This window comes from Bradyrhizobium sp. USDA 223, from assembly GCF_044909005.1.
In the GTDB taxonomy this organism is placed as follows: domain Bacteria; phylum Pseudomonadota; class Alphaproteobacteria; order Rhizobiales; family Xanthobacteraceae; genus Bradyrhizobium; species Bradyrhizobium yuanmingense.
The window spans coordinates 575,587-633,257 of sequence record NZ_JBIYDR010000001.1; the positions used below are offsets into that span (position 1 = coordinate 575,587).

The following is a 57,671-nucleotide window of genomic DNA, read 5'->3' on the forward strand; positions in this document are numbered from 1 at the left end:
GTCTCGCGCGCGGATCATGATTACATTCACGAGATGGTGAGCGGTCCAAGTACTCGTCGGAAACTCTCAACATCTACGGCTGAGAAGTATCTTCAGATGCTTTAAAGGGGCGGATTTCCTCGGTGAGGGCAGCCAGTCGCTCCAGGCCAGTGATGACAGTACACTAAACCAGCTCGTCAACACGGTGTTCAAGGAGAACAAGCACGCAGGTGTGGCTTCCCAAACGCTTCAAGAACAGCGCGGAGCTTCAGCAGCAGCAGTCGAGGTCAGGCGCGGGTGAGTGCCGCGGCTTCGGCGGGTACTGGGCGTACACCAATTGCTCCCAGTGAGGCTGATGCGCCGCTTATCGAAATCGTTATCAAGAGCAAGCACTGGGCGCCGACGACTTTCTAGATGCAAAAAAGCCGAATCCGGCGACCCGCTTGATTGGCGCGAGAAGGCCGACCATTGACGAAGCTGTCGGATTTTGAACCATCGCATGACGCTTCGTGTTTTTTGCGCATCTGCAGAGTGCTGCTGCGCAGGTACACGGTCCGGGCCTCTGCTGCGTCTCATAAATATCATCTTGCGCGCGCCAGCGACGCGCGCGGCGGCAAGATGTAGCCCGCGGCTCCATACCGATGGAGCGTGGATGCCTGACAAAGCACGAGGAAGTCGATGAAAAAGCGTTTTCGCAACTTAGCCCTATTGTTCATACTCACCTCCATCGTTGTCTTCCCCGCCGCGAAAGCGCAAGACCGCCGGACTATCACCGAGCCTGTTGCACCTCATACGGTGTGCGAACGCCTCGTGCCGTCTGGCAAGCAAGATACGACCACGTTGCAAAATGCCATCGACCAATGTCCTTCCGGGGCCGCCGTGTATTTAGGGCGTGGCGAGTTCCGGTCGGGCCCACTCGAGATGAAATCGGGTGTGACGTTATGGGTCGGACGCGGGGCGACGCTGATCGCCATCCCCGAACCTGCTGCTTACGACAAGGGCCTCGGACAATGTGGTCGTATTGCGGAAAAGGGCGGCGGATGCCGGCCATTCATCAGCTTTTCCAAAACGAGCGGCGGTGGCATCTACGGAGAAGGCATCATCGATGGTCAGGGGGGCGCAATAATTGGCGGCGGCGCGGAAACCTGGTGGCAGCTAGCGCGCCGCGCTCAAGCCCAGGGCGGCAACCAGAACGCCCCGCGCTTGATCCAGATCGATCATGCGCAGGACATCACTTTCTCTGGTGTCACCTTGCGCAACGCTCCCAACTTTCATGTCGCGATGAACCGGGTCCAAGGTGCCACGTTTTGGGGCCTCATAATCGATTCACCGGCGGATGCGCGCAACACCGATGGCATCGATCTTGGCGCGAGTCAGGATGTGACCATTACCCGCAGCTTGATCCGTACGGGTGACGACAACGTCGCGATCAAGGCTGGCGACAATGGCTCAAGCAGCCATATCTCGATCACTGATAATTATTTCGGCTGGGGGCACGGCATGTCGATCGGCAGTGAGGTGAATTCCGGGGCCAGAGACATATTGGTGCATAATCTGACGCTGGATGGTACGACGTCCGGCCTGCGCATCAAGAGCGATGTTAGCCGAGGCGGTCTGGTCGAGAGCGTGACTTATGAGTACGTGTGCCTGAGGGGCAACCGGTGGCCGCTAGCTTTCGATGCAAAATATGATCCGCGCGCACAAGGCACGAGAATTCCGGTCTATCGGCGAATCGTTCTCCGTCATGTGCATGGCGACACCGGTGTGTTGCTGATCCGCGGCGTGGACGAGGAGCATGCACTTGACGTGACACTCGAAGATGTCCGATTTGCCGACTCCGCCACTTGGCAAGTTGAACATGCGAACGTCACCGCAAAACACTCTGACGTATCACCGCCGCTGCCCGGACAAGCTGCAAAACCGCTGCTGCGCGGCTCGGAGGTATGTTCCAGGGCGTTCCGCAACAGCAATCGGTAAGCACTACATCCGGCGCCGAACTCGGGTGGTGAGTTCAGCATCTGGGCCAAGATTACTGGTGTTGACGAAGGTCGGCCTCATGTCCGGACTTGTTTGCAATTGTCTGACGGTTTGCAGGGCCGGGAATGCGAAGGTGACGTGGAGGTTCTGATTTGGCGCGAAAAATGTGTTGCCCATGCGCTGCGGCTATCCCGCAGAGATAGGCTCTATCGACTGCGTCGAGGTGCCGCTGACTCAACGAAGTGTAGGATCATGCGTATTTTCGTTCACTCTGCTGCACTTCTGACGGGATGTTTCTGCATCTCGTCAGCATACGCTCAGCCACTGTTGGTGTCGCATGCCGTAAATGCCGACTATCACTCGGTGCAGCAAGCCATCGACGCATTGCCGGCGGAAGGCGGAGATGTTCGGATCGCGCCCGGTATCTATCGTGAGAAGGTCAAAATCTCCAAATCCGGTGTTCATCTCTCAGGCACTGGTAGCAAGCCGGAGAATACCGTCATTGTGTATGGCGATGGCGCGATCAATGTAGGAGGAACCGCCCGGTCGGCGACGCTGGATGCCAATGGCGATGACTTCCGGCTCGAGAATTTGACCATCCAGAACGACTACGCTCTCAACCCGGCCAATCCACCCTCCCAGGCGGTTGCACTATCCCTTACCGGAGACAGGGACGTCGTTACGCGCGTCCGCCTGCTCGGCGCCCAGGACACGCTGCTTGCCGGCAAAGGTCCAAACGGCAGAATGTCACGTCAATACTTCTCGAACTGCTACATCGAAGGGCATGTCGATTTCGTATTTGGCAACGCCAAGGCCTGGTTCCGGAAATGTGAGTTGCACGGCATCGCCAATCAAGCGGTCGTCTTTACCGCTCAGAGCAAGGCAGCACCGGACGAGGACAGCGGCTATGTTTTTGATCATTGCACTCTAAGCGCCGACCCTGCCGCGCGCGATATCGCGCTTGGCCGCCCCTGGCGGCCGTATGCCACAGTGGTCTTTCTGTCGACAAAGATAGATGCACAGGTCATTCCGGAGGGCTGGCGCGAATGGGATAGGGGCAAGACCAACAACTTGAGCACGAGCTATTATGCCGAATATAGATCCTTCGGGGTCGGGGCTAACCCCTTAGGCCGCGAATCTTACTCCCATCAACTGACAGATGGGGAAGCCGCGAAATGGTCGCTGACCGCGTTCTTCGCGGGTGCCACAGATTGGCTGCCTGCGGAACCATATCGATGGAAGACAAAACAACGCTGACGGTGAGGGAACAACGGCGATCCTCGGACGAATGATGGAGAGAGCGGACATGATGGAGAGTGGTGTCCAGCAACCAAACTGCCGGGGGCGTGAGAGGGGCAGCGCTTCGGCTGTCACTCCACGCTTAGAGGAGCTCGTTAAGACGCTCCATCGCTCGCGGCGGGGTGCGATCATCCGCTTATCCCACGCTTATTGGCAGCCTGTCCAACTACCCGTCGAAGATTGGCGAAATCGAATGCACAAGCGAGCGCAGAAGGTCATTCTTCAGGCTCAGATGCAGGCAAAGTCGGCTTAAATTTCCTGTCAGGCGCCGGCGGTCGGCATTCAAGATACCACCGTCAATGGACTCCTTATGTCAAGTGCCGCGCAACATTTCCAAGTGTGCCGATCAAGGAGAGCCCTGATGCAAGTGCATGCGTCAGGGTAGCAGACCTGCATGGCGCCGCCGGGGCGAGCCGCGGGTAACGGCTGCCGACAACAGGTACTCCATGGCGTCCAAAGCGCCACTTTGCGAGGAAAGACAGCACTTGGATCGGGATGATGGTCGTTTTTCATCGTTCCCGAAGTCAAAACTAAATGGGAGAATGCAAAAGTGCGCGACAGCTCCGAACATTGATCGACGACATGCGCTTCTATGCGTCTGGTCTCAGTAGAGAGCTAGCAGCCAGTCTACTCCAAGCATCGACCTGACCTACATCAAGCGGCAGCATGATAGACAGCAGCAACGCCGGTTTCTCGATCGGCACTCCGCTGCACTCGCTGTGCATTACGCGCCTCTGGGCCACCAACCGGCGCACCAGAGGAACGGCAGCAAAATTAGCAGCATCCTACGGCAAACGCGGCTTCAGAGCGCGAGGCCGTGCTCATTGAGCACCTTATCTCTTAGAGCGCCCTTGATCTCACGGGCGATCTCTTTGCGAACTGCGGGACCCAACACTCGCTTGGCATCTTCGACGAGGCCAGCTTCAGCTCCGGTCAGCCCTTGATCGGCGAGCTGTTGCTCCATTCGGCTGTCGAACTCCTTTCCCATTGCACCAATGAGCTGGTCCTGCGTCTTGGCATGCTCTTCAGGTGCGATGCGGCGAATCACATCGTCCCACGGCTGCCAATCCATTGCCAAATAGTCGGAAAATTCGGCCGCCTCCCTCTCCCGAACGGATGTCTCTGCCCTGTCAACGTCAGAGTTGTTAACGCCGGCGACCTCAAAGAAGCGCATGTTCGGCGCGACGTGTTGTAGTTCCAGCCGCTCGCGCAGCTTGTTCTGGTAGGCAAGAAAGACTTCAACGGCGTCGATGTCTTCTACGTTGTCAATCGAGGCGAGCGAGTGAGCCTTGTCGCGCGCGATCGCCTCGAGTGCGTCCATGCGGAACATGACGCGCCCCAATTCGACGAGCTTGGCAAGCCGTTCCTTGTTGTCATAGAGGCCGTTCTCGACTTCCGCGATGAGGCGCGCGGTCTGCATGCCGTTCCAGGTTAATGTTCTGCGATCCTCGCAGCTCTGGTTGGCGTCCCATGCCAATTGAAAGTACTGGGCACGCAATTGGGGGTTTTTTGCCGCCTGACGCAGATCATTGGCTACCGATTGCCGAAACCCTTCATTGCCGGAGTTGACGGACTCGAACAGCTTGCCGAGGAAAAGTCCGTATTCCCGAGCGCCCGGCTCTTCTGCAAAGTTCTGCCAAGCGGCAAGCACCTCCCGATCGCCCTCCTGTGGATTGCCCTTCAGCCATTCTGCAACTGTTTCAGCGAGAGCGTCCGCCTGCTCATCGTCTGTCCCGGACGATTCACTTTCGTCGTCGTGCGAAAGGTGGACAGTCGGGCCGACATAACCCTCCGCGCCGAGGATTGTACTCAGGTTCGCCAGCACCTGCTCAGATAGTGGATTTTCAGTGAGAACTAGGGTGCCATCATCGCCCAAGGCCGTCAGCAGGTCCTCGGGCAGACTGGTCAAATGGTTTTGGCTTACGTCGAGAAACCGGAGCGAAGCTGGGAGAGCCGGCGGCAGATCCGTCAGTTGATTTTGGCTTACGTCGAGAAACTCGAGCATAGCAGGAAGCTCCACCGGTAGACTCGTCAGCTGATTGTGGCTGATGTGGAGAAATTGGAGCGAAGCAGGGAAGGCGCCGGGTAGGTTCAGCAGCCGATTGTAGTTGGCGGAAAGAAATTGGAGCCCGGCAGGTAGGACGGCAGGTAGGCTCTCCAGCCGGTTCGAGTTCACGTCGAGGCCTCTCAGCCCGGCTGGGAGCGGGGGCAGGCTGCTCAGCTGATTGCCACTAACATCAAGACGCTGGAGCGAAGCCGGAAGTTCGTCAGGCAGATTGGTAAGCCGGTTGAAGGGCACATCGAGCACGACGATTTCGCTTGGAAGTCTGGGCAGACTGGTAAGGGACAGCGACTGGAGATCCAGCATGGCGTCTTCACCGAGAGCATTGACCCGCCTTGCCGCTTCGTCCCGGTCCTCGAGGGGACCCACGTGCTGTTCAGAAGCCCAATTCTCAAGCGTCTCGTCTGCTTCGGTCGCCGCATGGGTTAAATGCCCGGAGTTTGCTGCGAAACCCGTCACGAATGCATCCCATTGTGCCGCCCCCCGCCCGTCTTCCGCCCCTTCTTGTTGGGAAGATGCAGAAGGAATGCCTCCGCCGGGCGGAATCTGTCCTGTCTCAAAAGGATCCATTTCAACTCCCTTACCAAACCGGGCCAACTCAGCCCGTGACGGCGCCATCTAGGACCTAGGACACTTCGCTTTCGGCAAGCTGACGATCTTATCGCAGTTACCGCAGCGATGGCATCGAAGCAGGCATAATTTCGGTGCAACGATTTGGAACTGTGAATCCCTGGCCGCCCGTTATCTCCGCCTACACGTTTCCGCACCGACGCGGCAGCGGCTTAAACGTCGAGCCCGGGGGGCGGCACGGTGCGTTACCTCAATGGCAGGCAGGGATTCCTTTTCGGCCGAGTCCGTGAAAAACGAAGAGCGGCAGGCGCTCGAACGCTCACCTCCGCGGCCGTCCTTTCACTTGCCAAGGCAACCGGTGCAACGCTGGTCTTTGCGAGTGATTGGGCGTTTTGCAGCGAGACTCGTCAGCTGATCGACAGGTGGCCGTGCTAGCGGCAGAACGCTTTCACGTTATCGTCCTCCGGGTCTGTCAACGGAATGGCAGCAAACGTTGCAGCAGCAGCGATCCATTCGCCGCCTCCAAATCGTGTGAAGCTGATCCGCCTTCGACCAGGGCGGGCCGCCGCGGGCGCCCGTGCGCCCGCTCGAACGATTATTGCGCCAGCGCGCAAACTCCTGCTCCGCGGCTTTGCGCAGCGGCACGCGGATTTCTTAGTTTATGCCGAGGGAGATAAGATAATGGACACAGGACAGGCACAGCGGAGCGCAGGTTCTGCCCCGGATACTTTTGAAGAAGGGGAGCGGGAAAGCTACCTCGGCAGCTTCAACCGTGCCTTGGCAAATTTGGTCGAGAGCTTGACAGGGTTTCGGACCCCCAGCTCCGCGCGCGCGCGGATCCTGGACGAGTGGGTTGGCGAAGAGGGGCAGGGCTCAGCGGAAAACCGCGGACAGGGGCGCTCGCGAATCAGGGCTGCGGACAACATGCGCTCGCACTTGGTCGATTTGTCATCCCTGTCCTTAACCTCTTTGCCCGACGCCCTGCCGCCGAGACTGCTGAACCTCCGTGCCATGCACAACGAGCTAGGCAGCCTGCCCGCTAGCCTCCCACCTGGTCTCCACGAACTTTTTATTAGCCACAACCGGCTAACCAGTTTGCCGCACGCTCTTCCGGCGAGCCTCTATCGCTTAGAGGTGAGCGATAACAGGTTGACGAGTCTCCCAGATAGCCTCCCGGCGGAGCTGGGGATCCTGAACGCAAACAACAATCGACTGAGTAGGTTGCCCGACGCTCTCCCGAGCAGCCTCACCTCGCTCGCGGTCAGTGGCAATCAGCTGACCGAACTCCCCGAGTCCCTCCCATGGGGGCTCGTTGAACTCGATGTCAGCAGCAATCAATTGGCCAATCTCCCCGAAACCCTTCCGAGCTGGCTTGAATCGATCGATGTCAGCGGTAACCGGCTGACCAGCCTGCCTGAGGATCTGCTACCGGGGAGTTTGGGCCGTCCGCTGCAGAACGTCGAGTTCGGTGATAACCCATTCCCGGACGAAGTCCGCGCTCACCTCGCGGCACCCCATCTTGAGCAGCTGCCTCTGGACGAGGCTGCCGCGCACTGGCTCGGGGACGATCCGACGGCGCTAGCCGAGTGGCAGCACTTTGCGGATGAGCCTGGCGCCCAAGACTACGCCCGGTTCCTAGAAAGGCTACGTGGGACCGTCAATTATGGCAATCACGAGTTTCGGCAGGCCGTGGCGGATGATCTGCGGCAGGCGGCGACCAATCCGAGATTGCGCGAACAGTTTTTCACACAGGCTTCTGAAGCCAACGCGAGTTGCGAGGATCGTGTCACTCTGCACTGGAACGGTATGCGGACCGCGCGCCTTAATTCTGACGTCGAGGAGGGGGTGTATGATAATAGGCTCGGCCAACTGATCCAGCGCGGCCGCGTTGCGTTCCGCCTGGACGCGCTGGAAGGGATCGCGCGCGACAGGGTCAACTCGCTCCTCACTCTCCACCCGAACTCAGACGATGTCGAAGTCTACTTGGCCTATCAAAATCTTCTTCGCGAGCCGCTGGAGCTGATTCACGTCGCCCCTGACATGCGCTTTCTGACGGTTTCTCACGTGACATCCGATGATGCGGCGCGCGCGCTGCAGTCGGTTCGCGAGCAAGAAGCGAACCAGTTTACTGACTACATGGCAACCCGCTGGCAACCGTGGGAGACGGTGCTGAGGCGAATCGCTCCTGATGAATATGAAGCGATGCAAGACCGGCTCGTCGAAGCCATGGGCGAGGAGTTTCAAACCCGCTTGGATCAGCGACTGGCCGAGCACGGTCTTCTAGGCGATCCGGATGCCGAGCGGGTGCTCGGAGCCCAAGTCCGAAACGAGCTCGCCGGTGAGATCAAACGCGAAGTCATGCACCGTGTGCTGGCCGAGCGTGGCGGCCTCGAACTCTGAGGTTTCATCACGCCGGAGATATATCTATCAATGCTCTATAGCGGGGCCAAAAATCGATCGTCAAAGCCTCGCCAATTGCCGCGAAGGTGCTTTTGCACTTCGGGAAAATGGGGGCCTTTCGGTCTTCCGATCGATGAAGGCGCGCAAGGCGAGGCATATCTTCGTCAGCTCAACAGCTCCTCGGGATCAGAGCTCCACTGGTCGAAAGTTGTTGAGCAGACCAGACAGGGCGCTGCCGCGGCTAACCAGCTGGTTTGACTTTGAGTTAACTGTTCGTCAGATCTAGTTGAGTTCGAGTCCTTCCAGCGAGATCATCTCGGCAAGCAAGTGTTGGAGTACCGTAGCGATGGCCAATCCGGCATGCGGGAGTCGTGCACGCACTTGATCGAGGCGTTCGAGGCTGCACGACAAGCCTTGCGGTTCCGCAGTCAAGGGCTGAGGCAGACTGAAGCGAACGAATGAAGTCTGCCGGATCTTTATTTGCCGAGCTCGCTTGCCAAGCTCATCCTCGAACTGCGCGCTGCCTGTCCGATCCCGAGCGCCGAGAGGCGCTCGGGATGACTACCGAGAACTCAGGACAACCTGCACATCTTTTTGAAAAAGCTGTCTGGGCGATTTCATGTCTGAACGCGCTGTTCCTCTCGTCTAGGCGACTACGCTCCCTCATGGGCAGCCCTATGTGATCCACGTTTTCCCGGAAACGGCGGATGCGCGGTAAGCCCCCAAAAGGGACGTTCTGCATCCGAGCGAATGCGCCGGACCTGGTAAACCGCAGTAGGCCAATTCGGTCCTTCATAAGCGTAGTCGAAACCAACAAATGGAAGCCCAGGTCACCAGAACGCCTCCCGGTCTGCGTCAAGGAGAGGTCGCTGTCCGTCATTGAAGCAGGATAAGCTGAGCGCCAAAGTTGCGGAGAAGATGCTCGTCACGCATGACCTTAGACATTGTTAGCGGCCGAGGAATTCCGGCCTGATGCTTGAATTCCTCGCACGATCGTCAGGACCATCCATTGGTATCATCGGTTTACGAATTCCTCGACTGGAACAGGCTAGGCGAAGAGGTGCGAAAAATTGGAGCGCCTGTCGCCAGCCGATGCGAGGCCGTCAATCGCGCAGCAATGTCCTAATCTCGTCAGCTTTTCGAAAGGTTGCGGCTACAACAATCCACAATCTGTTTCTTGCTAGACGTACCGATTGCTGTCGGGCCTATACAAACATGAGGAGAGCAGGGTGGATCCGGTTGACCCATTCTTCGATTCAGGAGCCTGGATGCGGGAGTACGCTGCCCTGCAAGAGCGGGCCGCGCAGCGAGGAGACAACCAAAGGGAGCACGGCGGTTTCGAACGGCAGCTGGAGGATTTGAGTCTCGATCCGTCAGATGAAAGCAACTCAAATTCGTCCAATCCGGCTCCCGCAGGACGTCGAGCAGTCCGGCGGGAGGATTTCGGCGGTTCGATGCGGGTGCCGCCGGACTCCACTTTTAGGGAGAGTGCGCTGGGCGGCACGCGGCGGAGCGTAGACATTCCCAGCTTCCAGCTTCCCGCTTTGGCGCAAGTGCCGCAGTCCAGCTTGCGAGATGATCTGTTCAGCAGCGCGCGCTACAGCTTTCCGCAGGCAGAGTCTGCCGCGTCGGCCAAGAGCGGAAAAAGCGGCGGATTATGGTCACGCTTCAAGTCGGGAATCGGCAAGGCTTTTGGCGGGAGCAGCAGCGAAAAGTACTCGCGCAACGGGGGGCAGGGGGATGCCTTTTCCACGAATCTTCGCATTGACTATGCTCGGCAGCCGGGCCGGACGCGCGCTGTCCCAGAGGAGGACGAGGCGCTAATAAGAGATTTCAGAAACAAGGCGGCGGGTAACCTCACCGACGGCACGATCAAGAATGCCGCAGCCGATTTGCGCCATTTGAGCGCGCGCCTGAGCACCGCTGGCAGGCCCTCAATTGCCGATCGAATTCAACGGGAATCAGAAAACGCGCAGCAGGACAACCCGGAGGTGGAAAACCATCAGCTGGAAGCTGAGCTGGATGAGGATGTCGATACCTACGCAAAGGACAGAAGCAGACGCATCAAAGCGGCCTTGAAGAAGCTCCGTGAGGTCGGTGCCGGAAACGCGCTGGCGCCTGATCTCCGCCGACTGGCCCCTCACCGCGCGGACGCAATCCTCATCGACATGTGGTCGGCGGCGGAAAAGGCGGCGCACAGGATCGAGCCGGAGACGATCGACAGGCAAGCTCGCCGCATGTATAGGCTAAGTGAGTGGCTGCAGATGCATGATCGGCCGGCAATGGCTGGCAGACTTTCCACCCCAGCCCTTGACCGGGATGTCGAGGAATACAGGCGCGAAACCAAGGACGGCAAGATCAAGCCTGATCTAGTCAAGCTTGGCCAATACGAGCAAATCCTGGAGGCGAACAGGGCGCTTGGATTGCCGCCTCCTGAGGATCCGGGCCAGCCTTCTTGGGAAGCTGCTCGACAGCCGCACTCACTGCAGGAGCCTCCTGCAACGCCAGCCACCCCGAGCGCGGGAGCCTGGGATTGGCTTGGCGAGCAGATCCATGGGCCCACCACATCGATGCGAGCGCCCAGCGATTGGCAGGCCGGTTCGTCGCAAGAGCTTCCCGCAGCCCCGGCAACGCCGAGCGCGGCAGCCCGGGATTGGATTGGCGAGCAAATCCACGAACCCGCCTCACCAGTGCCAGCGCCGCACTGGGCCGCGCAAGCTCATCCGCCGCTCGAGCTTCCTGCTACTCCGGCCACCCCGAGCCAGGGAGCCTGGGCCTGGCTTGGGCAACAGATGCAAGAACCCGCATCGCCGTCATCGGTAAGGCCCCGATCCTCAAACATCTACGGCGGTCTCGACTCCTTCGTTGATCTGGATCCACCCACACCGCACGATTTGCGTGACGATGCGCGCTCTGCGCCAGCACCTGAATTTGCAGCCACCTCGTGGTTCGCAGGACCGCCGGGGCCGGCTGCGGAGCTGCGGGATATCGGAGCGATCGTTGGCGCCGACTGGCGCCACGGCTCCAGGGCGGCTTCAGACGTGTTGATCGACGTATTGAGCAATATCAATCTGCTGCCAAACCAGTTCGGGCCAAGTCAGTTTGCGATCAATGGGGAGCGCTATTCCGCGACTGTCGGGCCGGAAGGCCCCATGGATGTTCGCCTGATCCATCACCCGCGCGCTGGCGGAATAAACGAAGCTGGCCCATCGCAGCCCCTCTATCGTCCCCCGCAGATCGTCAGGGCCGCGCGACCCGACGAAGGTACAGTCGATCTTGGCTATTTGATTCGGGGCGGATGGGAGCACCGGGAGCGATTCCTGCCCGATTACCTTGTCCGCGTCCTTGAAGGCCAGCGCATCATGCCGGAAGTTGGGCGCCCGACCTATTTCGCTATCCGTGGAGTGCCTTATAGGGGCGAGTTGGTGGAAAGCGCGGGACGTCGGCGCGTTCGCGCCTATCCCGAACGTGGCTGAAGAATCAAACTTGGCTGCATTTCCAAATGCTCGGCGGGCAGTTCGCGCGCGGCCTTCGCTCACGTCGCGCTTGATGGGCCATGCATCCAGTCGATGTAGATTGCAGAGCTGAGGCGGGACGTTGGCGATGGTGCTGGCGGTCGGTTTATCGTGCTACAACTCCAATGCTCGTACTCAGACACGAGGTTGGTCTCGAAGACGACTGTCTCTCGCCAACGCCGTGTGCACCCCGATCGATAGGGCCCTCCTGCGACGCTTACCCGAGGGTTCCTCCCGAGAGCTCTGCTCTGCGTCGAGCTCCCCTCGAGAACTGCTCCTCGTCAACAGTAAACCCTTCAGGATCAACGAAAAACGAGAGGCCCAGGGGATCCTCCCATTGCCGCTGAACCTCGTCACGTAAGTCCTTTCGAGCTGCTGAAGCTCCTTTGAAGGAACGGAACATGGCAATGCTATGGATTGGTCGCCCAGATGATCCAGTAGGCAGCGAAGCTGCTCTTAAGAAGCTGCTCTGGACCGACAAGGACCTGTCCTTCGTGGAGAGCCGACGGTACGGGCGTATTATCCTGCCCACCCTGATGCTCCTCTTGCCGGTTAGCCTCGTGCGGCACGCGGTTCTGCACAGGGGCGCCATCGATGCGTGTCCGTGGGTATGGGGTCTTGGAGAATTGATGAGAGTCCGGTTCTGTGGGGGAAGAATTGAGATTAGCGCGAGTGCGCCTTGGACGCACGATGGGCACGACGCCCCCCGTCGAGCGAAAGGTCCGTAGATACTTTAATGCTTCAACGAGTCTGTTGCTATTCGCGTCCCCGCTGAACTGGCGCACGTCACCGCCGGGTCAGCGACTTTCCGTCAAGCCGAGCAACAATGCTTGGCTAGCGCAGATGCGGCGGATCCTTTCAAAGAGATCGCCAAGCTCAAGTCCCTCGGGTCACGAGGAGTTGGTAGCAGAATGGCGGTTGCGATGATCAGAAGAATACCAACGTAGATAGCAACAGATTGAGCGCGTCTTTAGTCTGGGGAGTGTGCGTGATGCTTGTCGGGTTATGAATGTATGACAGCCCCACCCCTGCATATATTCCCGGAGCGAGATGGGCGGTATATGTTGCGGTGATTGCTGTTGTTTCGCGATGCGCAAGCTGCCCTTTGGCGAGGGCAGCATCCACCGCAAAGTTGCTCCAGCTCGTGTTGCTAGCAACGAGTGCAATCAGATCACTGGGCCGACTGTCAAATGCTCCCCTCGCGTAAAGACGAAGCTCGCAATACCGGCTGATCCTGTTCAGGTCCGGCGGAGCTTCCATAATGGAGAAGCCGCCATAGATGCCGCGAGATGGGATCCCATCGGGGTCGTTCTGCCAGAACTGCCTGTCCGCAGCGATGTAGTGAAAGTTATTCCCGCTTTCCCTCCCTCGCTTGGGATCCGTCAAACTCGTGTACCGGCTGCTGTTGAAACCAACGCCCGCCCGCAGCCAGGTATCGGGTACGCCGGGAGCTGCCTTGCTCTTGTAGCCGGCTTCATCAATGAGAAGAATGCCTGCGTGGGGCGTGCTCCAGTTCAAACCCGTGGGATTCTCCGTTATCTGGACATAGGGACCATCTGGACTAATTGAGCGCTGGACCGAGGCCTTGTTGTACAAGGCACGGGCAAAATTGTACTTCAGGTTGACCGCAGGCGTCGGTGCGGCATTGGTGCTCATGCCCCCCTGGAACAAGGCAGACATGTTCGATCCTGTAATCCCTCCGAACAATGTGCCGGTGAATTCATTTTGGTTTCTGAGATAGCCAAGTTTGAGTTCTAGCGTCCTGTCGAAGAAAGTCTGGTAGTAGGCGAGCGTATTGAGCCCCACTCGATCTGGTCCCGCGCGATCCCACGTCCAGTGTTGCTGCTCGGCCCCTAGTACAATTTGTCCGTCGGAAATGCCAAACCGGCTGAGATCGTAGGTGACGATCATGAAGTTTGCCGACGCGAATGTCGGATTCTGGCCCATATAGAGCTGGTTTTCGATCGTGCTTCTGGCGGCATTCGGCAGCAGGTTGTTTGCAAAGCTGTTGTGTGTCCAGCCGATGTAGCCGATGCCGACATCTGCAAGCGCCGATCTAACGCCGCCCTTGTCCTGATCGATCGTGTCCGCAGCGCCAGGTATGTTGAACCACACCCCTTTTTCACGCAGATTATCGTACCGTGCGAAGGGATCGACCGTCTTTTGCGTTCTTGTCTGAGCAGCTCTGTCCGCACCAGCGTGCTTTTCGAAAGGCGCACCGGGACTTGGCGCTGGCGCCGGGGCAGGAGGGCTGATTGCCGGGTCCATCCGGAGCTTTTCGGCCGGATCAGAAGCCTTTCGTCTTTTGCTGGCCTGATCCACAGGGTGGCTACTAGGATCAAACCCGCTGGCGGTTTGTGCCAGTACGGAATTGTCGACCAGATAAGCTGCGAGCGAAACTGCGATGACAAGCCAACGTTGCTTTCCCCTCGGCTTTAAATGGATGGAAAGTGCTCTGGCCGCCGGGTATCCCCACGGCAAACTCGTCTCAAGAAAGTAATCACGCACGGCGCACCTTGCTTCCATCTCTGCCGGCCATGAACAGATTGCGCAGCGGCCTGATTGGCCAAGAGCTCAGCGTTTTCGCGTTCGAGAGCGAGGGAGGCGAGCTGGATCTCGATCGTTCCGACAAGAACCATCCACGCTTTGTAAAGCTGTTAGATCGCGACACGATGATCTGCTTCGCAACCATGCCTATGAACGAGGCCGGTGCGCCGAGGGCCAGCCCCGCGCGTTGGTTCATCGAGGTGCTAAGGAAGAGCGCGCAGCGACTCGCTGTCATGGATGCAAAAGCGTTGCGAATGTCCCGCTTGCTCACCGTGAGTCAGCCGATTTGGCGCTGAGGCCAGGCTTCACGAAGCGCTTCATTGGTATCGTTGTCACGGAAACACGAGACAGTCGCCAAGCTCGCCGAGGCGCCTTTGAATTTGCGCGTCCGGCAATCACACCACAAGGTCTAACCTGATGGCCCAGGAGGCCGGAGGAATCAGCGATCGAGCAACTTTGCCGCCTACCCGCGAGCAGGTTGCTGGCTCTGTTACCGCGGCTCTCACGGCAAAATCTGTGTTGCATCCGAGCCCCTTGACGTGCGCGGCGTTCGTTGATCACGCTTGCCATGTATCCGTCATCTCAAACAACCCGCCGGAATTGGGAGTTGAACAGTTTGCAATGATAGCTGGTCCAATCGGCCATTCCGGCTCGGCCGCTCAGCCGTTGTGCCTATGTGGCGTGTGCCGGATGAAGTTTGTGATGTCGCAAGACGGAGTCTCGCAATTTTGGTGACGCCGCTTGTCCTCGTCGTTTCAGCGCGCAACTTGATCGATCTGTTCGGCAATCGCGTGTACTCAAGCCCTGCGAGGACTCGACGATCGAACTCGACGGCTACGGATATCGCTGGTTTCGAGTCGACGAATGAGCGCACTCCGACGGATATACGCGACCTTCGCCGGGCCCTTGACTGAATCTCGTCGGTCTGCCGCGGGCAGCAAGCGCCATGGGGGAGTTACTGATGAAGATAGCTCAGATTGCTTCGCTCGCCGAAAGCGTCCCACCAAAGCTCTATGGTGGAACGGAAAGAGTGGTCGCCTGGCTCGTCGATGCACTCGTCGAACTCGGGCAGGGTGTCACCCTCTTTGCGAGCGGCGATTCCGGGACCCCCGCCACACTTTCTCCGGTCTGGCCAAAAGCACTTCGCCTTGGGCGACCACGCTCAGACCCGAACGCGGCTTTGGCTGCCCAACTGGAAGCAGTTTAGGATTGCGCAGACCAGTTCGACGTGATTCACGCTCACATCGACTGGCTACATCTGCCCATCCCCTATCGCGCAGGAGTGCCATTTATCACGACGATGCACGGCCAGCTGGATCTGCCGGGATTGCCGGCCGTGACCAGCAAGTTTCCAGAAGCTTGCTTCGCATCCATCTCGGATAATCAGCGCATTGCGCTCGCCAGCGCAAACTGGTGCGGAACGGTGTATCACGGTCTGCCCATGCACCAGTTCGGCGCCTCATTTGCTGCCGGATCGTACCTGGCGTTTCTCGGGCGCTTGACCGCCGAAAAAGGCCCCGAAGATGCGATCCGCATCGCGCTCGCCGCCAGGATGCCGCTTCGGATTGCCGCCAAGGTCCGTCGCGCCGAAAGTGGGTATTTCAGAGAGAAGATAGAGCCTCAGATTGACGGCAAACAGATCCAGCTCGTCGGCGAGGTAGATGACGATTCGAAACAGCCGTTCCTTGCAGGAGCCGCTGCTTTGCTCTTCCCAATCAGGTGACCCGAGCCGTTTGGATTGGTGATGATTGAGGCGATGGCCTGCGGAACGCCAGTCATTGCTTACCGGTCCGGTTCGGTGCCCGAGATTATCGAGGAAGAGGTGACAGGCTTCATCGTCAAAACGAGGACGAAGCAATTGAGGCTGTGTCGCGGCTTGGGCAAATCGATCGAGGGCGCGTCCGCGCGCGCTTCGAAGAGCGCTTCACGGCAGAGCGAATGGCACGGGATTACTTGCGCCACTATCGCGCCCTCTTGGTCCGGTAAAGCTGGACATCCTATGTATCGCTTTGGGTCAACGGCTCTGTGATCTACACCAAAATCGGTCGGGTCGGCGCTCCTGAACACTGCATCACAAAGTGGTTAGATGAAGCAGGGATCTTTCTTCGTTGGTAGGATACCTTGACCATATACTCATCGGCCACCGAATTTAGCGGCGACGCTCGGCCATGCCGGGTTGGGACGTGGATTGCGGTATCTCCGTGCTCAAGGGTGCGACCTCCAGGCGTGTTGATGGAAGCCGGCACCTTTGGCTATCCGCGCTGGGTCAACCTTGCTGATGTCAGGAGGCAGCCGTGACCGATCGGACCATGACGGATCGAGCCCGGCGTATCGCCTTGCTTGGTGCTCCCATCGACATGGGGGCTTCGCAGCGCGGCACCTTGATGGGGCCTGCGGCGCTGCGCACTGCCGGCCTTGCGACATTGCTGGAAAGCCTTGATTTCGAGGTCGTCGATTATGGCGATCTGTCCGTCGCCGACGTCCGGGATCTCACCGACAGGCCGCCCGAACAAGCCAATCATTACCGCGAAATCCAGCGCTGGACCCGCGTTCTGAGCCGCAGAGGCTATGAGATCGCGACAACCGGTGCGCTGCCGATCTTTCTCGGCGGCGATCACACGCTGTCGATGGGGTCGGTCAATGCCATGGCGCGGCATTGGCAGGAGCGCGGCCGCGAACTGTTCGTGCTCTGGCTCGACGCCCATGCCGACTACAACACGCCGGAGACGACGATCACCGCGAACATGCACGGCATGTCAGCCGCGTTCCTGTGCGGCGAGCCCGGGCTTGACGGCCTGCTCGGCGACGATCCGCGCGCTTCGATTCTCCCGGACAAACTCGATCTGTTCGGCGCGCGTTCGATCGACAAGCTCGAAAAGGAGCTGATGCGCTCGCGCCGGATCAGGATCGTCGACATGCGCCAGATCGACGAGTTCGGCGTCGCCGTCCTGATCCGCCGCGTCATCGAACGCGTCAAGACGAGCGATAGCGTGCTGCATGTCAGCTTCGATGTCGATTTCCTCGATCCTTCCGTGGCGCCGGGCGTCGGCACCACCGCGCCGGGTGGTGCCACCTATCGCGAGGCGCACCTGATCATGGAGCTGCTGCACGATTCCGGCGTCGTCGGATCGGTCGACATCGTTGAGCTCAATCCTTTTCTGGACGAACGCGGTCGGACCGCGCGCACGGCAGTCGAGCTGATCGGCAGCCTGTTCGGTCAGCAGATCACCGACCGGCCGACGCCGAGCAACGCCATCGCGCCGGGCGAATGATGGCCGCCATGCCTGCAGCACTTCCTGCCAAGACCAAGCAAGAGCCGCCCGCCCGTCCATCCTTGCAGAGCCGTCCGCAGGCCAAGCGTTCGGCAAGGCTATTGAGACGAGCGCCCGGACTTGCCACTCCGGCGCGGCTAAAGGCCGGGCCCTCCCGCGCAACCGATCGAGGGGGCCGGAGCGGCGGAATCCGCTGCGCTTCTCTCCAATCAGCTCTCTTCTGATCAGCGCTCGCCGATTTGAGGCTGTATCGAACACCGCCGCTCCATCCTCGAAATCTGGCCTGTCTGTCGGAGGCGCCTCTTGGGATCATTCCCTCGCGAAGAGCTTAGATGTTTGGAGTCTGCTCACATGCGTGGCTTAGCTAATAGGCGTACGGTCGAGATAAGTGTCGAATGCGGCAGCGACTGCACGAACGACAAACCGATGCTCCTGCTTGACCCGAATTAAACCCCCTTCAATGTCCACTATCCCGTCTTCGGCAAGCATTCCCAGCCGGCCTGCGGAATTGAGAAGAGGAATCGGATCAAATCCGTGAGCAGCACAGATCGCTGGTATGTCGGCCTGCAAATCGCACATTAGACGCTCGATGATTGCGGCGCGGAGGCGATCTTCGGCCGACAGCCAATAGCCTTTTGAGATTGCCAAGCGGCCGGCCCGAACGTGTTCGGAATAGGAAGTGGTCGCGATCTCGTTCTGGACGTAACCCTCACGCAAACGGCCGATGGCGGACGGACCTAGGCCGATTACGGTTTTGCAGGTATCAGCCGAATAACCGAGGGAGTTGCGGCGCAGTCGACCAGCTTTCTGCGCCAGGGCGAGCTCGTCGTTGGGCAGGGCGAAATGGTCGAGCCCGATCTGGTGGTAGCCGGCCGAGACCAGGGTATCTGCAATGGCCGCGGCTTGCTCAGCGCGGGCAATATTGTCCGGCAGCGCCGTCTCATCGAGATGGCGCTGACGTTTCATATAGGAGGGGACGTGAGCATAGCCGAAAACCGCAAGCCGGTCTGGCCGCATGGCCAGAGCTGTCCGCGCTGAGTCCACGCAGGACCGCACCGTTTGATGCGGTAGTCCGAAGAGAAGGTCGAAATTGATGCGGCTTATCCCATGCTGGCGTAGACTTTCGACGACAGAAGCCGTTAGCACCTCGCTCTGCAGGCGGTTGACCGACCTTTGAACTATAGGATCGAAGCTTTGCACGCCGATGCTTGCGCGGTTGATCCCGGCCGATTGTAACGTTTCGACCATCTCGGGCGTGACCCCACGCGGATCGATTTCTATGGCGATGGTAGGTGATCTTCTGAACGCAAAGCAGTGGCGCAGGAGTTCCATCAAGGCGAGAAAGTCGCTCGGTGCAATGGTGGTCGGCGTCCCGCCGCCGAAATGCACGTCGCTCACCGGCAGAGCGCGCGGCACTTGCTCCGCGACCAAGCCTATTTCCTCTCGCAATGCTGCCAAGTAATTGCGGACCGGTCGCTCGCTGCGAGTAAGGCTTGTAGGGAAGCCGCAATACCAACAGATAGAGCGACAGAACGGAACGTGGATGTAGAGCGATACGGGCTCGTCGGGCGGCAGTCGCCTCAGCCATGTCTCACAAGTCTCGACACCGACCATCGCGGAGAAATCCCGTACGGTTGGATAGATGGTGTACCAAGGCAGGCGAGCATCGCAATACTTGTTTAGAAGGGAGGTCTGCAAGTCCTAACTTTCCAGTGCTCAGGCCAGCATAAAGCTGACGAATACCCTCTCTAATGTCTTTGCGATATGTCAAACCCGCCTAGTGGTTTCTGAGATCTGGTCCCGTTTTCGACGCGACTGCAAACGCGGCTTAGGGGCAGGGTGAGGGAGTGAGACTCGCTCGTTGGCGGCTATCTGAACGTTTAGGATATGAATTTCTCGTGCGAGCACGCTCGAAGCGGCTAGTCGTGCCGACGAGCCTGCGCGGCGTTCAATCGCTCATACAAGGGCACGTCGTTTCCGCATTCGCTGAGGGCTAGTTATTTTTGCGACGAAAACAGGGACTGCAGCTCTCACCAGAAGCAGCTGAGCTTGCCGCAGATTTTCAAACCGGTTTTTCCAAGCAAAGGCCGATTTGATTGCTCACAGGGTTCAACGGATGCCTCCCGTCAAAGGCCGGCGTGCCACGGAGACAAGTTGCTTGATGGATGACAGCGAGAGGAGCGCAATAGTACAACGTGACGCGACGTGCGATTCGAGTCCGTCGGCGCTGCCGACGAAAACTCGCTTTGATCTCTAGTATCGAACGCATAAGCCTCAATTCCGCCACGCTGCTTGTCTCATTGCCACAAGCATCATCACGGATGTACTGATGATGTTGGGGCGAACCCGGCGCACTTTCAGCCCCCCGGCCGAGTGCGTCGGGGCGCCTTGGTTTGGCGGCGTCTCGTTGCTGTCTAATGCAGCTCACCAACTCACAACGACTGTGGACGTTCTGCTGATGGCAAAGCGAATTCTGGCCAGATGCATCAGACGTAACACTATCTGCAATGGTCTATTCTGCGTGACCAGCTAGGTTGTTTTCTTTTCGAACATAGCCTTTGCAGCTATCGATCGGCGCCAGATCGCGCATATCTACTCCGTTAGCCTTCATTCGCGTCGATGTGATGCACCTGCAGCTCTCAGTGTCACATAGGCCGCCTGGTCAGGCGTCGACCATCCAGTCACTATGTTCTCGATGCTGCGAGCTCGAGCCGTCTATGCAGGACCGGGGAGGGGAGATCTTGCGCCTTTTCATTGCATGAATGCGTTCGCATCCTGGTATTCCAGTCCATTCACAATGGATCGAGGAAGTTTGTGGTTCGGTAGACCAATCGAGCCTGCAGATGCTCTTGCGCGAATGCGAGCTGAGCCTACCCAGGTGTCGAGGAGATTGCCGCAACCGCTTGATCAGCCGAAAGTGGGTGCCCCACCCGACCTCTGTTGTACAATGCGGTGGCATACCAATGAAAATTATTAGTGCAGTACCACGCGCCTCGCCAACGCTCGTACAGAGCAGCGAGATGATCGCGAAGAGCAGAGAAATCATGCCTCAACGATCTTGGCGAAGATCTTCGCCGTTTCCACCGAGCCTTTCATAAGTTGTGCATCAGGTGCGGCCTTGTTGTGTTTCCGCAAGGGGGCTTAAGTGGGGATGGCGCGGCCGGAGCTGCAGTCAGGTCAAGGTCCTTAATGAGTGTCGTGTGTAGACCGTCCCATCAACTGCCGAACTTTGTACTTGACTGGGCTGGAATAGGGCTGCGCTTTTGGCCCTGAGAGGGCCGGACTCGAGGGGCCGCCGAGGTAAGCTGCATTTCTTGCTGTAAGTCACCTCGTGTCCCGGCTTCGCAAATGGTGCTGTCGCCTTCCCTACCAATGTCATGATTGCCGTTTTTGTGGGATCAACTCGCGAAAGAACCCCGACCGCGGGCCAGGGTTCCGATTCACGCAACCGCGTAGAGGTCTCTATCTAGCAAAGGGCGAGCCAAACTTGTAATTGAGCCGTGCCGTGATGAGATCGACATCCTGGTGGACGCGATCCGTACCAAGAGCCGCTGGGAAGCTGATGTTGCTGCGCTGCATGAAGAAGTGGTTATACTCGACGCCAGCTGACCAGTTCGGCGTGAGGCTGACTTCGGCACCGGCGCCCAGCACGCCACCCCAACGCACATCGCTGCTTTTGCCAATCTCGGTGCCAGTAGCCACTGAGTTGATCTGATAGGTGTTGCTGGTCACCGCAGCACCACCCTTGCCGTACAGGAGCACGGCATTGAACGCGTAGCCGATATGGCCCGTGAGTAGACCGAATGCATCTGTTGTGGTGCCAACGGTGTTTGCCGGAAAGGCGGTGCTGATATTGGAGCCGTTGAAGTCGGCCCAGTTGCCCTGACCTTCGATGCCGTAGACCATGTTGAAGATGTGCCAACGATAGCCAATCTGGCCACCAATGGTCCCGCCAGTCGAATTATGGCAGCCCTCGGGAGTGGCGCCATTGAAATCCCAGCAATTGTGGCTCGTTCCCCAGCCGCCATTTGCACCGATATAGTAGCCGGACCAATCGGTAATCGGGGCCGCGGCAGGCAGCGGTGCCGCTTTGACCTTGACAGGCTGCCCGGCCAGATCCGTGCCGAAGGAGGGAGCGGCGGCAACGAGTGCGCCGATGGTTGCAGTCAGAATCAGAATGTTTTTCATTCGAGTGTCGTTTCCTTTCGGTGCCCCCCGGCGCCGTGCGTTTAACAATATGAACGCGAATTGCTGTAACTGCCGCACAACATGTCTTGGAAAGAAATGTGTCCAATCGTACGCGGCGTTAGATTGCGGAGCGCGCAAAATGCCGCTGCTCCACATCCATCGAGACGCTGCGGCCCGGCAGTGGTGCCTCGCGGGGCCCTTCTTTGGACACGAGCCGTTCATGATGACGTCGATGCGACTGCAAAGTTGGGAGGTGCTTGGCTCCTTCTGTTGCAAACCGGCAAACCGAGGCCGCGCTTACACACTTCGTGCATGCTGACGGCTCAGACAGATCGGTAATGAAGGCCTTGATTACGGGCGCGCCGGGCAGAGCCTCAGTAGATGGAAAGTCTGCTCGACCACGCTCTGACCCGATTTGTCTATCGCATAGACCCGTTAGATGCGTTTACCAAGCCAGACGCTCCCAGCGGTACGGCTGCAAGCGCTCATTGCTCCGTCGACGGCGCGAGTTCAGCACGCAAGTTGCGTATCGCCTCGTTTGCCAGATTCAGAGTATTCCGTTCGCCTTTTCTTATCGAACACTCAAGGTAAGTGCGCAATTGTCTATGAAGGACGGCCTTCAGATTATGTGCCAGCAAGGGATCCTTCTCGACGAAGCCCCAAGCCTTGTCAAATGCGACGCTCACGACAGCATCTGGCACCTGCACTTGGTCGGAAGAAAACTGATCCATCTAAAACACTCCTCGACATCCTGACACAAGGGAGTAACCTCCCAAAAGCTAACCGAGATTTCGTGACGTGTAGCAAGCAAGACATCAGCGTGCAGACCCCCGATCGAGCTGCTCTCGGTGCTTCAGGGAAGTTTATAGATCGTTGTTGAAAGTCGGATGACCGAATGTCGTATTGCCAGGCGCAGTCGAATAATTCTGAAAGGAGTGAAACGAGCAGGGATTCTAGCGCGCTTCTTTACCGTAGTGCGCTGTTGATTGGTGTCGACAATAAATTGTGGATATTCTTCCTGCAAACGGAAGATCCGCGCTAGGCCAGTCACGACTAACCGGACGTGAGCGGCCCAACCGCAATATTGTGATCTCGGAAAGCTATGTGAGGTTCTCGGATACTGACAGGTCGTGCGCGCCGCGTCTCAGCGCCACCAGTGCGCGGCAGACAATCTCGGGGTGCCTCGCGGAAAGATTGCTAACGTGCGGAGTGGCTGATCGCCCTGTTCCGAGCATTAGCTTTGAAGGGTACCACACATCCAACATGTCGTAGCTACCTCATCTGGTAGACCTTGATCGGAAGAAGAAGCACCACATCCCCTAGGGCTGCTTGGGGAATCGTATCTGATACATGTAGCGAGTTCGAAGGTCGGCGCAGGGAGCGGTCGGAAGCGGCGATAGCCGTCCGGTGTCTCGAACGTATGTGTTGGGTTGCGCTTCCGCGCTATCAGCTCTTGGTGGCCACAGGCGTCGAGGAACAGCAAGGTCTTGCTAGATCGAACGTAACTGTGTCGTCCGCGGCGCGAGATAAAGCGAGCCTGCTCTCGAACGTCGTCGCGAGCAGTTGCGATATAGAAAGCCAGCGGAAGCGACCCGCTTATGGACGGGGAGCCCATAAGCCGCATACCCTCAATCTGGTGCGGACGACATTGGCACGATTGTCAGTCCAGCGATAAACGTTCGGTCAGCGCCGTCAACCCAGAAAAAGCCAAATGAAAGTTCAGTCCGCCGCCGCACGTGAAAAAATCAGCTTGGCGATCGTCATTCGATTGACGGAAGTTCGTAGCGCTGCCGGTAATGCCGCCACAGTCTGATCGAAGAGGCGTCCCAAAAAATGAAGGTCCTCGGGGTGGTAAACGCCACGGTCTCGCGACAGTCGCATTCGCCCGTCATCGGTGCTCGTATCACCACGCTGGCCGAGCTCCAGCTCCGCCGTAATCATTTGGCCTATGAGTGCATTGAGCAGTCGGATCGCTTCGAGCTCGTTGCCTTCTTCGCGCATGAGCGCGGCCACGATGTCGAGTTGCAGGTCGATGCGATCCTCGAGATCCTGTATGCGTGAATTGGAAGGGTCAAGTTTCACGGAATTTCTCCAAAATGGTGAAATGCAAGACAGGCGGAATAAGGGTATCTTTTCCCGTTCGCCAGATGCCGGATGCGTCGGCCGACGAATCGCTGCTGCACGGGAGGTGCGCACGGTCCCCAAACAGGGTGGCACACATCTCCCGCGACAGGATTGCAAAGGCGAAGTGAGCGAATATGGAAAAGCCGACAAGCGTTGTAAGTGGCCCGGACGTCTATTGGAGCGTGATCGAGCCGTCCAGCGCGTCGGATAGCTGCAGTGACTCCAGTCGGGGTCACACAGGTGATTGTACTGCCTTGCTTGGAGCCGCGGCGACACGGCTGGATTGTTGATGCTATCGGCCTGGTCAGAGCGAATAGTCCGGCCCGCACCGGTGCAAAGGACAGTTCACCTGCCCAAGTTCTATGCTGCGGACGCATTTACCTTCGCCGAACAGTGCGCGTGAAAGCTGTTTTCTTGGAGCCGCCGAGTATCATGGCAAAGGCGAGAGACAACAACGTGATAGATTGCGCGCCCGCCTGCGGTTGCTCATCGCACTGCATTGGTGCCCCGCGTGTTTCGCTGTCAAACATTGCGTGATGCAGCCACGACAGACGCGAATTGAGCTGCGACCAACCTGCAAAGAGCCATTGTCACGAGACATTCGTGGACTGTTCTTTCCGTAATCCGGCGTCGACTTATGCGGTGTTTGGGCTGAATGAGTAAAATCGAAAGTGTTGATGGGATGCATCCAGTTCGTTGATAGCGCCCGCGAGCAGCCTCACCGCCTTCATGGGAGCCGGTTAACTGGTTCTTCCCGCGGTCTGGGCTCAGAGCATTAGGGATGTCGGGCAGGGTTGCTGATCCGTTGATCACCGATCATGGTTGACAAAGAAGAAGTCGCAGGGCTGCACGTTTGCGAATAGCTTTGAAATGGAGCCGAAGAAGCTCTGCAGTAGTCCCGAGCCGAAGAGACAGACATGCAATCTCGGCGCCGACGATCCACCAGCTGTGGTTACCCGCAATACCCGGCTATAGCCAATGTAATGGGTCCTGATTGCTTCATGCCGTCCCGCTCTCTCTTCCCTGCGTGGATCCGAGCTTGCGCGATATGATCGGTCCAGGAGAATGTGTCAATGGCGATCCGGCTGGTCATGCCTTCAGACCCGCCAGAACTGTAGTCGACCGCCCAGCGGTCCTGTGCTGCCGGACGGATCAGGACAACGGGGCTGCTATTTGTCTATCATCGGACGTAGCACCTCCGTCAGCTCGACCCTAGCTAGTTCTGCGAGCGCCGCAGCGAACGCGAAAAACGCTCCGAAAGCAGCAAGTATAAAAGAGCTAGCGAGTATCGCTGCGATAACGTTCTGAGGGCGTCTCGTCATTCGTGATACTTTGCGTTTGGAGCCGGCGGTGCGTGCCAATCAGTACTGCTTGACACGTTCAACATGGCCGTCGCGCCAGCGGTAAACCAAAAATCCAGAAGCCGAGTTGTCTCCCTTTTTGTCGAACCGGACCGGGCCAATCACGGTGTCGACCGGCCATGAACGAAGTGCGCTGGCGACCCGCGTAGCATGGAAGGAGCCGCTCCGGTTCACCGCCTCTGCCCAGGCTTGCACAGCTGCATAGGCGTATAGCGTGTAGCCTTCACCGGACAGGCCGGAAGCTTTGAGTCCGGCGACAACGCCGGCCGCCTTGGCACTCCCGGCGGGATTGGGCATGAAGGTAAACAATGTGCCATTCCCAGCGCTGCCGGTAATCGCCCAGAATTCAGAGGTCATCAGCGGATCGTTTGCCATGACTATGAAGTCTGCTTTTGCATCTGATGCCTGGCGCACAAACAATCCGATTTCGGTATGATAGCCGCCGATATAGGCGACGCGCACTCGATCCTTTTTCATTCTTGAGACCAGCGCTCTGAAATCCCGTTCACCTGCAACATAGCTTTGCCGACTGACTTGTCGTCCGAGTCGATGAAGCTGAGCTTCAACCACGTCGGCAATGCCCTTTCCAGCAGTGCTCTTGTCGTCGATCACCGCGATGTTCTCGTTGGGATGGTTCACGTGAATGTACTCGGCGGCAACGGTCCCCTGTTGATCGTCGCGACCGCAGATCCGAAAGACAGTCTCAAGGCCGCGCTCTGTTAGCTGAGGAGTTGACGAGCCTGGTGACACCTGAACGATGCCTGCTTCAGCGTAGATGTCGGAGGCCGGGATCGACGAAGAGGAACAAAAATGGCCAACCACCAACAGGACGCGCTCTGTCGCGAGCTTATTCGCAACTGCGACAGCTTGCCTTGGGTCGCAGGCGTCGTCAGCGACCCTCAATATAACTTTGGCATTATCCGGAAGTAGGCCCGAAGCGTTCAAGTCCTCAACCGCCGCAGCTGCACCATCGCGCATTTGCGCGCCGAACGCGGCGCTGCTTCCAGTCATTGGGCCAGCCACGGCGATCTTTACTTCAGAACCGCGCGCAAGCGGGGCGGCGAGAGCGCAGAAGAGAATCGCCGCACTTGCAACAGAAGCGCGCTGCGTATTTGCAATTGTATAGCCTTCAATGCTCACTGAAGTGATCCCAAGTGGTTGTGATCAGACACCCATGCAGGTCAAGGCTGCTCCAAGCCAAACGTGCGTTGGCTCGACCAGCTTCCAATTTCCCTAGAGTCTACAATTTGACGTTACGTGCGGATCAAGCGGGTTTGAGGGGCATGGGTGCATCAGGAGCGCGCATCGGCGGGCTATGACGATCTGTCCGCTTAAGCCCATAAAGTTTTCAGCCCGCATCAGAGAGCGGCCAATCAACCTAGCGTTGTCAGGTTGCCGTCAACCGACGTGTGGAAACGGCCATGAACGGGTCAGTACGGCTGATCCTCCAACCCACCAAGGGCAAGATCGAGATATTGCATCAGGCAGGGATCCCAACCAGCCAGAGCGCGGGGGGCGCTCAGTCGTGCAAGTACCTTCAGGATCATCGAAACGCGTGAATCGGCACCGGCGATTTCGCTGATCAGCGAGCGTGCCGCAACCGCGACAGCCTTTGCGCGCTCACCGCAAGGGTGCTCGCTCCGATCCATGCAATCGCGAAGGTCGTCACGGATTCGCCGCCACCGGTCCTCGCGCTCTGACGCCAAATTGCAGATGCATGGGGACGTTTGACTACGCGTCTCGACTCGCGACATGGCATTCAGAGTGGCAGGCAGCTCATCCACACGTACTTGCGCCTCGCCGTCGATTGTCATGTTGCGCAAACGGTCGCGCAACAGAGTTGCTCGAGCGACTTGAAGTTCTATGCGCTCTAGATGTTTGCGCAGCAGGTCCGTGAGAGAGGTCGTGCCCTCCATGGCTTTACGGATCTCGACGAGTGAGAAGCCAAGCTCACGCAGCGCGCGAATCTGGTGAACCCGCTGCACGCTATCCCGGTCATACATCCGGTGGCCGCCGTCAGTACGCTCTGTGGCTGCTAGGAGTCCTGTGTGCTCATAATGGTGCAGCGTGCGTACCGTTACTCCGGTCGCCTCTGCAAGTTCGCCAATGCGCAATCGGCGCCTTCTTGGTGTAGGTCTGTTCATGTTGTTCAATTTTGAAGCCTACAACCTGACGTCACGTATGATTCAAGCGGCCTTCTAAGCTCCAGCTGAATCGTCTTCCATTCCAGCGCGAGAGTGGTGACTATCCTTAGAATGGCGGCGGATCAACCCTGGGGGGAAAGGGTGATCAACAACTTCGACAGGCATGCCAGTTGAGCCTCGCCAGCCGCTGTACGCTCCAGGATGAGCTTGGCGATTGCCGTACGATTTTCTTGACTCCGCATCGAAGGGGGTAGCGCGTCGACGGCGCTATCATAAAGTCGTCCGAGGGCAGAAAGCTCTTCTGGATCGAACACGCTGCTGCATAGCTTCAACCTTCAGCTCCTTGTTTGAATTGCGTCCAGGGCAGCGCACGTCGTCAAGACGTTTGGCTGCGGTAGGGCCAAAAGAAGTCATACCTGCGGCGCAGAGCGAGGGAGAAGCGGTGTACTGTAGAGTGATGCCATAGGGCCACACGCGTGCGCGATGCTTGCTTTGGCAGCGCGGCAGAGCCGCGCGATATGTATGCTCGACGCCCTCTATGCTCACGACGCATTTTGTTGCGACTCCAAATAGGCCGATCGCCTCCATCCATCGGGAGCAACTACTAACTCGGAGCGTTGACGACAGGAGCCCCGTGCCGGTCCTGCCTTCTCGAGAGACGCGCTTGGCGGTCGCGGTTGTAACTTTAACGCCTAGCCTAAGCGCGAACGTGCCGCTCCGTCCCCGTCTCTAAAGTCAGACCAACACTCTGCGGTTGGGACATCGCGCCTAACGCCAACGCGCGAAAGAAATCAAGAACGTCTCATGAACCGCGCGCCCGGAGGGTCTTTATCCGCGACAAGGAGAGCAAGCCAAGCAGGTGCAATTGTGGGTGTCGATACAAGTGTTGGAGTGTGAAGTTCGTAGACTTCACGAACATCCTTACGGCAACGGCGAGAAGGATTGTGCGAACTTCCCGGCACTGCCGGCTCCTTCCGGAGCGGCCTCCGGAGTGCTGGTCACGGGGTGCTCTTGTGCAGTTGCCATGCGCGTGGCCTCCTGGAACAATATTTCCCGTATCCACAGGCTTTCCGGGTCATTGTTGTGAATTGCGGGCCATTGGACCGCTTCAGTGAAGACGGGGAATGGATCCGGAAGCTCGACAATCTGAAGAGGCATGGTCTTTTGGAAATGCCTCACGAGCCCTAATGGCATCGTGCCTATGCGGTTCGTCCCAACAAGGAGGGGCGGGATCATGCTGAAGCTTTGCACGAGAATGTCGATGCGCCGAGTAGGGCTGAGATCGCTTAAAAATGATCGCTCAATTGGCGTGTGGGGCGCACCTCCGTGCTTAACTGCAACGTGACCCATCGACATATATCGATCGAATGTAAGCCCGCGTTGTAATTCCCTGTTCGTGCAGCAACCTACGCAGACGAGTCTCTCCTCGAATAGGGCCGCCCTGGGGTGCGCGCTGGACATGAGAGAATCTGGCAGGATAACAAAATCGACTTCGCCCCGGCGGAGGAGCTCCTCGTGCTCAACGGTCGGCGCTGCCAGTTCGAAGCTGACGGTGGGGGCTTCTCGCGTGACGCGCTCCACGACATTTCTTAAGAATACAACTGTCATGAAATCAGGAAGGGCGATCCTGAATCGCCGGCTCGATCGAGCTGGATTGAACACGTCTCGCGCCATAACTGAGAGTTCGATGTGCACCAGAGCCTGGCGTACAGGGGCTGCGAGCCCTTCCGCGCGCGAGGTCAAGACAAGTTCGCGCCCCCTCATCCCAAACAGTTCATCGCCAAAATATGAACGCAACCGGGCAACGGCTGCGCTCATGGCCGGCTGACTGAGATTGATCCTGCGTGCCGCTGAGGTGAGATTGCGCTCAGTTATCAGAGCATCCAGCGCGACGAGAAGATTTAGATCCAGGCCTTTGAAACGCATCTCTTCTTATCCGGCGCAAACGTCCTTGCTGCGAAAAAACGTGCGGTGGCGGCTCCACCTGGAGCAATCGTCCTGGCTCGCCCGAATGGACATCGGCTCAACCCTGCGATCACGATAAGGAAGTCGCGAAATGACCACAAGAATGGAGAGCAAGCGGTAAGCCGATCGGCCGCGGCGGGAAAGCTTCAGGACCCTCCAAGCTGATCCGTCTCGCCGGTTTCGGCCGACCACGTAGCTGGTCCGTTCAGCTCGCTGATGGCAGATCATCCCAGCGTCCGTGAGCGCCGTGAGCTCCCCAAAGCGCTCCGTCGACGGCTGCGTCGTGCAGCGCTAGTCGCGACCGTCAACCTACAACCTGACGCAATGTGCGATTCAAGCCATTTTATTGGCCAAGCTAAACATTTGTGATGGAGGCGTGTTCTATCCGCGATAGTGCCAGGGGTAGCCCTGAATGCAGCGCAAGACCATCAAACCACACCTGGGAAGTCACCTCGCTTACAACTGGAAAAGTCTTCGCAACGGATCGCTGCATTGTGAGGTCGTGGCAGTGTCTCCCCAGGAGACGACCAGGAGACGCGGAAGCGAGGAAGGGACCGAGCACGTCGAAGGGCCTATAGCGTGCTTAGGATATTCGGAGTCGCAGCTTGCGGTAAGCCTAACAGCGCCTGCGAGTTGGAGGCGTTTGCTCACCAGATGCCATGTTGGATGCCTCCTCCAGCAATATCCGCCGCATCCAGATGCTCGCGGGATCGGTATTGTGGAACGAGGGCCACTGCACGGCCTCTGTGAATATGGGTAGGGGCAGAGGCGGTTCGATGATGCGCAGTGGCATTCGTTTTTCGAAGTGTCTGGCCAGTCGTAAGGGCATCGTGCCGATACGGTTCGTGTCTAACAATATGGGCGGAATCAGGCTAAAGCCCTGCACGACGACCTCAATTCGTCTCCTCAGACCGTGCTCAAGCAAAAACCATTCTTCGAGGTTCGGTCTCAGTGCTCGTCCGAACTTGGCAGTAACGTGCCCCATCGAGATGTATTTCTCGAACGTAAGCTGTCGGGATAGCTGCTTGTTCGCGCGGCATCCCACGCACACAAGGGTCTCGTCGAATAGCGTCGCCTTAGGGTGCGCACTCGACATGAACAGTTCCGGCAGAATGAGAAAGTCGACTTCGCCCCGACGGAGCAGCTCATCGGGTTCATCGGAAAATGGCAGCAATTCGAACCGCACGGCGGGAGCTTCTTGTGCCATGCGGTCCACAATTCTGCGGAAGAAAACGATCGTCATGAAATCTGAAAGAATGACCCTGAAGCGTCGACTCGACTGAGTCGGGTCGAACGCGTCGCGTGATATGATTGAGAGTTGGATGTGCAGCAGGGCCTCGCGAACCGGACCTGCAAGCGCCTCCGCGCCAGGTGTCGGGACGAGCTCGCGACCTCTCATAGTAAATAGTTCATCGCGGAAATAGGTGCGCAGCCGTGCGATCGCAGCGCTCATAGCCGGCTGGCTCAGGTTAATTTTGCGAGCCGCCGCTGTGAGGTTGCGTTCCGTCATCACGGCGTCGAGCGCAACGAGAAGATTTAGATCGAGTCCTTTGAACCGCATGTTGTCAGTCTATCCATCGTGTGGATGTGTTCTATCGAAACAATCGATTTTACCAAATTGCGGGATGTTGGATAGCAAACTGAAGTTTGAAAAAGTAACCAGGCACACCACAACGGATTTTGGTCGTTCAGGTGAGCTCAGAGGAAAGCTCCTGGACGTGCGAGCGCGCCGCCGAGTCCGTTTCATGGCCGTCTACAGGCGCGGCATGCGAGCCGTGTTGCGCCTCCGTGCGAAGTGCGCTCGTTTGGTCGGCAAGCGGCGTCCGATAAACCTTGGTATGGGGATGCCATCCGTTTCCATATTCGAGGTTTACCCGCGTACACTTGAGAGCGCTTTCAGCATCATTCTAGTGTCAGGGAATAGCGGCAGGCGCAGATTGCGGATGCCAAGAAATCCAGGCGCCTTTCGAAATGGCTCGCCTGTCCAGTGCATTCGGGGCGTGTCGAAGATGTATGAAGGCCAGTTTGACTTGATGCCGATCCCAAGCGCCGTCGATGAGGGCCGCGCGTCGATGGTCTGCCCTCAGAGATCAAAGCGAGGGACATCGATGCGACAGGAGGCGCAAAAGCTCTTTGGTGCAGGCAGGTTCTGGCTAGTCGAATCGCATCGTGGGCATCTTCCGATATATGGCACGCAGGGCATTGGCCGGATGAGGAGCGCGAACCGAGCGCTGGCTGCCTCGCGAGCATGGGGCCAGCGGCGCTGTGCAGGCGAGCAGTGCCGAGGTCCGACACAGCAAGTCCGCGCATCTCGGTTTTGATTGGCCGTTCGGCGACTAACGAGTTCACCTGACCGTCTCGCTCTTAATTCCACTGGCGCAAGGAAGCTTGCCATGAACATTGCCGTGTCCCCGGCTGCGGAACGCTCTTCTGCGCGCGCTCAAGTGCAGTGGAGCCTTCGTTGGGAGAACGAGCTGCGGCTCGCCGATCATGCCGAGCTCGCGGAGTTCTTCCGCAAGAGTTATGGGCCGACGGGCGCGTTCAATGCGCAGCCCTTTGAGGGAAGCCGAAGTTGGGCCGGCGCAAGACCGGAGCTCCGTGCAATTGGTTACGACGCGCGCGGGGTAGCGGCCCATCTCGGGCTACTACGTCGCTTCATCAAAGTTAGTGAAGTCGATCTCCTCGTAGCAGAACTGGGGTTGTATGCGGTGCGTCCGGATCTCGAAGGGCTCGGAATAAGCCACGCAATGCGCGTGATGTATCCAGTGCTGCAGGAGCTTGGCGTTCCATTCGGCTTTGGCACGGTTCGGCCGGCGCTTGAGAGACATATGACGCGACTGGTCGAAAGGCAGGGGCTCGCCACCCTGATGCATGGCATTCGCGTCCGCTCCACGCAGCCGGATGTCTATCCCAATTTATCGCCGACCCGCCTCGAGGACGTGGTCGTCGTGGTGTTTCCGCTGGGACGCTCGATAAGCGAATGGCCGGCCGGGACTTTCATCGATCGGAACGGGCCTGAGTTGTGACAGAGCATTCCACCCCATCCACTGTCCGCTGCGACTACGCTGACGTGAGCGGAAGTCGAGCTGTCTATTTGACCTTTGATGACGGGCCGAACCCATTTTGTACGCCAGAGGTGCTCGATGTGCTGGCGCAATATCGGGTTCCGGCGACATTCTTCGTCATCGGCACGTACGCGATCGAGCATCCTGACCTCATCCGACGAGTGATTGCGGAAGGGCATGAGGTTGCGAACCATACGATGACCCATCCTGATCTATCCAGATGCGGACCTGCGGAGCTACAGGATGAAGTGCTGACCGCGAGCGAGGCGATCCGTCTGGCGTGCCCGAAGGCCTCGCCCAGGCATATGCGAGCGCCTTACGGCATATGGACGCAGCAGGTGCTCGCAATGACGGCGAGCGCTGGTCTCACGGCTCTGCACTGGTCGGTCGACCCGAGAGACTGGTCCCGCCCTGGTGTTGATACAATTGTGAATTCGGTGCTGGCGAACGTTCGCCCGGGTGCAATTGTGCTCCTGCACGACGGGTATCCTCCCGATGAGGAGAGACTGTGCACCGATACAACGCTGCGTGATCAGACCACGAAGGCGCTGGCATCTCTGATTCCGGCACTACAACGGCGCGGGTTTGTAATCCGTCCACTCCCTCAACTCCACTGAACAAGAACTGGCACCCCATGGACCTGCTCGCGACAACCAGTGCTGCCGCTGTTTCAAGTTATGCGCTACTCTCGACTGTCTATAAGAGCGTGCAAGCGCTTTATGCCCAGCCGACGATCAGCTCATCGCTACAGGACAGCCTCGGACAAGCCGAGGTGGTCCTTCCCTCTGTGGACGTCATCGTGCCGTGCTTCAATGAGAATCCAAACACGCTTGCTGAATGTCTGGAGTCGATTGCCAGTCAAAACTACGCCGGAAAGATGCGGGTCTATGTGGTCGATGACGGGTCTGCAAACCGGGACGTGGTCGCGCCTGTACACCAGATATATGCCATTGATCCGAGATTCAATATCATCTTGTTGGCCAACAACGTCGGAAAGCGCAAAGCGCAGATCGCTGCAATACGCAGCTCATCCGGGGATCTGGTTGTCAACGTCGATTCCGACACGGTTCTTGCTCCCGACGTCGTCACGAAGCTTGTATTGAAGATGCATGACCCGGAAATTGGTGCGGCGATGGGTCAACTCGTAGCAAGTAATCGCAACCAGACCTGGCTGACCAGGCTGATCGATATGGAATATTGGCTCGCGTGCAACGAAGAGCGCGCGGCACAGGCGCGCTTCGGTGCCGTCATGTGTTGCTGCGGCCCATGTGCAATGTATCGGCGTTCCGCACTCACCTTGCTTCTTGATCAGTACGAAGCGCAATTCTTTCGTGGGAAGCCGAGTGATTTCGGCGAGGACCGCCATCTAACGATACTCATGCTCAAGGCGGGGTTTCGAACCGAATACGTCCCAGACGCGATAGCAGCCACAGTCGTCCCGCACAGTCTTGGGCCATATCTGCGTCAGCAGCTCCGTTGGGCCCGCAGTACCTTTCGAGATACGTTTCTTGCATTGCGCCTGCTGCCAGAGCTCGATGGATATTTGACCCTAGATGTTATCGGGCAAAATCTCGGCCCACTTCTCCTCGCCATTTCAACACTTACTGCGCTTGCACAGCTCGTGATCGGTGGCTCTATACCCTGGTGGACGGGATTGACGATTGCTGCAATGACTATGGTCCGGTGCAGTGTGGCAGCGCTTCGTGCCCGCGATTTGCGGTTTATCGGCTTCTCGCTCCACACACCGATCAATATCTTTCTTTTACTACCATTGAAGGCTTATGCGCTTTGTACATTGAGCAATAGCGATTGGCTATCCCGAAAAGTTACCAATGTGCCGGCGGAAGAGGAGAAGCAGCGTGTCATCCTGCGCCCCAATGACGGACGAGGCGCGGCTAGTGTAGGGATGGGGCCTACTGCCATTCATACTGCCATTCAAAAAGGGGGCCTCGCGGCCACGGAGAGTGTTTCCGGTCGCGAACGCTCGACTGCCTACAAATAAGTGGTCGTCTCATGAATCTGGACGCGAACCATCAGCTATTAGAGCGAGAGTTGGCTGTCGACGACCCATGGCGCCTTGACAGCAGTTCGTTCGAGCAGGAGCGATACGCGCAAATGCTCCGGATGTCGTGTGGCAACGGAGATGCTGCGTCTGCCCTCGAAGTAGGATGTGCAGCCGGTGCATTCACGGAGATGCTGGCGCCGCTATGCGAGCGACTTACCGTTGTGGATGTCATGCCGCAGGCAATCGAGCGAGCGCGACTGCGGACCAGTAAGTGGTCACATATTACTTGGGTGACCTGCGACATTCAGCGGTTCTCGACCACTGAGCAGTTCGATTTGATTGTCGTGGCCGAGGTTCTTTACCACCTCAAAGACGTGAGGGAGATGCATGCGGCTATCTGCAACCTGGTGAGTATGCTTGCGCCAGGTGGCACTCTGATTTTCGGGTCTGCGCGTGATGAACTATGTCAACGCTGGGGGCATGCTGCTGGTGCAGAAACTGTGATCGCTCTCTTTAAGGAGAGCCTATCGGAGGTCGAGCGTCGGCACTGCTGCACCGGATCGGCAAACGAAGACTGCTTGATCGTCCGGTTTCGGAAGCCAGGCGCCTCGTCGGAACAATCAAACGTCGGTCATTAGGCCAGGAGCACGTATGCGCATCTGCGGAATAAAGCTGACACATGACGGAGCAATTGCTGTCGTCGAAGACGGTCGGCTTCTTTTTTGTGTTGAGCAAGAGAAGCGCGGCAACAGTCTACGCTATCAGTCCGTCGACAATCTCGATGCAGTCGTGCGCGCCTTGGCGGAGCATGGCCTGGAGCCGCGGGATATCGATCAGTTCGTCATTGACGGCTGGGACGGAGAGAGTGAATCGCAGTTCCAGCTCCTAAGCGGAGCGGTGCAGGTCGCGCTAAAAGGCGCGCCATATGTCGAGCGTCATGCTGAGGGCCTCCTTGATCCGGTCGACGGCGTTGGCCTCCTCCTCGGAGGCAAGGAGTTTCCATATAAGAGCTACCCGCATGTCACAGGCCATGTCGCGTCGGCATATAGCACCAGTCCCTTTGCAGCCGAGGGACAGCCCTCGTTCTGTCTGGTATGGGATGGCTGTATCTTTCCACGTCTTTACTATGTCGAACCGCGCGGAGCTCGGTTCATCGGATCGCTGTTTCCGATGATTGGCCACGCCTATGCTGCCGCGGGCCTTCACTTCGGGCCATACCGGCAGCCGAACCGCTCCAATTGGGATCTGGGCATCGCCGGCAAGCTGATGGCTTACATCGCTCTTGGCTCCGTTGATGAAAGCATCGTGGAAGTGTTTCAGGAGCTTTATGAAACACGCTTGGCGGCCGACACGGAGCAGGCTCGCCGCTACCGCGAAGACATCAACAATGCGGAATCGTCTCTTGCAGCTATGCACGCGTTCTTCGAGGCAAGCGCATTGCGCCTGGCCACCAAGCGAGCGGAGGACGTCCTCGCCTCGTTCCATGTGTTTCTGGAACGTCTTCTTGTTAGGGAAATCGCGCTGCTTCTGCTGAGATATTCGTCGCTTCCGGGAGCGCGAAATCTATGTGTCGCCGGAGGTTGCGGTCTCAATATCAAATGGAACAGCGCGCTTCGCGCGACGGGATTATTCGATGATGTCTGGGTGCCCCCGTTTCCGAATGACAGCGGCTCGGCAATCGGCGCGGCGTGCGGAGCCATGGCAGCGCAGGATGGCTTCGGGCCATTGCAATGGTCAGTTTACAGTGGTCCTGCCCTCCAGGAGAGCGAGGTTCCGCCGGAGTGGGAGGCCGCACCTTGCAGTCTGAGTGAACTTGCGTCGATTCTTGCCGACAATAAGCCCGTCATCTTTCTTTCCGGGTGCGCCGAACTTGGGCCGCGGGCGTTGGGGGGTAGAAGCATTCTTGCAGCCCCAGCATGCCCTTCAATGAAGGATCATCTCAACGAGATCAAACGTCGCGAGCACTTCCGACCAGTGGCGCCGATCTGTCTTGAGGATCGGGCGCCGGAGATCTTCAGCCCGGGCACGCCAGATCCTTACATGCTGTTCGATCACCAGACCCGGGCGAATTGGCGCGACAAGGTCCCGGCGGTGGTCCACCTTGACGGCTCGGCGCGGCTGCAGACAATTTCCCGCAACTCTCCTCACGAAATTGCTGCGCTTCTCGTCGAATTTGAGCAACTCACGGGCATTCCGCTGCTCTGCAACACGAGCGCCAACCTCCACGGAAGAGGATTCTTTCCGGACGCTGCGGCAGCTTGCCAATGGGGGCGTGTCGACCATGTTTGGTGCGAGGGCATGCTCTGGAGCAAAACGGTCGCCAAGAAGCCATCGTCCACGGAACGACTTCTGTCAGCCTAAGATGAACATGTCCACTGTGGCGATCGACTTTGCCGGTGTAAAGAAGTCATTTGGCGACAAGCTTATCGTCAACGACCTGTCGTTCTCGGTTGCGCGCGGAGAGTGCTTTGGACTGCTTGGGCCGAATGGAGCTGGCAAGAGTACGATTGCGCGCATGCTCCTCGGCATGATTTCGCCCGACGGAGGCAAGATTACAGTCCTCGATGAGCCTGTGCCTTCCCGCGCGCGTGCGGCGCGTGTGCGCGTCGGGGTGGTGCCGCAGTTCGACAACCTTGAGCTCGAGTTCACTGTGCGAGAGAACCTGCTTGTGTTTGGCCGCTATTTCGGCATGAGCGCTCGCAGGATCGGGGCGGTTGCACCCTCGCTGCTTGAGTTTGCGCGCCTTGAAAGCAAAGCGGACGTGCGTGTCTCCGAGTTGTCCGGTGGCATGAAGCGGCGGCTGACGCTGGCGCGTGCCCTGATTAATGATCCAGATCTACTCGTCATGGACGAGCCGACCACTGGGCTGGATCCGCATGCACGCCACCTGATGTGGGAACGCCTGCGGGCCCTGCTAGCGCGTGGCAAGACGATCCTCTTGACCACTCACTTCATGGAAGAGGCCGAGCGCCTGTGCGATCGGCTATGCGTACTTGAGAGTGGATGCAAAATCGCCGAAGGCAAGCCAGACGCCTTGATCGACGAGCATATCGGCTGCAACGTGATCGAGATCTATGGCGGTGATGTCAATCAACTTCGAGAGCTGATCAGGCCTTATGCGCGCCATATCGAAGTGAGTGGAGAGACGCTCTTTTGTTACGCGCCATATCCGGAGCAAGTGCGCGTGCACCTGCGCGGGCAAGCGGACCTTCGCGTACTGCAGCGCCCCGCGAATCTCGAAGACGTGTTCTTGCGGTTGACCGGGCGCGAGATGGAGAAATGAGCGATGGATGAAGGTTATGCATCGTTGATGCCGGCTAACGCGTACAACTGGATCGCGGTATGGCGACGAAACTTCCTGGCATGGAGGAAAGTCGCGCTGGCATCGATTCTCGGCAATCTCGCAGACCCCATCACCAATCTGTTGGGCCTTGGCTTTGGCCTCGGACTCATCGTGGGACGGGTTGAGGGGACTTCGTACATTGCCTTTCTGGCGGCTGGTATGGTCGCAATCAGCGCGATGACATCAGCGACCTTTGAAACCCTGTATGCGGCCTTTGCTAGGATGGGTGTCAAGCGCACCTGGGAGGGAATTCTGTTCACACAGCTCACGCTCGGAGATATCGTTCTAGGTGAGTTGGTGTGGGCGGCCAGTAAGTCCGTTCTAGCCGGGACAGCAATCGGGATTGTCGCTGCCGCGCTGGGTTATGCATCCTGGTCGTCCATTCTTTGTGCGATACCAACAGTCGCCCTTACCGGCCTTGTCTTCGCCAGCCTGGCAATGGTCGTCATATCTCTTGCGCCAACTTACGATTACTTCGTGTTTTACCAGTCGCTCGTCCTTACGCCCATGGTGTTTCTCTGTGGCGCGGTCTTTCCGACGAGCCAACTGCCCGACTCATTTCGGCATTTTGCCAGCTTGTTGCCGCTCGCACATTCGGTCGACCTTATTCGTCCAACGATGCTTGAGCGCGGCGCCGACAGTGCCGCCCTGCACGTAGGTGCGCTCTGTGTTTACGCGGTCTTGCCATTTCTCGCGTCGACGGCACTATTTCGGCGGCGCCTGCTGCGTTGACGTGAGTTGAGCGAAAGGGAGAAAGTCAATCGATGCAGTGACATGAGTCCTTCCGCGGTAGCTCGCGAGCGGCCTGGTCTGTTACAGCGGCTTCTGCAACGGCCTTAAGAGGCCGTGATCAAGCCAGCTCTATGGCCGCCTGTTCGGTCTGCATCGGACGCCAGCACCCTATTTATGAGCGCCTGTCGCTACGCGCCGAGACAGACCTTGTAAAGTCGTGTTGTGCTGTCTGGCCCGCGCACCGGCGGAGCGTGACTGTATAGGTTAGTTCGGTGGGACGGCAGTTGGCCTTCCCGTCATGACGATGGAGAACGGGATGTTGTGCCCGGGACTGAGCTGTGACCTTGATAAAATCCATGAAAGCTCTCCGGAGCTGCCGAATAGATCTGTTCACGATGGCGCTGCGGTTCTTGTGCAGGATCACCGCGTCATTGCTGCTGTCGAAGACGAGCGTCTCAACTGTGTCAAGCCATCCAACAAGCTCCCTAGCAACTCGATCCGATACTGCCTGTCTACCGCAGGAGTCGAGCTCGGGGAGATCGACCGCATCGCGTTCTACGCGACTGAAGCTTATTGCAAAACCACGCTCGAGCGTCCTGTTGTGTTTCAGCCGGTTACGTTAGACGCCAAACTGTTGCTGCGGCAGCTGCTGGCAGGGGAGTTCGGGGCAGAGATCGATCCGTCCCGAGTTTCCCTGGTGAAGCACCACGAAGCGCATGTGGCCACGCCTCCTATGCCTGCATGTGAGGGGGCCATTCCATCCGACGCGCAGGGAGTATTGGGCATCGGACTTCGGGCAGGTCGATGCAACACCGCTGAAGAAAGGACAGAAAGTGTTGAGAGGACGCGGCCATCACGGATAGCCCTGCTATGAAGTTCTACCGACGCAGCTCGCCGGCACCGCGATTGCAGACTGTGACGCCGGGGGAGAAGAGACCCGAGATGTCTGTATCGATGTCTTTTGTCCAACCAGGAGCGCGCGAAAAGGAAATCGAGATGGTTAGCGGTGCGATGAATGATCGGTTCGTAGTGTCCCGGCGACGTACGGGTTTTGGCGACTGTCTGTGGTCCCTGGCGGCAGCTTGGCGTTTTGCAAAGCAGACAGGGCGGACGCTAGCCATCGATTGGCGGGGGTCTTGCTATCTTGATGAACCATTCACCAATGCCTTTCCGGTCTTCTTCGAACCGGTTGAAGACATTGCCGGCGTGCCGGTGATTTGCGACGACGACATCAACAAACGTTCGTTTCCGGGACCATTCTTTCCGGTATGGTGGAACAAGCCATCTATCGATTGCGTCTACCGCCCGGACGAGCAGATCTTCCGTGAACGCGACCAACTCGATCAACTGTTCCAAAGTCAGAGCGATAGTGACGCTAACACGGTTGTGTGTGATGCCTGCCTGATGTGGCGCTGCGATCAGGAGGCGGAGCGAGAGATCTTTCGGAGCATCAAGCCGCGAGCTGCAATTCAGGCTCGGATTGATGCTATCTACCGCGAGCACTTTGAGCCGTACAGCGTGATCGGCATTCATGTCCGGCATGGCAACGGTGAGGACATTATGGGGCATGCTCCCTACTGGGCGGACGCGGAGCGCGCCTTTCGACAGGTCTGTAATGCCATTGACAAGGCGAGGGCGTTACCACATGCGAAGCCTGTGAGGGCATTCCTATGCACGGACAGCGCGCTCATCCTTGAGCAGATGTCGGCAGTACTTCCCGATGTTTTTGCGATTCCAAAACAGTTCCAGGCGCCTCACGCCGGACCGTTGCACAACGCCGCCCTCGGAGCCGAGGGTGGCTTTTCTGCCCTCACTGAGATGTATCTCCTTGCGCGCTGCGACACGGTGATCCGTTTTCCCCCAACGAGCGCCTTCACGCGCTATGCGCGTCTCTTTGCTCCACGCGTTATAGAGTTCGAGTTGAACGATCCGAGCAGGTTGATCTTGGTCGAAGACAACTCGCAAGAGCTCGTAACTTCATGAAAGTTGTAGCGCGCTTGATTGACCTGATTGTCGCTCTTTGCATCCAAGAGTACTGCCAGTTCTTGTACAGGCAACAATCGTCTGCCCAACGTGATGCTGTTGGCGAGAACTTGCAGCGAAGAGCGGAACGAAGCGACGGCCGGGTGCCCTGGCTTGAGCCATGACGTCGATAACAACCGCCCTAAAGTGCTGCGCAGCGTTAATCAGACGGAACACGTCGTCGTCATGCTTCGGTAAGCGACAAATCGGAGCTGATCAGTGCTCGAGCGTGGATGAACATATCAGTTCGCCAGCTCGTGCCTGGAGCCAACCCGTCCAGCGATATCCCGAGTTCTGCCCAGGGGTGCGACAAACAGAATCGACGAATGACAAATCTGACGTGCGAGGCGGGTACGTCAGTTTTGGAGTTAGCACGGCAAAATGTCCGTGGTCGCTCCCGAGCGGTCGTTGACTTCGGTGAGGCGGCGACAAGCCGCAGCTCATTCGGTTGCGCGATCAAGAAAGCGAGCGCGGTCCGTTCCCCTGTGATGAAGCAGGCGAGTGTGCTAGAGAGCTTACGTAGCTGATTTGCCATTGTTGTCACAAAGCACACCCACGGCTGTCTGAAATCGGCCAAGTGTTCGGCGTGCGCGACGTTAAGACGCAAAATGGAGGTGATTTATCTGCGCCGCAGTGGCGCAAATCCTGCTAATCGTCCGCTGGCCTAGCAGTAGAGGAGGCGGCCTTGGATCTCGATCTGCCGAATGACAATCTGATTAGAGAGCCGCTGGCCGAAACACATTTGGGTTGCCTCGTTTACGCCGATAAAGCGCGTGATAATCGTAGAGAACAAAAGACGATGTTGCTCACCGGGGCATCGCGCGGAATTGGTCATGCCACTGCCAAGCTGTTCTCGGAGGCGGGCTGGCGTGTCATTTCTTGCGCGCGCCAACCTTTCGACAGCGAGCGATGCTCCTGGGAGGCAGGGAATGACGATCATTTCCAGATCGACCTCAGCAATCATCGAATGCTGCCGCGTGCGATCACCGAGGTCAAGAAGCGCTTGGCTGGTGCGCCCTTGCACGCGCTGGTGAATAATGCCGGGGTCTCGCCGAAAACGCCCACTGGCGATCGGATGACGTCGCTGACCACGTCAACCGAGACCTGGATGGGGGTGTTTCATCTTAATCTGGTAGCTCCGATCCTGCTGGCGCAGGGTCTGTTCGACGAGCTAAGAGCCGCGTCAGGATCAATCGTAAATGTGACTTCAATAGCAGGCTCACGGGTGCACCCATTCGCCGGTAGTGCCTATGCGACGTCGAAAGCGGCGCTTGCGAGCCTCACACGCGAGCTGGCCTATGATTATGCGCCGCATGGCATTCGCGTGAATGCGATCGCACCCGGCGAAATCAAGACCGACATGCTATCGCCGGACACGGAAGCCCGTCTCGTGCCAAGTATCCCGCTGCGCAGAGTGGGGACCCCGGATGAAGTGGCCAAGGTCATCTTCTTCCTGTGCTCGGATGCGGCGAGTTATGTCACGGGAGCCGAGGTGCCGATCAATGGCGGGCAGCATTTGTAAAGTCGCCGCTCTGGCGACGCAGCTGACGTGTCCTGCAGCGGCACGTATGTTCTCCGCTGACGACGCGCACGATCCGCAAAAAGTGAAACGAGGGCACATTGCAAGTTTCGTGTCGTGCCATAATAAGGTGTCACGGTTCTATGTCATCCCGTCAACACGTGGGGCTAGATCAGAGAGTGACATGCAAAACGAAGCTCGCCAATCCCAGCATGACTCCAGGGAGGATAATCAAGACAACGGAGACAGGCTCATGCTGCATATCCCATCCTCGGGCGAACGACCTGCCTCGCAACCGGAGCCGGAGCGTAATCCCTCGGGGCAGCCGTCGTATGAGAGCGCGCTGGCCGGCATCTTCGAAATATCGAAAGTAGTCAGCGCTCCTGATCGGCTCGAAGTCACGTTGGCCAAGGTCCTTGGCCTGCTGCAATCGTTTGTGCAGATGCGACACGGCATCGTCTCACTATTCCGCGATGACGGCATCCCGGAAATTACCGTTGGCGCCGGCTGGAGCGAAGGCAGTGACGAACGTTACCGCACGTGGCTGCCGCAGAATGCAATCGCCCAGATCGTAGCGACAGACGGGCCTCTTGTTGTCGAGAGCGTAGCCGGCGAGCCGGCCTTCAGCGCTGCCGACCGGGAGCTTCTCGGCGCCTCCGACAGCGTGCGCGTATCGTTCATTGGGGCTCCTATTCGTATCGAAGCGAGGGTCGTTGGTACGCTGACGGTAGACCGCATCCAGGACGATAGTTCCAGTCTTCGGCTCGAGTACGATGCGCGGCTGCTCGCTATGGTCGCCGACTTGGTGGGACAAACAGTGAAGCTACATCGCTTGTTCGCCTGCGATCGCGAACGATTGTTAGTGGACAAAGACCAGCCACAGAAGGTAGTTGAGCTTGGGGTGGTCGCTCGCGAGCGCAAGAAGCTTCACGCCCACGGGATCATTGGCGACAGCGCCGCGCTGAGCGGGCTGCTCGAGAAGATTGCGGTTGTAGCCAAATCGAACAGCACGGTTCTGCTGCGTGGCGAATCCGGCACCGGCAAGGAGCTCGTAGCCAAGGCAATTCACGAGTCCTCGTCGCGTGCTAAACGACCGTTCGTTAAACTGAATTGCGCGGCGCTGCCCGAGACGGTCCTGGAATCGGAATTGTTTGGCCATGAGAAAGGTGCCTTTACCGGTGCGGTCAGCTCGCGCAAGGGGCGCTTCGAGCTTGCTGACAAAGGGACGCTATTTCTGGATGAGATCGGAGAGATCTCAGCTCCGTTCCAGGCGAAGTTGCTGCGAGTTCTGCAAGAGCAGGAGTTCGAGCGCGTAGGCAGCAATCACACGATTAAGGTCGATGTTCGAGTCATAGCTGCGACCAATAAGAACCTTGAAGAGGCTGTGGCAAGGAGCGAGTTCCGCGCGGACCTCTACTATCGTATTAGCGTAGTTCCCTTGTTGTTGCCGCCGCTGCGCGAAAGACGCACTGATATTCCGCTGCTAGCCAGAGAGTTCCTCAGAAAGTTCAACAGCGAGAACGGCCGTACGCTCACCCTGGAGGCGAGTGCGATCGATGTACTGATGAACTGCGGGTTTCCTGGAAATATTCGCGAACTCGAAAACTGCATCGAGCGAACAGCGACGCTGTGTACCGGGCCGTCGATTGTGAGAAGTGACTTTGCATGCTGCCAAGGCCAGTGCCTTTCCATGATGCTCTGGAAAAGCACATCGAACGACAAGTCTGACGTGGCGGTACCCATGCAGCCGATGCCTGCAAAGTCCATCATTCCGCTAGCTCAAACGACGTTGCCACCGCAGTCTGTCTGCGAATCGGCCCCACTGGCACCTGCCGGCACAGTTCTCGTTGGTGGTTCGAGCATGACCGATCGCGAGCGTGTCATTGCGGCCATGGAAAAATCTGGCTGGGTGCAGGCCAAGGCAGCGCGCCTACTCGGACTAACCCCGCGCCAAATCGGCTATGCGCTGCGAAAATACGGAGTTGAGATAAAGCGGTTCTGAACAACCACATCCGCCGGAACTTCTGCTACCAAACAGATAGTTGAAGAATGATTCCGAAGAGGCAATCTACGCCCTCTGAAGGGAATGGGCCGGCCTGCGGCGACGACGTGGCGCGCGCGCAACATGGATTTGTGCGCCATGAGTTACAGAGCCTCACCTGCGCACCATACAATCGCGAACCGTCGGTAGCTCGAACATGTAACAAGCTATTATCCCTATTCTGCGGACGTGTGAGCGGCAATGCTTAACCGTCGATCGGTCCGATGCCCGCAGGCAGTTCGCGGCAGTTATCCTGCGAGCATTCCTTGCGTCTCTCGGCTGGCGTGACGAGCGGAACCGCGTTGTCGGTGCCCTGACTTGTGTCGACATTCGTTCGTCAGGAAGAGACGGGCTGGAGCGACTTATCGCCCGCCTTAAGCCCTTGTGACAGCGAGCCGATTCCGAAACGGCGGCGATGGTACAACACTTGCTGTTCTCTTCGTAGCTATCGCAACTGTTGGAGCAACATCGTGCACAATGTCGTCTGCATCAAACAGGTTCCGGACTCGGCGCAAATCCGTGTTCACCCCGTGACCAATACAATCATGCGCCAGGGAGTGCCGACCATCATCAACCCATATGACCTCTTCGCGCTCGAGGCCGCGCTGGAGGTGCGCGATCGATTCGGCGGCGAAATTACCGTGCTTACCATGGGACCGCCATCGGCAGAAGAGTCCTTGCGAAAGGCGCTGGCTTATGGTGCTGATCGCGCCGTCCTACTCACCGATCGCTGCTTTGCGGGCTCCGACACACTGGCCACAACGTATGCACTTGCAACCGCCATCCGGAAAATCGGTAAGGACTATCGCCCGACGAATCTCATTTTCACGGGAAAGCAGACCATCGACGGCGATACTGCGCAGGTTGGGCCCGGCATCGCAAAGCGAATGGGCGTAGTGCAGCTAACTTACGTCGCGAAGATCCGATCCTTGGACCTCGCCGCTCAAACGATTGAAGTGGAACGACGCTGCGAAGGTGGTGTGCAGGTGTTGCAAACCAAATTGCCGTGCCTCATCACCATGCTTGAGGCGACGAATCAGATCCGGCGCGGCGCGATGGCGGATGCCTTGCGTGCCGCGCGTGCCCAAATCGTGAAATGGAGCGCGCAACAAGCCGGTGTCGAAGACACCTCCAACTGCGGCCTCAAGGGCTCGCCGACGGTCGTTAAGCGTGTGTTCGCTCCCTCTGCGCGGGCCGAGAGGGCAGCGCTGGTTGAGGCCGCTGAGCAACCGGCGCAGGCGTTGATAGACGCAATTTTCTCGCTTCAACCGAAGCTCGAACCCGATCTTGCGGCACTTGCTCGTGACGCTCGATCCGGAGAGTCCAGGCCATGACAGTGGATACGCCCGAGGAATGTATCAACGGCGCACCCGTGTCGGAGAGCGCACAACATGTGGCGACGCATCTCGGCCAGCTACCAATAGCGTCTGCCAATGGTATCCGTCGATCTCGCGAGCAGCGGGGCCGCATGTTCCGTAGACCACGTTATGCTCCAACGGAGTCGCGCGGGATTGTCGGGGCACAGACAAAGGGGCCTGCGCATGTTCCAGGGTCCCGTTCGGCCGTGTTGGAGGTCGTGGAAGGCCATTGCTTCTCACGTAACGGGCACGAGCCAAGACTGAATAGTCAGCGACCCGGGTCACCATACTAGCGCTGCCGTCTGCACGCACAAAGCGCTGTCGCTGGCTTCGGAGCGCAGAGTCAACCTATGCGTCGCCTTTGAAGCAATCTCCGCGATTGAGCAGACCTGTACGCATGTGAGCGGCCGCTGGCTCTTCGCTGTTTGCTGTCTGACAGCGGCGCGCAGGCAAGTTCGATACACTCGCAATGAGGAGGCGTCACGACCGTTTTATCAACCTGGTCAGATCTTACGGAGCGAATTCAACAGTTGGCATGATGATTGCTGTGAGCCACCAAGAACTTAGAGGCGGTCATCGCGAACGCGAAGAACGGGCGAGGGTCTCTGTGAGATGCTTTGTGCCGCCAGCAGCGGTATGACACCAGCGTCCAAAGGCCTTAAGAGCATCATAGGTACAAATTGGAGACTACAATTCTGTCCCAGGCTGACAGCGGTTCGACGAAATGGCGGGAGCAGCAACCGCGAGGCTTTGATCCATTCGCCCAACATCGCGAAAGCTGCAAGCGCGCCGAGCGGCCAGGCACGCCACTCGCGCACGCGACATTAGCATCAAAATGGCGTGGGCGGCGCAGTATCCATTATGAGTCTCCGCGCGAATGCTGGTCGTGGCGGGCGTTGCGGCGTCGGACTGCTCGTGGACGGGAATCCGACCGGATTCCCGCCGCTCCAATAATGAACGCATTCCTTCAATGCTCATGAGTTGGACTGAGCATGGCGCTGTCTGCCATCGCGAAGGAAACTACCGAAAGTTCGCCTGGAAGGTGAACGCGATCATTGGCCCTTCGAAGCCGATGAAACCCAGGACGGTCAATGGTTGGCCCGGACACGAAGTTGCTTCGTCAGGGACCGTTCGCTTCTCATCTGCAGGGGTCACATGACATCTCAAGCGTCTCGATCTGCAGCGGATCAGCCTCCGAAGATATGCTGCGAGTACCTGACCGAGCAAGCGCGAGCCTTGTTCGGCCCGCATCCGTTCGCCGCGCAGATGTCCGAAGATCAGGTAGCCAGTCTGCTGCCCGAATATCTGGCGATGTCACAGGCGTTCCCGTACCTGCAGGCGGGGTCCCAAAGGGACCTCATATTTGATGCAATGCATCACAATCGGGATATTGCGAGAGACATTGAGCTGACCAGCGTGGTCGCGAACTTTATCTGTTGGGATGAGACCGGTGGCCATGGCCGAATTCTCCAGGGGGGCAAGGCCGCGCTACCGGATATTCTGTTGACGAAAAACTTTCACTCCAACCTGTTGAAAAAGGATGCCTCCCAACTACTCGGCCGAGCAATACTGCCCAACTATAGCTCTAGGACGAAGCAGTACCTGCATTCTCTCTATGCCGGATTGTCCTCGAAAGACTCCCTCGTTCGTTGCGCTTACATGGTAGCTTTTGAGCTACATGCTGCGGACATGATCCAGTCGCTGTGGACCACTCTGGCCAAAACCTTTAAAGCGCAGCCGGACGATCTTGAGTATTTTCGCAGCCATGTCGGCGGAGAAGATCCCGCGGAGAAGTACCACGGAGAAATGACAGGCCGGCTGATTGGTGAACTTGTGCAGCCTGACCGTAGTGGTCGCTTTTTGGATGAATTCTTTAGAGCCTATCGGATCAGCGTCCAGTGGTGCCGCGATCTCATCGGAATTGCGGCGCGCACGGGAGATGATCACTCGGAGATCCAACATCATGGCCGTTGCCATTGTGGCTCTATCAAGTTCTACGTCAGAGCGCCGCGAGAGCTCTCTGGAGTTCGATGCAATTGCTCGATTTGTCAAATGTCTGGGTTTATCCACTTGCTCGTAACTGGCGATAAGCTACGCATCGAGTGCGGTGAAGAATTTCTCACTACGTATCAGTTCAACAAGAACATTGCTCGGCATACGTTTTGCCGGCTCTGTGGGGTAAAGCCATTCTATAGGCCGAGGTCGAACCCATCCGGGTTCAGCGTGAATATTCGATGCCTGGATAGAAGCACGATCGCACGCGTAAGAATAACCGAGTTCGATGGCGAGCATTGGGAGCAAGCATTCGTCTCAATGCACCAGGACCCGGAGTCCTGCTTCGAAGATCAAAGGAGTGAGCTCGCATGGCGCGCACAATGAGTGATAAATCCCGCCTGCTTTCAGAAGAAGTGCTGACAAAGTACCGCGTAGAGCTGTTGGTAAAGGGGACGGCCGTAATCGCTCCCCAGATATTGTTCACCCAAGCCGACTTGGCCAAGATCGATCAGCTGCAGGCTGAGATTCCGGAAGAAGAAGTGCGGGAGGGAGATGCCGGCGACTTCCACAGCGTCTTTGTGAAGCGCGTGAGGGTAGCTCCACCCGGCCACAGGCCTAGCAACGTGAGTGGTACAGCTTCAGGGCAGATCATGGAGCTAATTGAAAGTAAAGACCGCAGCTTCGCGCTGAGACAGATCTTCGGGGCATCCTCAGATTACGTGGTTCGCCGATGCCAAATGCATCGTATGCCGCCCGGGTCCTTTGTTGGCATCCATTTGGATGCGGAGAGTGATCCGGATTTCGAGTACTCGGTGATTGTGCAGCTAGCGAGAGACTTCGACGGGGGGGAGTTCGTGGTATATCCTACTAGGCACGAACAGCACGTATTCCGACCGCCATTTGGCGCCGTGCTTGTCACAACCTGTAAGGTCCGGCATGAAGTAAAGCCGGTGTCGAGCGGGGAGCGCCGATCTCTCGTCTACTTCTGTTCAAAACGCGGCGGCGCGAACCGCCGGATCATCGAAAGTTCTGGCGCTCGGCTATGAGGTAGCGCGCCTAATATGGTTCTCTGAGAATCGGGTGGCGGGCGAGTTCTCCGGGAACTTATTACATTTCTCATCTTGTGGTCAGCTGTTCGTCGTAAGGTCTGCGACAATTCTGGTCGGAAGCCTTGCTTAACATTGATCCATGTATAGGCCACTACGCGCCTCCGAGCAAAGATTGCTCGGTGATTGTGGCCATCTTCGTCGCTAGGGTGAGACCAGGGAGGCGCGTCGGCGCTGCGCGATGGTGTATCCCGGACGGCCTGGGTTTTCGCAAGCGGTAGTGGCGAGCCTCTCGCGTTTCGAGATGCGTCTCTTATCGAGCTGTCAAGGCCGGGCACGCATCAGGGCCGGGTTCAAGGAGCGTACTGCCAAGCCTGATGTGGACTCTCTTCTGAGATTTGGACGATGGCTCGCGTAGGACCAGAAGAAGGGCATAGCCGCGTGTCTACGACACTGGCAGCGATGCAGCAGAGTTCAAAACTCGGGCGAGCGGGTCATCCTTGCCGCACTCCGTCGTCTGCGCGCCTCGCGGGCGGACACGCATCGTCGCAAGCCAGGCGAATCCCTCCGCCGATGAAACCGACCTCTTGAGAGTATGCAAGTCGACTATCATCAAGGAAAATAAGTGGCACAGTTCAGCTGGTCAGAAGTATGCTACTGGTGTTGGCAGCCTCAATGAGCATCTGCGTAAGAGCTCTAGGCCAGGCATCGCTGTTCAGCTTTGCGATCAGCCGGTTGACGAAGGTCTCACTCGCCATAACCCTCACCCGAAGATCGGTTCCGCGGTGTTTCACTTGCAAAATCACTGGTTGCAAGCGCAGCCGCTTGAGCATGACTCTAATATTCTGCAACGTGGGATTGATGGACGCAATGCGCCTGGCCGATGCCGTTGCGCAGGATAGCCCGTTGCAGCGAGCGGTCAGCTGGGCGAGAAATATGTCCCGCGCAGGGCACGATCTGGATCCGACATTTGGCATTAGTGATCACAGCCTAGCCTCTCGCCGTGTCCGGCGTTGAAGCGAGAGCAGCCGGCCGCAGCGCCGAACCCATTTGCTCTGACTTTGCTTCCTTTTATCTAGGGGCTGAGAAAGCGCTGCTTTGGAACGGGGCAGTGAATTGAGCGTGTGAAGATGTTCTCGCTAGGAACTCAAAAGTCGGTGTTGCTGATCGTGGGCCGCGGTCCTGTCGGGCGCAATCACAACGCACTCCACGGTACCAGCCTCCTCGTCGGCGGCAAGCGGGATCACGCCCGCCTTACGTGTGCGGTCGAATAGGAATCCTTCTTTGAAGAAGCGATCATGCGCCGCTTGAAAGGATGGCGATCGCACATTTCTTACAGATAGAATAACGTTGCGGCTGGAATAGTCGAAGCCGAGCAGCCGGATCGCAATGTTGTGTAACACCGATCCGCCACCCCAGCGGCCGTTCGCTTCATTGAACAGCAACCGTCCATCTTTTGTGAAAATGGCGTCGATGTTGATCATTCCGCGATAGCCCAGGTCTCTCGCTAGTGCCACAAATCGGTAGGCATGCTCCTGCGCAGTCAACCATTGCTCGTTCTCCAGGTCGCTTGGAAGCTCAAGCCCCGTCCAGGTGAGAGCCCGTTCGGACCGATCTGTGCTTTTATGCAGGCGTATGTTTCCACTGTTGATAAAACCGATTGATGCATCATCCTGGATTGCATACTCGAGATAAAACAAAGATCGGGCCAAGTGGTATGATTCCACGACCAGCGTCTTACACGATGCTGTTGTGATCTCAGAGTAAAGCGCGTCAGGATCAAGCGACGGCCACGAAATCATCCGAGTATCTCTGGCTCCAGGTAGCGGATCGCTTTTGCTGCCGGTCAAGATGACATTTCCGACTCCTCCAGCTCCATTATCCAACTTTACAATGACCCTGCCGGTCTCGGATTTGAGGGCAGTGACCGCTTTGAATAGTCCATTTGGGTCCGTCGCGACACATCCATGAGGGAGCGGAAGTGCGACGCTTGTTGCCAATTGACGGAAGTGGCTCTTGCGGTTCAAAAGATCAGGCCCGCGCTGCAGAGCGAAGTCGTCCCCGGTCTTCGATATGCCGAGTTTGGCCGCCAAGCGTGCGACACCTTCAGTAAAGTAGCAGGGATACAATCGCCAGGCGGATTTCTGACGAATATGTCTTTTGAGCCGCTCGACAACGGGCTGGGACAGCAACGTGCAATCATCGAGGATCGTCGATTGGCGGCTCGCAGGGACAACAAGGCGAAGACTCGATGCATCGAAATCGAGCGTCGCGCCAATGAAGGATAACAGATCCGCCGGGATCACTACCGGGGAGACGATCAGATCGCCCTCCTGAGCAAACCACGCTGAACGGTATGCCGAGCTGGCGGCCAGCGAACGTTGAGCCGTTGTTAGATGGGCGCCCGACATCTGAGGCGTACCGGCATTCATAATTAGGATCCGCGGCATTCGCGACCTCCGGGCATCTGGACTTGATCAGGATGGGTTGGTCATGGCAAGCATGACAGCCTTGCGACCCCGTAGTAAGTCGCTGAGACAGGGAGAGTTTGCGCCGTCTCGATGTCACCTGCGATGTAGCGGGAGAGAACGGCCCGTCTCCGATCTGCCGATCTCAATTGATAGCTCGGTCGCGTGGCTATTCGCTTCAGAAAAAGCGCTGGCAGTTGCCTAGCGCGGTGTTCGGAATGCTTCGTGTGAAATGATTTCGCGCGGTGCGCTAAAACGGACTTTGACCAAACATGTGCGATCAGCGCGTCTGCCCCGATCTCGCGCCCCAGTCGCTTGGTCATATAAGCAACCGGTACTTCTACCCAGCGCGCATCGGCTCGACCGACCGGCCGCATTTGGCTACATCTGGATGTTACGTAAGCACCCGCTTTATTTTCGCTAGGTAGACGTTCTCGGCGGAAGTAACCGAGTCTTGATTTGCCGTCGTGAAGCGGAAAAGATTCATCTGCGTCGCAGCGTCCAAGGTCCCCTGCGAGGCGAGGCATCTTGATTCGGCCTCCTCTCTGGACACCAAACTGGCTCTCGAAGGCGCGAGCGATCCGCTCGATGCGTCGATTGAGGATGACATAGCCGGGCGTCTTCCGTTCGAGATGGATTGCGGTCTTGTCAGGAGTACACGTGGCTTTTTGCTCGACCAAGGTGGAGAAATCCAGTTCGCTATTCATCTGCATCAGGTCCGCACATTGTGTTTGTGCCGATGCGGCTCAACGGAAGCCAGGAGTGCCTGGCGAGGCCACAGTCATATGCTTCTAATTGGCCCTTGTAGAGGCTATGATCATAGGGCCTTGGTAGAACCCGGCTTTTGATGACTGTCATGGGTTGCGAACGATGGCTATTGCTTGAGGGAAATCTGCTGATTGATCACTCACTTCGCTCGACCGCTCTGCTGCGGTCGTGTGCATCTGTCGGTAGTGATAGGCGCACCACGAAGAGTGTTTCTTGCCGCGCCTTTGATAGACAGACTCGCCGCACATTATGCCGCTCTCATATCTCCGTCTTTGAAACCAATGATGCAGCGGCACTGACCTTCAATATGATCAACTAACAGAACCTTCTTAAGGCCGTCCGGGTGTTTCAACTTGCTGCTCCAGCATGCCATGCAATAACGTCACGCGGAGTAAGACGCCGAGTCACTTCGAAAACCTGCGCAGGCCCACCATCTGTCACACCTTTGCGCGATCGAGACGCCACGTGCGGGAAAGCAGCTTGAAGGTAGCGGGTTCGGCGAACTGATTTTGTGCGCTGCTGCGCCAGAGGAGGGGCTTGCGTCAGCTTCAGGAAAGCAGCGCCAACTAGGTGCTTCGGATTGAGTTCTACCTCGATCAATTCTGTCGTTATCGGCTCTCTGCCGGGGCGGTACGCGACCGCCACTTCGTCCAGATCCGAAATGCCCCACCATTGAAAGTTACGTGCTACCCTTAGCGCCGCAATCGGAACTCGCTGCAAAGCCCTCTCGACCGATGGGCCATCGGGCATAAGGAGCATGACCATCGACCGGTCCGCGGATCTGACCAGCTGAGGCATCCGAAGTCCTTCACACCCATGTAGGTAACACCTCAAGAGCCTACGATTTAACGTTACGTCAGATTCAAGCCCCTTTTTGCGGGCCAATGAGAACGTGGCCAAGCTCATGCTGCCCGAAGAAGGGCCCCCGAGGGGCTGGTGTCGCAAGCATTCAGCGCTGCCCTGAGGGGGAAGCTTGTGGCTTAGGCCTTGGAGGAGCGATCCGGCGAACGCGCCGGCGGCGTGTCCAACGCATGACCCCAGTCGGCCAGTTTGGACGAAATGTAGAGTTGGTCAGGGTGCGTATGCAGGCCATCACCATCGATGGCCAGTCCGCGGCGAGATGAGCGGCGCTGAGCAATCGCCATCGGAATCACCGCTGAACGAGCGAGCAGCTCGAAGCCAAGCTTGGCCGCAAGCTTTTTGAGCGTGGGCATAGAGCGCAACGCCGGCCTGCCAGTGTCTCTCCGTGTGTAAACGGCATCCGGACCTAATGTTCTCTCAGGAGAACACGCCGCTTTGCCTCCAGAAGATGCCCATCCAGCGTCTCGTGCAGCGCACGCCGCAGCTCCGGCGGGATCGAGCTATCTGTATCGATCAATTCCCGAAACTTCCGAATGATGTGTTCTATCGTTGCGATAGTTCCAAGTGTTTCAATCCTCTGCCAGGCCATCTTCGATCGTCTCCTTTGGCGCGTTGCGCACGCTTCGTCGCGGGTCCTCACCTCAGCAACCGGGGCTCGAACACCCTTTAGTGCACCAAATGTTGGCTGTCGGGCTGAGTGTTCAGCGCGGAGCTGTTTTGACAAGGACTTGCGCAAGCGGGCGCTCCATGAGAAATCGGCACAATTAACGCGCATTCGCGGCTGCAACAGGTTTCTCGCGCGTAAGCTGCACTATTGATCGCCAGGATGCGGCATCAACCAGCTCGGAGGTCAGGCGTTTGAAACCGCGATCAAGCGATTCAATCGAGCGGCTGCAGCGCCCCGATCAAGTGATTCTTGTCCAAGCGCCACGCCTTCCTGTAGGTTCGAGGCCCGCCCGGCCACCACCAGTGCGGCCGCCGCATTCAGAAGGGCGGCATCACGAAAACGACCTGGCAGGCCATCAAGCACTTTTTGTAACGCAAAGGCATGAGCCTCGACATCACTGCACTCCAGCGCATCGGCGCGGTAGCGGGGGAGCCCGGCGTCCTCCGGCGTGACTTCGAACGTGCGGACTGTACCCGCCTCAACCGCAGCAACAAAGCTTGTGTCGGTGAGGGATAATTCATCGAGCCCGTCCGAGCCATGAACAACCCATACCGAATCGGCACCAAGGTTCTTCAAGACGTGCGCCAGAGGCTGCACCCATTCGGGAGTGAACACTCCAAGGATCTGCCGCTTGACCCTGGCTGGATTCGACAGAGCCTCGATTAGATTGAACATCGTGTGGGTTCCAAGTACGCTCCGGATCTGCCTGATGCGCTGCATCGCCGGATAGTCGGGTGACGCAAACATGAAGCCAATGTCGGCTTCGTGCACACAACGTGCAATCGCCTCAGGCTTGAGATCGACCTTTACGCCGAGGCGCGCCAACACATCTGCGGTGCTTGAGCGCAAAGATACCGCGCGGTTGACATTCTTGGCGACGGGAACGCCGACCCCGGCGACGATGAACGAAGCGCACGTCGATACGTTGAGCGAACACATAAAGGTATCGCTCGTGCCAGCGATATCCATGGGGTCACATCGCGTCTCGACCGTGGGCAGTATATTTCGCATTGCGGATGCGGCGCCCGTGACTTCTTCGATCGTCTCCCCTCGGACCCTCATCCCAATCAACAAGCCACCGATTTGCGAGGGAGTTGCGTCGCCGGACATCATGCTGTCAAACGCTGACGCGGCCTCCTCGCGGGTCAGAGTGGCGCCGGTGGCAACTTTGCCGATGATCGATTTAAGCGGTTCCATCGAACTTTACACGTTCCTTATCCAATCTAGCGTCCGTCCGTTCAGCCACACGCGTCTTCGCAACCGGGGGCCCTGGTGCAGCTGCCGGTCTATCCGCACTCGCTATGCCGCACGAGTCCTTGAGGCGGGCAGTCGGATGAACGTGGCATCCGTGGCGACGCTACAACCTGACGCTACGTCAGGGTCAAGCTTTCTCCATTCGATGGTGCCCTCGAGAGGACATCGGCGGCTAGTCAGAGCACTGAGTTGCTTGATGCGAGGATAATAGCTCTGTCTCGCGCCCGCTTGCCGTCGATGTTCCGGCCGGATCACAAGGCCTCGCTTTCCGGTGCCGCTGTGGCGGAGCCGCAGAGCGGCCTCCGCGCGTGCTATGAATATAATCGATGCCAATTCCAGGCTGAGCTTAGCTGGCTCTACAAAATGACCCCACCTCACTATAATGAACCTGCGCATGACAGCCTCCAAGGAGCGATGGACGCGTCCGTTGACCGGCCCCGCATGAGGTGGTGAGCCGTTCGGCGAACCCTCGTGTGACGTGCTGCACGTCAAGCTGGGACGACTTCTGGAGAGGAGTCGGACGGACAGCTCGCAGCATCTTCACTTCGATCCGCTGCTCTTATTGCCGATGTCCCGCCCGGAGATCACGTAGCGACATTGCTGACTGAGACGATCTTGCTTGGATCTGAGGCAGGCAGTAATAGCGGTACGATCTGGTATGTGACTGCTACAAAGGCGAAACACGTCTCCCATGCAGGCCTCTTTCTCTTCTGCGGTCGGCGTTCGATCACGCGCGTTGACCGGCGCAATCATTACAGTTGCCATTGCCAGGCCGAGGGCGATATCGCGGTAGTAGAGTCTGAGGCGCAGAGCCGACTGAATTCGTTGTTTTTGAACCATGACATTTCTTCAGTTCGGAGGAGCTGATTATTGTTTTTGCTGCCCGGAACGCATCACCTGCAAACCGGGAAACAGACGGATCTGCTTAGCTGTTTGCAAGCTCGTTGCTCTACGTTTGCCGTTCTCACTGTACGGAGCTCGTCATTTGTCTGGGACGACGGGAACGGCACCTTCCATACCGGCAGAGCCTTACGAAAGAGGTGAGGTACGAGCAGTTGCGCCGACGCACCAGATGAACGTCTTGGAGTTGCTGTGATTGTGCAGCCACTGCATGCCTCGATGCCTCGAGGCGTTCTTGAGTCTGCGTGAGATGACCTGAGGTACTATGGTCAGCTAATCGCCGGCGGATGAGTGACGGCGGACTCGCCACGATGTCGGCTCGACGCGGCCCTGGCCAGCTCTGGCGAAGCATAGAGATCAGGGGGGGCCAGATGTGTTTATGTCGTTGTTGATGATGCATTCGGCCTTGCAAGAGCGACCATTATGGCGCGCTGAGACAATGTTTGGTGTCATCGCGCTTCTGTTCCACTTTATGGGAAGAGGTTAGGCGGGGTTATCTGTGAGGTAGGTTCCGTCTTGCGTCGGGTCAGCGGAGTCTGCGTTGATCGGAGTCGGGTCGCGCAGACGTCGTAACGCGCGATTACGTCCAGCAGAAAGAGGAATAGCATTCGATGAATCGCGGGCCGGCTCGCATCTGGATGATGTTAGGCTCTCTCTTCGGTCGTCCCGGGCGATTGTAGATGTTTGAGGCATTCCCAATGCTCGTGAACTGTCAGGACTCGACTGATTGTCAGAGGTGATCCACACCTGTCCAGAACCCTACAATCTAACGCTGCGTGCGATTCAAGTCTTTTGGTGGGAGCAATGGTCTGAAGCTGTCGGTGACTGTGCATCCATCGTACGAGCATCGTCTGCAATGCGCATTCAGTCGTATCTGAATGATTGCTGTGGACTGGGACTGACTGCTTCGGCAGCCGGCGGCACGAGCGTCGCTCCTACGTGATAATACGGAGCGTCGGTGTCGCAATTCCTTGATCTACGGATTGCATGCTCTCGGCATGAATCCGAAAAGTAAACTGTACCAGCCCGATCACTGGCGAGGCCGCGCGGAAGCAACGCGAAAGAAAGCGGCAGCGCTCATTGACGGAAAAGCCAAAGACAGGCTGCTTAAGATTGCCTTGGAGTACGACAAGTTGGCGTGGCGTGCCCACGTGTGGCAGATGCGCAAGAATGAGGACGATACGTAGTCTGAGCAAGAGCTGCTACGGTCCAGAAGGCCTCAGCCTGTCGATCTCTAGCCGACGCAATGGCTAGGTATGTATCGCTCAGCAAGCAAGTCAATGCCGCCTGTACGGTGCGTTGAGAGAGCCAGAAGGCAAGGCGCCTGACCGTCCTATGCCACACGCACGTGAGGGCCGAGCCGGCCGCCTGCCAAACGTTTCCTCAGGTCACCTTGTTTCGTCAGCTTCTCGAAAGCGAACTTTCACATAAGGGCAATACGGCCACTAGTCCTCACTTGCAGTCGATCCGTCGCGCCTCACTTGCAAGCCCGGATCCCACTCGCCGCGGACGGTTGAGCTGCTACAGGTCAATTTGGCACTTCGTCGCGCTGCAGCGGCACATCAGTGTCGCTAATTCGAGGCATCTGGGTCATGCGTCGACATTTCCTTTGCACCCGCCGGAGCAGCCGCACTCTATGTCCAGGTAGCAGCGCGAAGCGCCCTGGCATCAGTTTGTTCGCAGCCGTGGCGACCCGCGGTTGCGAGAGGCGCCAGAAGTCCATCGCGCGGTTGCCATGCGCGAGAGTGTTTCAGAAGAACGCTGCGATGACTAAGTAGATCCCGGCCCAAAGCAGCGCGTTTATGAGGAGTGCGGCCAGAGGCCACAAGTTCCACCTTTTCTGGGCTCGCCGGGAGGGACGATCAGCGCCGAAATGCTTGATCGTTGGGCGCTTTGTTGCGCGCCAATGTGTCATTTCATTGCGCTGAGCGCCGGTGAACAGAAAAATGCCAAGCTTTGCATGCCCCCTATCACTCATAAGTTAGCAGTCCTCTTTTCATGGTGCATCAGAACCGATGTTCGTTGCGGCGACGATTCGGCCGATTCATTGCTCGTGCATCCTCGCTACAGCGAGGTCGCGTTCTGTCAGCACAGCAAGCGACATGCCACGAGGTAGAAGTGTCTGCAGCGCTTTTGATGCGGTGGGTTGGTGACACGGAGCCGTTATGCGACGTCTGAGTCGCGACATTCATGTCGGAAACAACACCCGGATTAGCGGCAAAGG

General features: G+C 57.9%; 36 protein-coding genes and 1 pseudogene. 22 read left to right on the forward strand and 15 right to left on the reverse strand.

All coding sequences use genetic code 11. The features are described from left to right. The first annotated feature begins 657 nt into the window (after positions 1 to 657). Positions 658 to 1,956 (forward strand): glycoside hydrolase family 28 protein, encoded by a 1,299-nt coding sequence (locus ABIA40_RS02375; protein ID WP_404538824.1) that lies wholly within the window; start codon positions 658 to 660, stop codon positions 1,954 to 1,956. 252 nt (positions 1,957 to 2,208) lie between these two features. After that, positions 2,209 to 3,213, forward strand: a complete 1,005-nt coding sequence (locus ABIA40_RS02380; RefSeq protein WP_404538826.1) for a pectinesterase family protein — start codon at positions 2,209 to 2,211, stop codon at positions 3,211 to 3,213. Between the two features lie 844 nt (positions 3,214 to 4,057). On the opposite strand, the gene ABIA40_RS02385 is transcribed toward ABIA40_RS02380, so the two are convergent. After that, positions 4,058 to 5,887, reverse strand: coding sequence for an NEL-type E3 ubiquitin ligase domain-containing protein (locus ABIA40_RS02385; RefSeq protein WP_404538827.1), 1,830 nt, complete (start codon positions 5,885 to 5,887; stop codon positions 4,058 to 4,060). Positions 5,888 to 6,568: 681 nt separating this feature from the next. On the opposite strand from ABIA40_RS02385, the gene ABIA40_RS02390 reads away from it, so the two are divergent. Next, on the forward strand, positions 6,569 to 8,287 hold the full coding sequence (locus tag ABIA40_RS02390; protein WP_404538830.1) for an NEL-type E3 ubiquitin ligase domain-containing protein: 1,719 nt from the start codon (positions 6,569 to 6,571) through the stop codon (positions 8,285 to 8,287). Positions 8,288 to 9,516: 1,229 nt separating this feature from the next. Continuing rightward, positions 9,517 to 11,763 carry a hypothetical protein gene (locus tag ABIA40_RS02395; RefSeq protein ID WP_404538832.1) on the forward strand — a complete coding sequence of 749 codons (2,247 nt, stop codon included), beginning with the start codon at positions 9,517 to 9,519 and terminating at the stop codon, positions 11,761 to 11,763. A 966-nt stretch (positions 11,764 to 12,729) separates the two neighbouring features. Here ABIA40_RS02395 and ABIA40_RS02400 read toward each other — a convergent pair. Next, on the reverse strand, positions 12,730 to 14,310 hold the full coding sequence (locus ABIA40_RS02400; protein WP_240538235.1) for a carbohydrate porin: 1,581 nt from the start codon (positions 14,308 to 14,310) through the stop codon (positions 12,730 to 12,732). Positions 14,311 to 14,339: 29 nt separating this feature from the next. Between ABIA40_RS02400 and ABIA40_RS02405 the strand changes: the two genes are divergently transcribed. The 3 genes and pseudogenes from ABIA40_RS02405 (at position 14,340) to rocF (ending at position 17,621) form a co-directional block, all read left to right on the forward strand. Continuing rightward, positions 14,340 to 14,645, forward strand: a complete 306-nt coding sequence (locus ABIA40_RS02405; RefSeq protein ID WP_036015462.1) for a hypothetical protein — start codon at positions 14,340 to 14,342, stop codon at positions 14,643 to 14,645. A 665-nt stretch (positions 14,646 to 15,310) separates the two neighbouring features. Continuing rightward, positions 15,311 to 16,335, forward strand: a pseudogene (locus ABIA40_RS02410) (glycosyltransferase family 4 protein). Between the two features lie 308 nt (positions 16,336 to 16,643). Continuing rightward, on the forward strand, positions 16,644 to 17,621 hold the full coding sequence (rocF, locus tag ABIA40_RS02415; RefSeq protein WP_404538837.1) for an arginase: 978 nt from the start codon (positions 16,644 to 16,646) through the stop codon (positions 17,619 to 17,621). Between the two features lie 360 nt (positions 17,622 to 17,981). Here the strand turns inward: rocF and hemN are convergent, their stop codons facing one another. The 8 genes from hemN to nodD1 all read right to left on the reverse strand — a co-directional run bounded on the left by hemN (position 17,982) and on the right by nodD1 (position 30,964). Then, positions 17,982 to 19,319 (reverse strand): oxygen-independent coproporphyrinogen III oxidase, encoded by a 1,338-nt coding sequence (gene hemN, locus ABIA40_RS02420; RefSeq protein ID WP_036045238.1) that lies wholly within the window; start codon positions 19,317 to 19,319, stop codon positions 17,982 to 17,984. Between the two features lie 1,764 nt (positions 19,320 to 21,083). Continuing rightward, positions 21,084 to 21,809, reverse strand: a complete 726-nt coding sequence (locus tag ABIA40_RS02425) for an outer membrane protein (protein WP_225126357.1) — start codon at positions 21,807 to 21,809, stop codon at positions 21,084 to 21,086. A gap of 485 nt (positions 21,810 to 22,294) precedes the next feature. Continuing rightward, positions 22,295 to 22,540, reverse strand: a complete 246-nt coding sequence (locus tag ABIA40_RS02430) for a hypothetical protein (RefSeq protein ID WP_036015451.1) — start codon at positions 22,538 to 22,540, stop codon at positions 22,295 to 22,297. 988 nt (positions 22,541 to 23,528) lie between these two features. After that, a complete protein-coding gene (locus ABIA40_RS02435; protein WP_081493935.1) occupies positions 23,529 to 23,891 on the reverse strand; it encodes a NolY in 363 nt (120 codons plus the stop codon). 1,403 nt (positions 23,892 to 25,294) lie between these two features. After that, positions 25,295 to 26,434 carry a branched-chain amino acid ABC transporter substrate-binding protein gene (locus ABIA40_RS02440; RefSeq protein ID WP_225156247.1) on the reverse strand — a complete coding sequence of 380 codons (1,140 nt, stop codon included), beginning with the start codon at positions 26,432 to 26,434 and terminating at the stop codon, positions 25,295 to 25,297. A gap of 290 nt (positions 26,435 to 26,724) precedes the next feature. Further along, a complete protein-coding gene (locus ABIA40_RS02445; RefSeq protein ID WP_404546141.1) occupies positions 26,725 to 27,438 on the reverse strand; it encodes a MerR family transcriptional regulator in 714 nt (237 codons plus the stop codon). 921 nt (positions 27,439 to 28,359) lie between these two features. Continuing rightward, on the reverse strand, positions 28,360 to 29,364 hold the full coding sequence (gene nodD2, locus ABIA40_RS02450) for a transcriptional regulator NodD2 (RefSeq protein WP_404538843.1): 1,005 nt from the start codon (positions 29,362 to 29,364) through the stop codon (positions 28,360 to 28,362). A 655-nt stretch (positions 29,365 to 30,019) separates the two neighbouring features. Further along, on the reverse strand, positions 30,020 to 30,964 hold the full coding sequence (gene nodD1 / locus ABIA40_RS02455) for a transcriptional regulator NodD1 (RefSeq protein ID WP_036015446.1): 945 nt from the start codon (positions 30,962 to 30,964) through the stop codon (positions 30,020 to 30,022). 832 nt (positions 30,965 to 31,796) lie between these two features. Between nodD1 and ABIA40_RS02460 the strand changes: the two genes are divergently transcribed. The 14 genes from ABIA40_RS02460 (at position 31,797) to ABIA40_RS02525 (ending at position 48,529) form a co-directional block, all read left to right on the forward strand. Next, entirely contained in the window at positions 31,797 to 32,429 is a 633-nt protein-coding gene (locus ABIA40_RS02460; protein ID WP_036015444.1) for a NodA family N-acyltransferase, read from the forward strand. Then, positions 32,426 to 33,085: a chitooligosaccharide deacetylase NodB gene (nodB, locus tag ABIA40_RS02465; protein WP_404538846.1), complete on the forward strand. Its 660-nt coding sequence runs from the start codon at positions 32,426 to 32,428 to the stop codon at positions 33,083 to 33,085. The genes ABIA40_RS02460 and nodB overlap by 4 nt, the downstream gene beginning before the upstream one ends. A gap of 17 nt (positions 33,086 to 33,102) precedes the next feature. Beyond that, on the forward strand, positions 33,103 to 34,470 hold the full coding sequence (gene nodC, locus ABIA40_RS02470; protein WP_100213401.1) for a chitooligosaccharide synthase NodC: 1,368 nt from the start codon (positions 33,103 to 33,105) through the stop codon (positions 34,468 to 34,470). Between the two features lie 11 nt (positions 34,471 to 34,481). Beyond that, a complete protein-coding gene (gene nodS, locus ABIA40_RS02475; RefSeq protein ID WP_404538850.1) occupies positions 34,482 to 35,111 on the forward strand; it encodes a nodulation methyltransferase NodS in 630 nt (209 codons plus the stop codon). Positions 35,112 to 35,124: 13 nt separating this feature from the next. Then, positions 35,125 to 36,834 carry a nodulation protein NodU gene (gene nodU, locus ABIA40_RS02480; protein ID WP_404538853.1) on the forward strand — a complete coding sequence of 570 codons (1,710 nt, stop codon included), beginning with the start codon at positions 35,125 to 35,127 and terminating at the stop codon, positions 36,832 to 36,834. A 1-nt stretch (position 36,835) separates the two neighbouring features. Continuing rightward, the gene (nodI, locus tag ABIA40_RS02485) at positions 36,836 to 37,756 is read left to right on the forward strand and encodes a nodulation factor ABC transporter ATP-binding protein NodI (protein WP_404538856.1); all 921 of its coding nucleotides are present in this window, start codon (positions 36,836 to 36,838) and stop codon (positions 37,754 to 37,756) included. A 3-nt stretch (positions 37,757 to 37,759) separates the two neighbouring features. After that, entirely contained in the window at positions 37,760 to 38,548 is a 789-nt protein-coding gene (locus ABIA40_RS02490; RefSeq protein ID WP_225126388.1) for an ABC transporter permease, read from the forward strand. Between the two features lie 298 nt (positions 38,549 to 38,846). Further along, on the forward strand, positions 38,847 to 39,422 hold the full coding sequence (locus ABIA40_RS02495; protein ID WP_338129102.1) for a carbamoyltransferase N-terminal domain-containing protein: 576 nt from the start codon (positions 38,847 to 38,849) through the stop codon (positions 39,420 to 39,422). Continuing rightward, positions 39,419 to 40,531, forward strand: coding sequence for a nodulation protein NodZ (locus ABIA40_RS02500; RefSeq protein WP_404538861.1), 1,113 nt, complete (start codon positions 39,419 to 39,421; stop codon positions 40,529 to 40,531). Before ABIA40_RS02495 ends, ABIA40_RS02500 begins: the two co-directional genes overlap by 4 nt. Positions 40,532 to 41,255: 724 nt before the next feature. Further along, positions 41,256 to 42,092, forward strand: a complete 837-nt coding sequence (locus ABIA40_RS02505; protein WP_225174315.1) for an SDR family NAD(P)-dependent oxidoreductase — start codon at positions 41,256 to 41,258, stop codon at positions 42,090 to 42,092. 181 nt (positions 42,093 to 42,273) lie between these two features. Then, positions 42,274 to 44,091 (forward strand): nif-specific transcriptional activator NifA, encoded by a 1,818-nt coding sequence (gene nifA / locus ABIA40_RS02510; protein ID WP_404538865.1) that lies wholly within the window; start codon positions 42,274 to 42,276, stop codon positions 44,089 to 44,091. A 509-nt stretch (positions 44,092 to 44,600) separates the two neighbouring features. After that, the gene (locus ABIA40_RS02515; RefSeq protein ID WP_404538868.1) at positions 44,601 to 45,464 is read left to right on the forward strand and encodes an electron transfer flavoprotein subunit beta/FixA family protein; all 864 of its coding nucleotides are present in this window, start codon (positions 44,601 to 44,603) and stop codon (positions 45,462 to 45,464) included. A 1,179-nt stretch (positions 45,465 to 46,643) separates the two neighbouring features. Beyond that, entirely contained in the window at positions 46,644 to 47,867 is a 1,224-nt protein-coding gene (locus tag ABIA40_RS02520; RefSeq protein ID WP_404538871.1) for a GFA family protein, read from the forward strand. Then, complete coding sequence (locus ABIA40_RS02525) at positions 47,852 to 48,529, forward strand: 2OG-Fe(II) oxygenase (RefSeq protein WP_036015434.1); 678 nt, start codon at positions 47,852 to 47,854, stop codon at positions 48,527 to 48,529. Before ABIA40_RS02520 ends, ABIA40_RS02525 begins: the two co-directional genes overlap by 16 nt. Positions 48,530 to 49,164: 635 nt before the next feature. Here the strand turns inward: ABIA40_RS02525 and ABIA40_RS02530 are convergent. From ABIA40_RS02530 to ABIA40_RS02550, 5 genes are all read right to left on the reverse strand, one after another. Continuing rightward, complete coding sequence (locus tag ABIA40_RS02530) at positions 49,165 to 49,362, reverse strand: hypothetical protein (RefSeq protein WP_404538875.1); 198 nt, start codon at positions 49,360 to 49,362, stop codon at positions 49,165 to 49,167. 306 nt (positions 49,363 to 49,668) lie between these two features. After that, complete coding sequence (locus tag ABIA40_RS02535; protein WP_404538878.1) at positions 49,669 to 50,961, reverse strand: peptide ligase PGM1-related protein; 1,293 nt, start codon at positions 50,959 to 50,961, stop codon at positions 49,669 to 49,671. 1,784 nt (positions 50,962 to 52,745) lie between these two features. After that, positions 52,746 to 52,979, reverse strand: coding sequence for a hypothetical protein (locus ABIA40_RS02540; protein WP_404538881.1), 234 nt, complete (start codon positions 52,977 to 52,979; stop codon positions 52,746 to 52,748). A 497-nt stretch (positions 52,980 to 53,476) separates the two neighbouring features. Continuing rightward, complete coding sequence (gene trpD, locus ABIA40_RS02545) at positions 53,477 to 54,490, reverse strand: anthranilate phosphoribosyltransferase (RefSeq protein WP_404538884.1); 1,014 nt, start codon at positions 54,488 to 54,490, stop codon at positions 53,477 to 53,479. Between the two features lie 597 nt (positions 54,491 to 55,087). Continuing rightward, positions 55,088 to 55,387 carry a hypothetical protein gene (locus ABIA40_RS02550; RefSeq protein ID WP_404538887.1) on the reverse strand — a complete coding sequence of 100 codons (300 nt, stop codon included), beginning with the start codon at positions 55,385 to 55,387 and terminating at the stop codon, positions 55,088 to 55,090. 1,031 nt (positions 55,388 to 56,418) lie between these two features. On the opposite strand from ABIA40_RS02550, the gene ABIA40_RS02555 reads away from it, so the two are divergent. Further along, positions 56,419 to 56,634 carry a hypothetical protein gene (locus tag ABIA40_RS02555; protein ID WP_036031538.1) on the forward strand — a complete coding sequence of 72 codons (216 nt, stop codon included), beginning with the start codon at positions 56,419 to 56,421 and terminating at the stop codon, positions 56,632 to 56,634. The last annotated feature ends 1,037 nt before the right edge of the window (positions 56,635 to 57,671 follow it).

What these genes read in the sequence shown, in the direction of transcription:
- ABIA40_RS02550 (WP_404538887.1), bottom strand. Translation starts at nt 55,387, where the DNA reads ATGGTTCAAAAACAACGAATTCAGTCGGCTCTGCGCCTCAGACTCTAC.
- ABIA40_RS02500 (WP_404538861.1), top strand. Translation starts at nt 39,419, where the DNA reads ATGAAGTTCTACCGACGCAGCTCGCCGGCACCGCGATTGCAGACTGTG.
- ABIA40_RS02490 (WP_225126388.1), top strand. Translation starts at nt 37,760, where the DNA reads ATGGATGAAGGTTATGCATCGTTGATGCCGGCTAACGCGTACAACTGG.
- ABIA40_RS02375 (WP_404538824.1), top strand. Translation starts at nt 658, where the DNA reads ATGAAAAAGCGTTTTCGCAACTTAGCCCTATTGTTCATACTCACCTCC.
- nodS (WP_404538850.1), top strand. Translation starts at nt 34,482, where the DNA reads ATGAATCTGGACGCGAACCATCAGCTATTAGAGCGAGAGTTGGCTGTC.
- ABIA40_RS02405 (WP_036015462.1), top strand. Translation starts at nt 14,340, where the DNA reads ATGAACAGATTGCGCAGCGGCCTGATTGGCCAAGAGCTCAGCGTTTTC.
- ABIA40_RS02530 (WP_404538875.1), bottom strand. Translation starts at nt 49,362, where the DNA reads ATGCTCAAGCGGCTGCGCTTGCAACCAGTGATTTTGCAAGTGAAACAC.
- ABIA40_RS02380 (WP_404538826.1), top strand. Translation starts at nt 2,209, where the DNA reads ATGCGTATTTTCGTTCACTCTGCTGCACTTCTGACGGGATGTTTCTGC.
- nodU (WP_404538853.1), top strand. Translation starts at nt 35,125, where the DNA reads ATGCGCATCTGCGGAATAAAGCTGACACATGACGGAGCAATTGCTGTC.
- ABIA40_RS02520 (WP_404538871.1), top strand. Translation starts at nt 46,644, where the DNA reads ATGACATCTCAAGCGTCTCGATCTGCAGCGGATCAGCCTCCGAAGATA.
- ABIA40_RS02445 (WP_404546141.1), bottom strand. Translation starts at nt 27,438, where the DNA reads ATGAACAGACCTACACCAAGAAGGCGCCGATTGCGCATTGGCGAACTT.
- ABIA40_RS02460 (WP_036015444.1), top strand. Translation starts at nt 31,797, where the DNA reads ATGAACATTGCCGTGTCCCCGGCTGCGGAACGCTCTTCTGCGCGCGCT.
- ABIA40_RS02390 (WP_404538830.1), top strand. Translation starts at nt 6,569, where the DNA reads ATGGACACAGGACAGGCACAGCGGAGCGCAGGTTCTGCCCCGGATACT.
- ABIA40_RS02525 (WP_036015434.1), top strand. Translation starts at nt 47,852, where the DNA reads ATGGCGCGCACAATGAGTGATAAATCCCGCCTGCTTTCAGAAGAAGTG.
- ABIA40_RS02535 (WP_404538878.1), bottom strand. Translation starts at nt 50,961, where the DNA reads ATGAATGCCGGTACGCCTCAGATGTCGGGCGCCCATCTAACAACGGCT.
- ABIA40_RS02425 (WP_225126357.1), bottom strand. Translation starts at nt 21,809, where the DNA reads ATGAAAAACATTCTGATTCTGACTGCAACCATCGGCGCACTCGTTGCC.
- ABIA40_RS02540 (WP_404538881.1), bottom strand. Translation starts at nt 52,979, where the DNA reads ATGCCCACGCTCAAAAAGCTTGCGGCCAAGCTTGGCTTCGAGCTGCTC.
- nodC (WP_100213401.1), top strand. Translation starts at nt 33,103, where the DNA reads ATGGACCTGCTCGCGACAACCAGTGCTGCCGCTGTTTCAAGTTATGCG.
- nodI (WP_404538856.1), top strand. Translation starts at nt 36,836, where the DNA reads ATGAACATGTCCACTGTGGCGATCGACTTTGCCGGTGTAAAGAAGTCA.
- ABIA40_RS02430 (WP_036015451.1), bottom strand. Translation starts at nt 22,540, where the DNA reads ATGGATCAGTTTTCTTCCGACCAAGTGCAGGTGCCAGATGCTGTCGTG.
- ABIA40_RS02385 (WP_404538827.1), bottom strand. Translation starts at nt 5,887, where the DNA reads ATGGATCCTTTTGAGACAGGACAGATTCCGCCCGGCGGAGGCATTCCT.
- nodD2 (WP_404538843.1), bottom strand. Translation starts at nt 29,364, where the DNA reads ATGCGTTTCAAAGGCCTGGATCTAAATCTTCTCGTCGCGCTGGATGCT.
- nifA (WP_404538865.1), top strand. Translation starts at nt 42,274, where the DNA reads ATGCAAAACGAAGCTCGCCAATCCCAGCATGACTCCAGGGAGGATAAT.
- trpD (WP_404538884.1), bottom strand. Translation starts at nt 54,490, where the DNA reads ATGGAACCGCTTAAATCGATCATCGGCAAAGTTGCCACCGGCGCCACT.
- nodD1 (WP_036015446.1), bottom strand. Translation starts at nt 30,964, where the DNA reads ATGCGGTTCAAAGGACTCGATCTAAATCTTCTCGTTGCGCTCGACGCC.
- ABIA40_RS02495 (WP_338129102.1), top strand. Translation starts at nt 38,847, where the DNA reads ATGACGATGGAGAACGGGATGTTGTGCCCGGGACTGAGCTGTGACCTT.